This is a genomic window from Streptomyces speibonae, from assembly GCF_984686075.1.
The window spans coordinates 2438505-2495147 of record NZ_OZ480260.1; the positions used below are offsets into that span (position 1 = coordinate 2438505).

52 protein-coding genes, 1 pseudogene and 2 riboswitches (2 of these 55 running past the window's edge) are annotated in these 56643 nt (G+C 71.6%); of the genes and pseudogenes, 16 read left to right on the forward strand and 37 right to left on the reverse strand.

Going from position 1 to position 56643, the window contains the following annotated elements:
* The 6 genes from AC5L3C_RS10640 to AC5L3C_RS10665 form a co-directional block, all read right to left on the reverse strand.
* A protein-coding gene (locus AC5L3C_RS10640) for a helix-turn-helix transcriptional regulator (protein ID WP_493648659.1) crosses the window boundary here: on the reverse strand, positions 1-1148 show its 5' portion. It extends 1909 nt beyond the left edge of the window; the window shows 1148 of its 3057 coding nt (coding positions 1-1148); it begins with the start codon at positions 1146-1148; its stop codon lies off the left edge, out of view.
* A gap of 690 nt (positions 1149-1838) precedes the next feature.
* Entirely contained in the window at positions 1839-2021 is a 183-nt protein-coding gene (locus AC5L3C_RS10645; RefSeq protein ID WP_493648660.1) for a hypothetical protein, read from the reverse strand.
* 183 nt (positions 2022-2204) lie between these two features.
* Complete coding sequence (locus AC5L3C_RS10650) at positions 2205-2780, reverse strand: hypothetical protein (protein ID WP_493648663.1); 576 nt, start codon at positions 2778-2780, stop codon at positions 2205-2207.
* A gap of 35 nt (positions 2781-2815) precedes the next feature.
* A complete protein-coding gene (locus AC5L3C_RS10655; protein ID WP_493648664.1) occupies positions 2816-3370 on the reverse strand; it encodes a GNAT family N-acetyltransferase in 555 nt (184 codons plus the stop codon).
* Complete coding sequence (locus AC5L3C_RS10660; protein ID WP_493648666.1) at positions 3348-5594, reverse strand: MMPL family transporter; 2247 nt, start codon at positions 5592-5594, stop codon at positions 3348-3350. Before AC5L3C_RS10660 ends, AC5L3C_RS10655 begins: the two co-directional genes overlap by 23 nt.
* 160 nt (positions 5595-5754) lie before the next feature.
* On the reverse strand, positions 5755-6108 hold the full coding sequence (locus tag AC5L3C_RS10665) for a hypothetical protein (protein ID WP_493648668.1): 354 nt from the start codon (positions 6106-6108) through the stop codon (positions 5755-5757).
* 187 nt (positions 6109-6295) lie between these two features.
* Between AC5L3C_RS10665 and AC5L3C_RS10670 the strand changes: the two genes are divergently transcribed.
* Positions 6296-7099: an SAM-dependent methyltransferase gene (locus tag AC5L3C_RS10670; protein ID WP_493648670.1), complete on the forward strand. Its 804-nt coding sequence runs from the start codon at positions 6296-6298 to the stop codon at positions 7097-7099.
* Between the two features lie 56 nt (positions 7100-7155).
* Here the strand turns inward: AC5L3C_RS10670 and gatB are convergent, their stop codons facing one another.
* The 10 genes from gatB to AC5L3C_RS10720 all read right to left on the reverse strand — a co-directional run bounded on the left by gatB (position 7156) and on the right by AC5L3C_RS10720 (position 19180).
* The gene (gatB, locus tag AC5L3C_RS10675) at positions 7156-8670 is read right to left on the reverse strand and encodes an Asp-tRNA(Asn)/Glu-tRNA(Gln) amidotransferase subunit GatB (protein WP_493648671.1); all 1515 of its coding nucleotides are present in this window, start codon (positions 8668-8670) and stop codon (positions 7156-7158) included.
* 15 nt (positions 8671-8685) lie between these two features.
* Positions 8686-8925, reverse strand: coding sequence for a hypothetical protein (locus AC5L3C_RS10680; protein WP_004983148.1), 240 nt, complete (start codon positions 8923-8925; stop codon positions 8686-8688).
* On the reverse strand, positions 8922-10418 hold the full coding sequence (gene gatA / locus AC5L3C_RS10685; RefSeq protein WP_493648673.1) for an Asp-tRNA(Asn)/Glu-tRNA(Gln) amidotransferase subunit GatA: 1497 nt from the start codon (positions 10416-10418) through the stop codon (positions 8922-8924). Before gatA ends, AC5L3C_RS10680 begins: the two co-directional genes overlap by 4 nt.
* A 5-nt stretch (positions 10419-10423) precedes the next feature.
* A complete protein-coding gene (gene gatC, locus AC5L3C_RS10690) occupies positions 10424-10720 on the reverse strand; it encodes an Asp-tRNA(Asn)/Glu-tRNA(Gln) amidotransferase subunit GatC (protein WP_125504077.1) in 297 nt (98 codons plus the stop codon).
* 357 nt (positions 10721-11077) lie between these two features.
* The gene (locus tag AC5L3C_RS10695) at positions 11078-13462 is read right to left on the reverse strand and encodes a putative bifunctional diguanylate cyclase/phosphodiesterase (protein ID WP_493648675.1); all 2385 of its coding nucleotides are present in this window, start codon (positions 13460-13462) and stop codon (positions 11078-11080) included.
* 259 nt (positions 13463-13721) lie between these two features.
* Positions 13722-15917 carry an NAD-dependent DNA ligase LigA gene (ligA, locus tag AC5L3C_RS10700; protein WP_493648677.1) on the reverse strand — a complete coding sequence of 732 codons (2196 nt, stop codon included), beginning with the start codon at positions 15915-15917 and terminating at the stop codon, positions 13722-13724.
* Positions 15918-15931: 14 nt separating this feature from the next.
* The gene (locus AC5L3C_RS10705; protein WP_493648678.1) at positions 15932-16933 is read right to left on the reverse strand and encodes a methionine synthase; all 1002 of its coding nucleotides are present in this window, start codon (positions 16931-16933) and stop codon (positions 15932-15934) included.
* Between the two features lie 191 nt (positions 16934-17124).
* Positions 17125-17823, reverse strand: coding sequence for an SDR family oxidoreductase (locus AC5L3C_RS10710; protein WP_493648679.1), 699 nt, complete (start codon positions 17821-17823; stop codon positions 17125-17127).
* Positions 17824-17841: 18 nt separating this feature from the next.
* Entirely contained in the window at positions 17842-18375 is a 534-nt protein-coding gene (locus AC5L3C_RS10715; protein WP_493653819.1) for an LOG family protein, read from the reverse strand.
* A 1-nt stretch (position 18376) separates the two neighbouring features.
* Positions 18377-19180, reverse strand: coding sequence for a class I SAM-dependent methyltransferase (locus AC5L3C_RS10720; RefSeq protein ID WP_493648680.1), 804 nt, complete (start codon positions 19178-19180; stop codon positions 18377-18379).
* A gap of 90 nt (positions 19181-19270) precedes the next feature.
* Here AC5L3C_RS10720 and AC5L3C_RS10725 point away from each other — a divergent pair, with 90 nt between their 5' ends.
* Entirely contained in the window at positions 19271-19579 is a 309-nt protein-coding gene (locus AC5L3C_RS10725; protein WP_493653820.1) for a DUF427 domain-containing protein, read from the forward strand.
* Positions 19580-19660: 81 nt separating this feature from the next.
* Positions 19661-20440: an alpha/beta fold hydrolase gene (locus AC5L3C_RS10730; RefSeq protein ID WP_493648682.1), complete on the forward strand. Its 780-nt coding sequence runs from the start codon at positions 19661-19663 to the stop codon at positions 20438-20440.
* A 43-nt stretch (positions 20441-20483) separates the two neighbouring features.
* Here the strand turns inward: AC5L3C_RS10730 and mnmA are convergent, their stop codons facing one another.
* Positions 20484-21614, reverse strand: coding sequence for a tRNA 2-thiouridine(34) synthase MnmA (gene mnmA, locus AC5L3C_RS10735; RefSeq protein ID WP_493648684.1), 1131 nt, complete (start codon positions 21612-21614; stop codon positions 20484-20486).
* A gap of 60 nt (positions 21615-21674) precedes the next feature.
* Between mnmA and AC5L3C_RS10740 the strand changes: the two genes are divergently transcribed.
* Positions 21675-22373, forward strand: a complete 699-nt coding sequence (locus AC5L3C_RS10740) for an N-acetylmuramoyl-L-alanine amidase (protein WP_493648686.1) — start codon at positions 21675-21677, stop codon at positions 22371-22373.
* A 46-nt stretch (positions 22374-22419) separates the two neighbouring features.
* Here the strand turns inward: AC5L3C_RS10740 and AC5L3C_RS10745 are convergent, their stop codons facing one another.
* The 4 genes from AC5L3C_RS10745 to AC5L3C_RS10760 form a co-directional block, all read right to left on the reverse strand.
* On the reverse strand, positions 22420-22998 hold the full coding sequence (locus tag AC5L3C_RS10745) for a hypothetical protein (RefSeq protein WP_493648688.1): 579 nt from the start codon (positions 22996-22998) through the stop codon (positions 22420-22422).
* Between the two features lie 29 nt (positions 22999-23027).
* On the reverse strand, positions 23028-24197 hold the full coding sequence (locus AC5L3C_RS10750; protein ID WP_493648690.1) for a cysteine desulfurase family protein: 1170 nt from the start codon (positions 24195-24197) through the stop codon (positions 23028-23030).
* A 67-nt stretch (positions 24198-24264) separates the two neighbouring features.
* Complete coding sequence (locus tag AC5L3C_RS10755) at positions 24265-24531, reverse strand: DUF4190 domain-containing protein (protein WP_493648692.1); 267 nt, start codon at positions 24529-24531, stop codon at positions 24265-24267.
* Between the two features lie 41 nt (positions 24532-24572).
* Positions 24573-24740, reverse strand: coding sequence for a hypothetical protein (locus AC5L3C_RS10760; protein WP_125504089.1), 168 nt, complete (start codon positions 24738-24740; stop codon positions 24573-24575).
* Between the two features lie 112 nt (positions 24741-24852).
* Between AC5L3C_RS10760 and AC5L3C_RS10765 the strand changes: the two genes are divergently transcribed.
* A complete protein-coding gene (locus tag AC5L3C_RS10765; RefSeq protein ID WP_493648695.1) occupies positions 24853-25494 on the forward strand; it encodes a TetR family transcriptional regulator in 642 nt (213 codons plus the stop codon).
* Positions 25495-25825: 331 nt separating this feature from the next.
* Here AC5L3C_RS10765 and AC5L3C_RS10770 read toward each other — a convergent pair whose 3' ends face one another.
* The 10 genes from AC5L3C_RS10770 to AC5L3C_RS10815 form a co-directional block, all read right to left on the reverse strand.
* Complete coding sequence (locus tag AC5L3C_RS10770; protein WP_493648697.1) at positions 25826-26686, reverse strand: thioesterase family protein; 861 nt, start codon at positions 26684-26686, stop codon at positions 25826-25828.
* A gap of 63 nt (positions 26687-26749) precedes the next feature.
* Complete coding sequence (locus AC5L3C_RS10775) at positions 26750-27409, reverse strand: trimeric intracellular cation channel family protein (RefSeq protein WP_125510035.1); 660 nt, start codon at positions 27407-27409, stop codon at positions 26750-26752.
* 80 nt (positions 27410-27489) lie between these two features.
* Positions 27490-28791: an ABC transporter ATP-binding protein gene (locus tag AC5L3C_RS10780; protein WP_493648699.1), complete on the reverse strand. Its 1302-nt coding sequence runs from the start codon at positions 28789-28791 to the stop codon at positions 27490-27492.
* Positions 28788-29789 carry an ABC transporter ATP-binding protein gene (locus AC5L3C_RS10785; protein WP_493648701.1) on the reverse strand — a complete coding sequence of 334 codons (1002 nt, stop codon included), beginning with the start codon at positions 29787-29789 and terminating at the stop codon, positions 28788-28790. Before AC5L3C_RS10785 ends, AC5L3C_RS10780 begins: the two co-directional genes overlap by 4 nt.
* A 6-nt stretch (positions 29790-29795) precedes the next feature.
* On the reverse strand, positions 29796-30755 hold the full coding sequence (locus AC5L3C_RS10790) for an ABC transporter permease (protein ID WP_125504094.1): 960 nt from the start codon (positions 30753-30755) through the stop codon (positions 29796-29798).
* Positions 30756-30757: 2 nt separating this feature from the next.
* Positions 30758-31762: an ABC transporter permease gene (locus tag AC5L3C_RS10795; protein ID WP_493648703.1), complete on the reverse strand. Its 1005-nt coding sequence runs from the start codon at positions 31760-31762 to the stop codon at positions 30758-30760.
* Between the two features lie 109 nt (positions 31763-31871).
* Positions 31872-33539, reverse strand: coding sequence for an ABC transporter substrate-binding protein (locus tag AC5L3C_RS10800; RefSeq protein ID WP_493648704.1), 1668 nt, complete (start codon positions 33537-33539; stop codon positions 31872-31874).
* A 430-nt stretch (positions 33540-33969) separates the two neighbouring features.
* Positions 33970-34719, reverse strand: a complete 750-nt coding sequence (locus AC5L3C_RS10805; RefSeq protein ID WP_125510036.1) for an enhanced serine sensitivity protein SseB C-terminal domain-containing protein — start codon at positions 34717-34719, stop codon at positions 33970-33972.
* A gap of 148 nt (positions 34720-34867) precedes the next feature.
* Positions 34868-35647, reverse strand: a complete 780-nt coding sequence (locus AC5L3C_RS10810; protein ID WP_493648706.1) for an enhanced serine sensitivity protein SseB — start codon at positions 35645-35647, stop codon at positions 34868-34870.
* A gap of 53 nt (positions 35648-35700) precedes the next feature.
* On the reverse strand, positions 35701-36369 hold the full coding sequence (locus tag AC5L3C_RS10815) for an AAA family ATPase (protein ID WP_493648708.1): 669 nt from the start codon (positions 36367-36369) through the stop codon (positions 35701-35703).
* Between the two features lie 217 nt (positions 36370-36586).
* Positions 36587-36687, forward strand: a riboswitch (glycine riboswitch).
* 1 nt (position 36688) lies between these two features.
* Positions 36689-36811, forward strand: a riboswitch (glycine riboswitch).
* Positions 36812-36885: 74 nt separating this feature from the next.
* On the opposite strand from AC5L3C_RS10815, the gene gcvT reads away from it, so the two are divergent.
* The 5 genes and pseudogenes from gcvT to AC5L3C_RS10840 form a co-directional block, all read left to right on the forward strand.
* Entirely contained in the window at positions 36886-38004 is a 1119-nt protein-coding gene (gcvT, locus tag AC5L3C_RS10820; RefSeq protein WP_493648710.1) for a glycine cleavage system aminomethyltransferase GcvT, read from the forward strand.
* A gap of 126 nt (positions 38005-38130) precedes the next feature.
* The gene (gene gcvH / locus AC5L3C_RS10825; protein WP_493648711.1) at positions 38131-38508 is read left to right on the forward strand and encodes a glycine cleavage system protein GcvH; all 378 of its coding nucleotides are present in this window, start codon (positions 38131-38133) and stop codon (positions 38506-38508) included.
* 14 nt (positions 38509-38522) lie between these two features.
* Positions 38523-39782, forward strand: a complete 1260-nt coding sequence (glyA, locus tag AC5L3C_RS10830) for a serine hydroxymethyltransferase (RefSeq protein ID WP_493648713.1) — start codon at positions 38523-38525, stop codon at positions 39780-39782.
* Positions 39783-39904: 122 nt separating this feature from the next.
* Positions 39905-41272 carry an L-serine ammonia-lyase gene (locus tag AC5L3C_RS10835; RefSeq protein WP_493648715.1) on the forward strand — a complete coding sequence of 456 codons (1368 nt, stop codon included), beginning with the start codon at positions 39905-39907 and terminating at the stop codon, positions 41270-41272.
* Positions 41273-41351: 79 nt separating this feature from the next.
* Positions 41352-41534 (forward strand): annotated as a pseudogene (locus AC5L3C_RS10840) (GH25 family lysozyme); the annotation flags it as partial.
* Between the two features lie 40 nt (positions 41535-41574).
* Here the strand turns inward: AC5L3C_RS10840 and AC5L3C_RS10845 are convergent.
* Together AC5L3C_RS10845 and AC5L3C_RS10850 are read right to left on the reverse strand one after the other, a co-directional pair.
* Complete coding sequence (locus AC5L3C_RS10845; RefSeq protein WP_493648717.1) at positions 41575-41799, reverse strand: EF-hand domain-containing protein; 225 nt, start codon at positions 41797-41799, stop codon at positions 41575-41577.
* Between the two features lie 48 nt (positions 41800-41847).
* A complete protein-coding gene (locus tag AC5L3C_RS10850; RefSeq protein ID WP_493648719.1) occupies positions 41848-42762 on the reverse strand; it encodes a helix-turn-helix domain-containing protein in 915 nt (304 codons plus the stop codon).
* Between the two features lie 49 nt (positions 42763-42811).
* On the opposite strand from AC5L3C_RS10850, the gene AC5L3C_RS10855 reads away from it, so the two are divergent.
* Entirely contained in the window at positions 42812-43486 is a 675-nt protein-coding gene (locus AC5L3C_RS10855; RefSeq protein ID WP_126896604.1) for a GNAT family N-acetyltransferase, read from the forward strand.
* 174 nt (positions 43487-43660) lie between these two features.
* On the opposite strand, the gene AC5L3C_RS10860 is transcribed toward AC5L3C_RS10855, so the two are convergent.
* The 4 genes from AC5L3C_RS10860 to AC5L3C_RS10875 form a co-directional block, all read right to left on the reverse strand.
* On the reverse strand, positions 43661-44269 hold the full coding sequence (locus AC5L3C_RS10860; protein WP_164555605.1) for an ATP-binding protein: 609 nt from the start codon (positions 44267-44269) through the stop codon (positions 43661-43663).
* A gap of 179 nt (positions 44270-44448) precedes the next feature.
* Positions 44449-45216, reverse strand: coding sequence for an enoyl-CoA hydratase/isomerase family protein (locus tag AC5L3C_RS10865; protein ID WP_125504107.1), 768 nt, complete (start codon positions 45214-45216; stop codon positions 44449-44451).
* A gap of 81 nt (positions 45217-45297) precedes the next feature.
* Positions 45298-46545 carry a L,D-transpeptidase gene (locus AC5L3C_RS10870; RefSeq protein WP_493648721.1) on the reverse strand — a complete coding sequence of 416 codons (1248 nt, stop codon included), beginning with the start codon at positions 46543-46545 and terminating at the stop codon, positions 45298-45300.
* 147 nt (positions 46546-46692) lie between these two features.
* Positions 46693-47919, reverse strand: coding sequence for a L,D-transpeptidase (locus AC5L3C_RS10875; RefSeq protein ID WP_493648723.1), 1227 nt, complete (start codon positions 47917-47919; stop codon positions 46693-46695).
* Between the two features lie 187 nt (positions 47920-48106).
* Between AC5L3C_RS10875 and glgX the strand changes: the two genes are divergently transcribed.
* The 5 genes from glgX to AC5L3C_RS10900 form a co-directional block, all read left to right on the forward strand.
* Positions 48107-50398, forward strand: a complete 2292-nt coding sequence (glgX, locus tag AC5L3C_RS10880; protein ID WP_493648724.1) for a glycogen debranching protein GlgX — start codon at positions 48107-48109, stop codon at positions 50396-50398.
* Between the two features lie 72 nt (positions 50399-50470).
* Positions 50471-52258: an ABC transporter ATP-binding protein gene (locus AC5L3C_RS10885; protein WP_493648726.1), complete on the forward strand. Its 1788-nt coding sequence runs from the start codon at positions 50471-50473 to the stop codon at positions 52256-52258.
* The gene (locus tag AC5L3C_RS10890; protein WP_493648727.1) at positions 52255-54105 is read left to right on the forward strand and encodes an ABC transporter ATP-binding protein; all 1851 of its coding nucleotides are present in this window, start codon (positions 52255-52257) and stop codon (positions 54103-54105) included. The genes AC5L3C_RS10885 and AC5L3C_RS10890 overlap by 4 nt, the downstream gene beginning before the upstream one ends.
* Before the next feature lie 38 nt (positions 54106-54143).
* Entirely contained in the window at positions 54144-55853 is a 1710-nt protein-coding gene (locus tag AC5L3C_RS10895; RefSeq protein WP_493648729.1) for an ABC transporter transmembrane domain-containing protein, read from the forward strand.
* Positions 55850-56643, forward strand: partial view of an ABC transporter ATP-binding protein gene (locus AC5L3C_RS10900; RefSeq protein ID WP_493648731.1) — the 5' end (the start) only. Its footprint extends 964 nt past the window's final position; only the first 794 of its 1758 coding nucleotides appear in the window; its start codon is at positions 55850-55852; the stop codon falls past the right edge of the window. The genes AC5L3C_RS10895 and AC5L3C_RS10900 overlap by 4 nt, the downstream gene beginning before the upstream one ends.

The window sequence follows — 56643 nt, forward strand, 5'->3', positions numbered from 1 at the left end:
GCGGGGACGAGGGTGGGGTCGGCCTCCAGGGCCTCGGCGTAGCGGCGGTTGAGGAGGGAGCGCTCGCCGGGCAGCAGGTCGTCACTGACGGCCTCGCGGACCAGGGAGTGGCGGAAACGGTAGCCGTCGCGGTCGGAGGCGGGCGAGAGGATGTTGGCGTTGACGCCGGCGCGCAGGGCCTCGATGAGGTCGTCCTCGGCGAGTCCGGCGACGGCGGCCAGCAGCCGGTCCTCGACGGTGGAGCCGCCTTCGGCGACGATCCTGGCGACCCGCTGGGCGCTCTCCGGCAGGCCCTCGACCCGGACCAGCAGCAGGTCGCGCAGGGTGTCGGTGAGGCCGGTGCAGCAGCCCTCGTCGGCGGCGACGGCGAGTTCCTCGACGAAGAAGGCGTTGCCGTCGGACCGTTCGAAGATGTCGTCGACCCGGTCCGCTTCGGGTTCGCGGGCGAGGATGCCGGCGATCTGCCGGTGCACCTCCTCGCGGTTGAAGCGGCCGAGTTCGACGCGCTGGACCGTGCGGAGCCGGTCGAGTTCGGCGAGGAGGGGGCGCAGCGGGTGACGGCGGTGGATGTCGTCGGAGCGGTAGGTGGCGAGGACGACGAGGCGGCCGGTGCGCAGGGTGCGGAAGAGATAGGCCAGGAGGTGACGGGTGGAGGCGTCGGCCCAGTGCAGGTCCTCCAGGGCGAGGACGACGGTGTGCTCGGCGGCGACCCGTTCCAGCAGGCGGGCGGTGAGCTCGAAGAGGCGGGCCATGCCCTGTTCGTCGCGGCGGGCCTCGCGGGCGGCGGCGGTGCCGAGCTCGGGCAGCAGCCGGGCCAGCTCCGACTCCTGCCCGGAGGCCGCGGCGGCGAGCTGCTCCGGAAGCTCGCGGCGCAGTTGGCGCAGGGCGGTGGAGAAGGGGGCGAAGGGCAGTCCGTCGGCGCCGATCTCGACGCAGCCGCCGAGTGCGATGACGGCGCCCTTGCGGCGGGCCGCCGCGGCGAACTCCTCGACGAGGCGGGTCTTGCCGACGCCGGCCTCCCCGGCGACCAGCAGCGCCTGCGGCTCACCGGCCCCGGCTCGCTCGAGCGCGCTGTTCAGGGTCCCGAACTCGGACGTACGACCGACGAACACCGGACTGACGGACTTGGTCTCCACGCCCCCGAGCATCGCACGCCCCTCCCCCCACCCGTCACCGCTTTTCTGCCCCACCCCCGGCTCCCGCCCGCGATCCGAACGCCGGGCCCACCGGCCACCAGACCCGGCCCGCCGTGCTGCGGCCCCCGCCCCGGCAGCCGACACCCTCCCGCACCCGACGTCGCCTGCGGACCAACGCCCGGAAGGGCAGCGGCAGCCATCGCGACCGTGGCCCACCGGCCACCGCAGCCTCACGGGACCCGGACCGGCACCAGCCCCGGGCCGCCGTGCGGTGGGCCCCGGCCCGATACGGGCAGCCGACGCCCTCCCGCACCCGACGGGTGCCGCCCGTCCGCGAAGCCGTACTCGATCCCGCCCCGCCCCGAACGAGCCGCCACTCGGCGTGGACCCGCCCCCCGATTACCAGGCAGAGAACTGGTCCCCGGAGGGCACAGCGGCCGACCTTGCCACGACAGCCGGCGCGACCGAAGCCCCCCGGCCGCCCGGCCGCAAAGCCCCGTCGAAGCTCGACCCGGTGCGGATCACCCGCGGATGCACGGCCCGACCCGGAGGGCCCAGCGGCCGACCCGGCCACGACAGCCGGCGCGACCGAAGCCGCCCCGCCACCCGGCCGCGAAGCCCCGCCAAAGCTGACCCGGTACGGCCCGGCCCGGGTGGGACGGCGGCCGACCCCCGTGCGGTCGCCGTGCGTGCTCGCGTGGGTCATGCGGCTCGGGCGAAGCGGGGGCGGCGGCGGTCGGTATGGCTCTCCGGCTCGGCGCCGCGTGCGGCGGCTTCGCGGCGGGCCGCACGGCGAAGACGCAGGGCCTCGCGGACCTGACGCTCGTGCTCGGCCTCGCGGACGAGCTCGTCGTGGCGGAGCCGGTGAAGTGCGTACTCGAACATGACGGGATCCCCCTGGCGGAGTCGGTGTCGACGTCGCTTTCTGCGATGCCTCCACCTTCGTCTCCAAGGTGGGTCGGCCACATCGGGAGACTTCCGTATCTTCGAGGGGGCCCGGGGCCTTAGAAGCCGCTTAGGAGGGTCGCCGGGTGCGGCGGACCCTCCTAAGACCTGTCCCGTCTGCTCTCAACTGGTCGCGGGCAGGCCCATGAGTACGTCGGTGTACTTGAGGACGGCCAGCAGCAGTCCGATGACGCCCAGCGAGACACCCGCCCAGGCGACCGACTTGATCCAGGGCGCCTGGACGATCCGGCCGGGCGTTCCGAAGGCGGGCCGCGCGAGCACCACGGCCCCCACGACGAGCGCGGTCAGGGCGAAGAGGCCGGCCCACAGGGCAGTGGTGTGCCAGGCGTCGCCGTACACCTCCTTGACCTGGGTGGCGACGCCGGCGTCCGCGGCCGTCTCCAGCTGGCCCACGAGGGTCTCCCGCGCGGCGGCCACGGTGCCGAGCCAGCCGCCGGTGAGCGAGACGAGGCCCAGTGCCGCCGAGACGATCGCGGCGGCGCCCTGCCCGACACCGGACGGGTCCTCGTCCTCGGACGTCTCGCCGGTGCCCGCTTCCGTCCCCGCTTCCGTCCCCACTTCCGTCCCGGCTTCCGTTTGCTCGTCCGTCCCGGTGGCGTCGTCGGGCTCAGTGGCCTCCACCGCCGTCTCGTCGCGCTCGGTGTCGGCTCCGGTTTCGTCCACTGTCCTGGTTCCCATGCCCGGCACCGTACGGACGTTCCATGAGAGGCCGCTTAATGATCGCGGGCGCGCCACTCCGGGGCGAGGACGGACCAGATCTCCAGGTCGTGACGCACACCCTGGTGAAGATGGGCCTCGCGGCGCACGCCGTCGCGCCTCATGCCGAGCCGCCGGGCGACGTCGATGCTCGGTCCGTTGCCGGCCGCGGCGACCCACTCCACGCGGTGGATGCCGCGCTGCTCGACCGCCCAGTCGATGAGCACCCGCATCGCGCGGGTGACGAGCCCGCGTCCGGTGGCGGCGGGCTCCAGCCAGCAGCCGACCTCGCAGGTGCCGTTCCCGGCGTCGAAGTTCAGGGTGAGCACTCCGCCCACGAGCCGGCCATCCAGCCACACCCCGTGCAGGGAAGCGGTGTCGGCGGCACGCCAGTCGGCGTACCGCTGGAGCACCTCCCGCGCGCCGGCCACGTCCGTGGCCCGGGCACCGAAGGGGATGTACCGGTTGATGAACTCCCGGCCCCGGTCGAGGTGGGCGAGGAACTCCTCGGCGTGCCAGGGCTCCAGCGGGCGCAGCTCGGCCTCGTCGTCACCCAGTCGTATCGCGTACATCCCGCTGCTGCTCCTCCTCGGCCAGTACGTTCGCCACCTCGGCGTCCGTGGCGGCGGCCAGCCTCTCATGGGCCGCACGGCACTCGGGCGGCTCGATGCTGATCCGGGGCAGGATCCGGTCCAGCGAGCGCGGCAGCCACCAGTTGGCGCCGCCGAGGAGGTGCATGAGGGCGGGGACCAGCAGGGTGCGCAGGACGAAGGCGTCGAGGGCGACGGCCGCGGCGAGCGCGATGCCGAACATGGCGATCACGCGGTCGCCGCTGAGGACGAAGGCGAGGAAGACCGAAATCATGATCACGGCCGCGGAGTTGATCACCCGGCTGGTCTCCGCGAGGCCGACGCGGACGGCGCGCCGGTTGTCCCCGGTCTCCAGCCACTCCTCGTACATCCGGCTCACCAGGAAGACCTGGTAGTCCATGGAGAGCCCGAAGAGGACGGACACCATGATCACGGGGAGGAAGGGTTCGATGGGGCCGGAGCTGCCCAGGCCGAGCAGTTCGCTGCCCCAGCCCCACTGGAATATCGCCACGACCACGCCGAAGGCCGCGGCGACGGCGGCCACGTTCATGGCGGCGGCCTTGAGCGGGATGCCGATCGAGCGGAAGGCCAGCAGGAGCAGCAGACAGCCCAGGCCGATCACGACCCCCACGAAGAGGGGCAGCTTGTCGACGATCACGTCGGCGAAGTCGTCGTAGGCGGCCGTCAGGCCCCCCACGTGCACGTCGAGCGAGGTGCCCGACTCGGTCCGGGGCAGCACGTCCTCGCGCAGCCGGTCGACCAGGTCACTGGTCGCCTTCGACTGCGGCGAGGACTCCGGGACGACGGTCAGGTACGCGGTGTCGCCGCCCTGGCCGTAGGTGACCGGCGAGGCGGAGGCCACGCCGTCGGTGGTGCGCAGGGTGGTGCCGAGGTTGTCGAGGGCGAGGCGGTCCTGGGCGTCGTCGACCTCGGCGACGAGGGTGAGGGGGCCGTTCACCCCGGGGCCGAAGCCGTCGGCGAGGAGGTCGTAGGCCTGGCGGGTGGTGGAGGCCTTGGGGTCGTTGCCCTGGTCGGAGGTGCCCAGGTGCAGCGAGAGCGTGGGCAGTGCGAGGACGGCGACGACGACGAGTGCGAGGGCGCCGAGCAGCTTCGGGTGGCGCTCCACGAACGCCGACCAGCGGGCGGCGAACCCGGTCGGCAGCTCCGGTTCGGGCCCCTGCTCCGCCAGCCGGCGCCGCTCGCGGCGGCTGAGCGCGCGCATGCCGATGAACGACAGCAGGGCGGGCAGCAGGGTCACGGAGGCGGCGACGGTCAGTACGACGGTGAGCGAGGCGGCTATCGCGACGCCGTTGAGGAAGTTCAGCCGGAGGATCAGCATGCCGAGCAGGGCGATGCACACGGTCGCACCCGCAAAGACGACCGCGCGTCCTGTGGTGGCGACGGCGCTGGTGGCGGCCTCGGTGACGGTGAGCCCGCGCTTCAGCCCGCGTCGGTGCCGGGTGACGATGAACAGGGCGTAGTCGATGCCCACGCCGAGCCCGATCAGCATGCCCAGCATGGGGGCGAAGTCGGCGACGGTCATGACGTGCCCGAGCAGCACGATGCCCGAGTACGCGGTCCCCACGCCGACCAGGGCGGTGGCGATGGGCAGCAGCGCGGCGGCGGGCGAGCCGAAGGCGATCAGGAGGACGACGGCGGCGACCAGCACACCGACGATCTCGGCGGTGTGCCCGCCGGAGGACTCGCTGAGCCCGACGGCACTGCCGCCCAGCTCGACGCGCAGCTCGTCGGTCTCGGCGCTCTGTGCCGTGTCGACCACGGCAGCTGCCTCACCTGCGTCGATGTCCTTGCTCTGGTCCTCGAAGACGACCGTGGCGTAGGCGGTGCGGCCGTCCTGGCTGACCCGTCCGGCGCCCCCGTCGTCGTACGGGCCGCTCACGGCGGCGACGCCGGGGAGGCCCTCGATCCGGTCCAGGGTGCGGGTCATGCTCTGCTCGACACCGCTGTCCCGGACACTGCCGGACGAGGTGTGCCAGACCACGGTGTCGCTGTCACCGCCAAGATCCGAAAAGCCCTCTTTCAGCAGCTCGGCGGCCCGCCCGGACTCGGTACCGGGCACCTTGTAGTCGTTCGAGTATGCGGAACCGGCGGCGAAGGCGCCCGCCGCCACCCCGCCGAGGGCGAGGAGCCAGAGCAGAACGACGACGAGACGGCGTTGGACACACCAGCGTGCTAGGGCTGCCACGAACGTGCTCCCAGGGTGACTCGGTGTGGATCTTTGGCCGGGAACAGTCGTGCTGAGAACGAACAACCCGCAAAGAACGCATGAGCAATGCACTGACACTCTTGCAGGCGAAAATGATCGTTTGTCGCTTTCGTGGACTAACTCACATTTCTCGCGGTGATCAGTCGAACTGGTCCCCCAGCGCCATGACCAGGAGTCCGGCGATCAGCAGCCACAACGCCCAGCGGGTACGCCCCCGGGCCCCCAGCACCGCCGCGAGGCCGCAGACCGCGGCCCCGCAGGCGTACGCGGCGGGCACGACGGCCGGCGCGGAACCGGTGGTCCGGAGCAGCGCGGCGGCCACCCCCGCCAGGGCGAGCACGCTCCCGGTGCCGACCGCGGCCCACCGTGCCCGCCGCGCCTCTCCCTCTCTCTCGGCCTCGTCGGCTTCCTCGACGTCATCGACGTCATCGACGCCATCGACGTCGTCGGCCCGAGCGTCCTGGGGAAGGTCGGAATCAGCGGGTCCACTCATGGCGCGGGAGCGTAGCGCGTCGGTCCGGAAAACCCGGATGCGGCCCCCGCCGCCCGCCTGCTAGCGTCCACCGGTCCTCTGCCCCGCGGCAGCCCGCCCACGTCCGAAGCAGGTGCTTTGATGCTTGTCCGTCCGATCTCCGAGCCGATCTTTTCCCTCTTCACGGCCCCAAGGAGCCCGTTCACCGATGTCGGACATCACATCGAACACAACGCACGACGACCTCGCTAGCCGCCTCACACTCCCCCGGTATCCCCGCAGCAGCGCCTACGACCCCCGCTGGACCGTCGAGAACGCGATGGGCCCGCACGCGCTGTGGCTGCTGGAGTGGCTCGCCCCGGCCCTCGGCCTCGACAGCCTGCGCCCCGGCGCGCGCGTGCTCGACCTGGGCTGCGGACGCGCCATGACGTCCGTCTTCCTGGCCAGGGAGTACGACGTGCGGGTCACCGCGGCCGACCTGTGGATCGCACCGGACGACAACGCGCGCTGCATCGCCGAGGCGGGCCTCGCCGACCAGGTGCTGCCGGTGCTCGCCGAGGCGCACGACCTGCCCTTCGGACAGGAGAGCTTCGACGCGATCGTCTCGATCGACGCCTACCACTACTTCGGCACGGACGACCTCTACCTCCCGACGCTCACCCGGCTGCTGAAGCCGGGCGGGCGGATCGGGATCGTCGTCCCGGCGGTCCCGGAGGAACTGCGGGGCGTGGAACCGCCGGAGCATCTGAAGCCCCACTGGGACCCCGCGTTCTGGTCGTTCCACAGCCCGGCCTGGTGGCGCCGTCACTGGACCCGCAGCGGTGCCGTGGCGGTCGAGACGGCCGACTGGCTGGAGGACGGCTGGAAGGAGTGGCTGCTCTGGTGCGACGTCGTCGCCGAGGAGAGCACGGAGGAGTTCCACGTGCGGATGAGCCGGGAAAACGCGGACCTGCTGCGCGCCGACCGGGGCCGCACCCTGGGCTTCGCCCGTGTGGTGGGCCGCAGGCCCTGACACACGGCTGAGCCGGAGGGGACACATCCGTCCCCTCCGGCTCGGGCCCGGAGAACTCAGCCCTCGCCGGCGCCCAGCTTCTCCAGGATCAGCTCCTTCACGCGGGCCGCGTCCGCCTGGCCGCGCGTGGCCTTCATGACGGCACCGACCAGCGCACCGGCCGCCGCGACCTTGCCGCCGCGGATCTTGTCCGCGATGGCCGGGTTGCCGGCGATGGCCTCGTCCACGGCCGCGGTGAGCGCGCCCTCGTCGGAGACCACCTTCAGACCGCGCTTGTCGACGACCTCGTCCGGGGTGCCCTCACCGGCGAGCACGCCCTCGATGACCTGACGGGCCAGCTTGTCGTTGAGCGAACCCTCGGACACCAGGGCGGCGACCCGGGCGACCTGCTCGGGGGTGATCGCCAGCTCGTCGAGCGCCGTGCCGGACTCGTTGGCGGCGCGGGCGAGCTCACCCATCCACCACTTGCGGGCGGACGCCGCGTCGGCACCGGCGTCGATGGTGGCGACGATCGGGTCCAGCGCACCGGCGTTGAGGATCGCCTGCATGTCGGTGCCGGAGATCCCCCACTCCTCACGGAGCCGGTTGCGGCGCACCAGCGGCAGCTCGGGCAGCCCCTCGCGCAGCTTCTCGACCCACTCGCGGGCGGGCGCCACGGGCACCAGGTCGGGCTCCGGGAAGTACCGGTAGTCCTCGGCCTCCTCCTTCACCCGGCCCGAGGTCGTCGACCCCGTGTCCTCGTGGAAGTGCCGGGTCTCCTGCACGATCGTCCCGCCGGACGACAGCACGGCGGCGTGCCGCTGGATCTCGAACCGGGCGGCGCGCTCGACGGACCGCAGCGAGTTGACGTTCTTGGTCTCGCTGCGGGTGCCGAACGTGTCGGCGTCCTTCGGCATGAGCGACAGGTTGACGTCGCACCGCATCTGGCCCATCTCCATCCGGGCCTCGGACACACCGAGCGCCCGGATGAGCTCGCGCAGCTCGCGGACGTAGGCCCGGGCGACCTCGGGAGCGCGCTCGCCGGTACCGACGATCGGCTTGGTGACGATCTCGATGAGCGGGATGCCCGCGCGGTTGTAGTCGAGCAGCGAGTGGGAGGCCCCGTGGATACGGCCCGTCGCACCGCCGACGTGCGTCGACTTGCCGGTGTCCTCCTCCATGTGGGCGCGCTCGATCTCCACGCGGAAGACCTCGCCGTCCTCCAGCTGCACGTCGAGGTAGCCGTTGAAGGCGATGGGCTCGTCGTACTGGGAGGTCTGGAAGTTCTTCGGCATGTCCGGATAGAAGTAGTTCTTCCGGGCGAAGCGGCACCATTCGGCGATCTCGCAGTTCAGCGCGAGGCCGATCTTGATCGCGGACTCGACGCCGGTCGCGTTGACGACCGGGAGAGCGCCGGGCAGGCCGAGGCAGACCGGGCAGGTCTGCGCGTTGGCGTCGGCGCCCAGCTCGGTCGAGCATCCGCAGAACATCTTGGTCCTGGTGCCGAGTTCGACATGGACCTCGAGGCCCATGACGGGGTCGTACGACGCGAGCGCGTCCTCGTACGACACCAGGTCGGTCGTGGTGGTCACGGTGAAACTTCCCTCTCAGCCCAGCAGGACGTCGTCGTCGCCCAGCCGCTTCAGCTCGCGGTAGAGGATGGCGAGGCCGGTGACGATGGCGGCGGCGGACACGGTGGCGTCGATGAGGACCAGGGTGTCCTTCTCCAGCCGCGCCTTCTTGACACGCTTGGCGACCCCGATCGCGCCGAAGGCGGTGGCCGCCATGGACAGGTACGTACCGGACTTGGACTTCTTGAAGCCCTTGGCCTTGGTCAGTGCACTCACAGCGACGGAGCCTCCTCGAGCAGCGGGTGGCCCCACTTTTCCACGAAGGCGGCCTCGACGGCGGCACCCACCTTGTAGAGGCGGTCGTCCTTCATGACCGGGGCGATGATCTGCAGTCCGACCGGCAGCCCGTCCTCGGGCGCGAGGCCGCAGGGCAGCGACATGGCGGCGTTGCCGGCCAGGTTGGTCGGGATGGTGCACAGGTCGGCGAGGTACATCGCCATCGGGTCGTCGGCGCGCTCGCCGATCGGGAAGGCGGTGGTGGGCGTCGTCGGGGAGACGATCACGTCGACCTGCTCGAACGCCGCGTCGAAGTCCTGCTTGATCAGCGTGCGGACCTTCTGGGCGCTGCCGTAGTACGCGTCGTAGTAGCCGGAGCTGAGCGCGTACGTCCCCAGCATGATCCGGCGCTTGACCTCGTCACCGAAGCCGGCCGCGCGGGTCAGCGAGGTGACCTCCTCGGCGGAGCGCGTGCCGTCGTCGCCGGTCCGCAGGCCGTAGCGCAGGCCGTCGAAGCGGGCGAGGTTGGAGGAGCACTCGGAGGGCGCGATCAGGTAGTAGGCGGACAACGCCAGGTCGAACGACGGGCAGTCCAGCTCCACGATCTCGGCGCCGAGCCCCTTCAGCAGTTCCACCGACTCGTCGAACCGCTGGACGACACCGGCCTGGTAGCCCTCGCCGCGGAACTGCTTGACGACGCCGACCCGCATCCCGGCCACGGACCCGTTGCGGGCCGCCTCGACGACCGGGGGCACCGGCTCGTCGATGGAGGTGGAGTCCATCGGGTCGTGCCCGGCGATCACCTCGTGCAGCAGGGCCGCGTCGAGGACGGTACGGGCACAGGGGCCGCCCTGGTCCAGGGAGCTGGAGAAGGCGACCATGCCGTACCGGGACACGGCACCGTAGGTCGGCTTCACGCCGACGGTGCCGGTGACGGCCGCGGGCTGGCGGATGGACCCGCCGGTGTCGGTGCCGATGGCGAGCGGCGCCTGGAACGAGGCGAGCGCGGCGGACGACCCGCCGCCGGAGCCTCCGGGAATCCTGGTCAGATCCCACGGGTTGCCGGTCGGCCCGTAGGCGCTGTTCTCGGTGCTGGACCCCATGGCGAACTCGTCCATGTTGGTCTTGCCGAGGATGACGACGTCGGCGGCCTTGAGCCGCTTGGTGAGCGTCGCGTCGTACGGCGGGATCCAGCCCTCGAGCATCTTGGAGCCGACGGTGGTCGGGATGCCCTCGGTGGTGAAGATGTCCTTGAGCGCGAGCGGGACACCGGCCAGCGGGCCGAGCTTCTCCCCCTTGGCCCGCTTCTCGTCGACGGCACGGGCCTGCGCGAGGGCGCCCTCGCGGTCGACGTGCAGGAAGGCGTGCACCTTCTCGTCGACGGCCTCGATCCGGGCCAGGTGGGCCTCGGTGACCTCGACGGCCGTGAGCTCGCCGGAGGCGATCTTCGCGGCGGTCTCGGCCGCGGTGAGCCTGATGATGTGATCGCTCATGCGGGTTACTCCTCCCCCAGGATCTGCGGCACCTTGAAACGCTGCTGCTCCTGGGCCGGGGCGCTGGAGAGCGCCTGCTCGGGGGTGAGCGAGGGACGGACCTCGTCCGGCCGCATGACGTTGGTCAGCGGGAGCGGGTGCGAGGTCGGCGGTACGTCTTGGTCGGCGACTTCGCTGACGCGGGCGACCGCGCCGATGATGTCGTCGAGCTGGCCTGCGAAGTGGTCGAGCTCTTCGGGCTTCAGCTCCAGACGCGCCAGCCGGGCGAGGTGGGCGACCTCCTCGCGCGTGATGCCAGGCATGCAGCGATCCTCTGGGGTGAGTGTGAGTGTTTTGGCTCCAATCCTATGGGGCACCGCCCCCTGCCCGTGAAACCCGTTCGCCTCACGCCGTCGCACGCCGAGTACAGCGCCCTCACCCTCCCCCCTGCGACTCCCCACCTACGACCGAAGGATCCGATCAGCCGCCGACGGCGAGGAGGGGCCGGGACGGGGGTGTGCGCCCGCAGCGACTGGCGCGTCCGCACCGAGCACTCGACCGACAAACTCAATCGCGCCGGTCCGAGGACGTACACCCCCGTCCCGGCCCGCACCCCCACCCACCGCCGCTACGCGCACCCCCACCGGAGGAGCACAGGCGCCGCAGGCAGGAGGGCCCAGTCAGTCCTCGCCCGTGGTCGTGGCCGCCGGAAGGGCAGCCGCCGGCCGCTGCCACCCCCGGGACCCCCGGGCCAGCAGCCACGCCGTCGTCTCGTCCGGCGGCATCGCCGCGGCGACCAGCCACCCCTGCACCGCGTCGCACCGCAGATCCCGCAACCGCTCCCAGGTCTCGTCGTCCTCGACGCCCTCCGCCACCACCAGCAGCCCGAGCGAGTGCGCCAGATCCACCGTGCAGCGCACGATTTCGGCGTCCTCGTTGTCCACCGCCAGCCGCGCCACGAACGACCGGTCGATCTTCAGCTCGCTCACCGGCAGCCGCCGCAGATGCACCAACGACGAGTACCCCGTCCCGAAGTCGTCCAGGGACATCTTCACCCCGTGCCCCGTCAGCGCGTTCAGCGTGTCCGCCGCACGCTGCGGGTCCTCCAGCAGCACATGCTCGGTGATCTCCAGTTGGAGCGCTCCCGCGGGAACGCCGTGCCGCGCCAGCCGCGCTGCCACGGACCCGGCGAACCCGGGCGTGTGCACATCGCGCGGCGAGACATTGACCGCGACCGGCACGAACAACCCCTGCGACCGCCACTCGGCGACCTGCCCGAGCGCGGTCTCCAGCACGTACTCCGTGAGGTGCGGCATCAGCCCGGACGACTCCGCGATCGCTATGAACTCGTCCGGCGGCACCTTGCCCCGCTCCGGATGCACCCACCGCACCAGCGCCTCCAGCCCGGCGACCTGCCCGTCGAAGCGGACCTTGGGCTGGTAGTGCAGCTCCACCTCGTGCGCGTCCAGCGCCCTGCGCAGATCGCCCAGCAGCCCGAGCCGGTCGGGGGTGTTGGAGTCGCGCTTGGACTCGTACGCCTCGACCCCCGTACGGTCCCGCTTGGCCTGGTACATCGCGACGTCCGCCCGCCGCAGCAGCCCCTCGGCGTCCACCGCGTGGTCCGGGAACACGGCGACTCCCGCGCTCGCCTCCAGAACCAGGGTGAGTCCGTCGAGGTCGAGCGGGGAGCTGAGGGCCGCGACGAGGCCGCGGGCGGCGCGGGTCGCGGAGGTCGTGGAGTCGGCGACGGGCAGTAAGACGGCGAACTCGTCACCGCCGAGCCGCGCGGCCTCCGCCCCGCGGGGCAGCGCGGCTCTCAGCCGGTCGGCGATCTGCAACAGCAGCCGGTCACCGGCACGGTGTCCGAGCGTGTCGTTGACCGACCGGAACCGGTCCAGATCGATCAGCATCAGAGCGGCGCGCGCACCGATCCGCTCCGCGTCGTCCAGCGCCGTCCAGATCCGCTCCAGCAGCCACTGCCGGTTGGGCAGCCCGGTCAGCGGGTCGCGCAGCTGCTCCTCGGCCCGCGCGCGGGCTATCCACAGTGTGGAGTCGAGGGCGATCAACGGGATGGAGAACAGCGGCAGCAGCAGCGGCTTGGCGTCGGCGACGACACACACCAGCGGCGTTATGCCGAGCAGGGCGACGGCGACCAGCCCCTGCCGCACCAGGGCGGTTCGGGCGACGGTGGGCAGCCCCTCGCGCGGGGTCTGCAGGTACCACAGGAGCGCGCGGGTGACCGCGAGATAGACGGTGGCGACGAGCACCACCCCGGGGCCGGTGTAGAAGGTCCAGGTGTCCGGAGTCGACGGCGACTCGACGGACGGCACGGAGCCGAACGCGGCCAGCACCAGCGCCCCGGCGCCGATGCCGAGCAGATCCACCGCGCCGTGCAGCACGCCCTGCCGCCAGCGGCCGCGCCGGGCGATGCCGACCAGCACGACGACGGTGAGGCTGACCATTCCGGCCGCGACCCAGCCGTACATCAGCAGCACGGCCAGGGTGAGGGCGGCGCCCGAACCGGTGCCGCCCCACCAGCGCGACCGCCCGAGCATCACCAGATGCCCGACGATGATGCCGGTCAGCACGGCCAGGGACCAGCCGACGGTCCCGGACGGGAAGAGCGCGTGCCCTCCGGTGAACGCCCGCAGGAACCCCGCGCCCAGCACGAACCCGGCCGCGGCGACGACGGCGGTGGGCAACGCGGGCCAGGACGGGTGCCGTTCGCTCTCCGCCTCGGGCCCCCCGGGCCCGCCCGCGGAGCCCGCCTGCCGCAGACCCGACAGCCCGGAACGCGACAGCCTGGAACCCGCCTGCCCCGCACCCGGAAACCCGGAACCGCCCTGCCCGGCACCCGAAGTCACCGCCCGCACCGGCTCGCCCCCCGACGGCCCGCCGACGCCCGCCCGTCCCGCGCCGCGCGCGTCCGCGGCGCCCGCTGCGGTGCGCCCCTGCGCGCCCGGCTGCCCCGCGGGCCGCCCGTTCCGCCGGCCACGTCGCCACGCGACCGCCATACGGCGCAGGCGCAGCCGTGAGCCCGGGGCGGCGCTCTCGGTCGGTTCCATTCCCGTCCCTCTCACAGCCGGCGGTGCCCACGCCACGCGGCCCGATGCCCGACAACCCTCAGCGGCTCCGCGGTGGAAAGCCCCTCCCCGGACCCTTCACGGGTACGGGGTTGCCCCGACCGCAACTGGGCACGGCAGGCGCACATCTCAACAGTAGGCCGCGGAAGGCTTTCACGGGCACCGGTCGCCGACGGTTGCCCGAATGCGCCCCAGCCACCCGTATGCATCTGGTATGCGCCGATCGGGTGGGGTTCAACCGTTACTCCTCGGCCGAAAGAGCGACCTCGGCCGCGGCCTCCGGGCCCTGCTCGAGAAGGACTTTGAAACCCTCTTCGTTCAGAACCGGAACCTTCAACTGCATCGCCTTGTCATACTTTGACCCGGGATTGTCACCCACCACGACGAACGACGTCTTCTTGGAGACGGATCCGGTCACCTTCGCGCCCTGGTTCTGGAGTGCCTCTTTCGCGCCATCGCGGGTGAAGTCGTCCAGGGTTCCGGTCACCACGACGGTGATCCCTTCCAGCGGACGCGGCCCCTCGTCCTCCCCCGACCGCTCGTCCTCCATGCGCACACCCGCCGCTTTCCACTTCCGGATGATCTCGCGGTGCCAGTCCTCGGCGAACCACTGCTTGAGCGAGGCGGCGATGGTCGGACCGACCCCCTCGGTGGCCGCCAGTTCCTCCTCGGAGGCCTGCTCGATGCGGTCGATGGAGCGGAACTCACGGGCCAGCGCCTCGGCCGCGACCGGACCGACATGACGGATCGACAGGCTGGTCAGCACCCGGGCCAGCGGACGATCCTTGGCCGCGGCGATGTTCGCCAGCATCGCGACCGTGTTCTTCTTCGGCTCGCCCTCCTGGTTGGCGAAGACCGTGACGATCTTCTCCTCGCCGGTCTTCGGGTCCCGCTTGGGCAGCCCGCTGTCCTGGTCGAGGACGTACGCCTTGATGGGCAGCAGCTGCTCGACGGTGAGGTCGAAGAGGTCGCCCTCGTCCTTCAGCGGCGGCTCCTCGGGCTCCAGCGGCTTGGTCAGCGCCGCCGCGGCGACATAGCCGAAGTGCTCGATGTCCAGCGCCTTGCGCCCGGCGAGATAGAACAGCCGCTCCCGCAACTGGGCGGGACAGGTGCGGGCGTTGGGGCACCGCAGGTCGACGTCGCCCTCCTTCATCGCCTTCAGCGGCGTACCGCACTCGGGGCACTCGGAGGGCATCACGAACTCGCGCTCGCTGCCGTCCCGCAGGTCGGCGACGGGCCCGAGGATCTCCGGGATCACGTCACCGGCCTTGCGCAGCACCACCGTGTCCCCGATGAGCACGCCCTTGGCCTTGACGACGTCCTGGTTGTGCAGGGTGGCGAACTCGACCTCGGAGCCCGCCACGGTCACCGGCTCCACCTGCGCGTACGGCGTGACGCGGCCGGTGCGGCCCACGCCCACCCGGATGTCGATCAGCTTGGTGTTGACCTCCTCCGGCGCGTACTTGTACGCGATGGCCCAGCGCGGGGAGCGCGAGGTGCTGCCGAGGCGCCCCTGCAGCGGGATCTCGTCGAGCTTGACGACGACGCCGTCGATCTCGTGGTCCACGGAGTGCCGGTGCTCGCCGTAGTAGGCGATGAACTCCCGTACGCCGGCGAGGTCGTCGACGACCCTGTTGTGCTCCGAGGTGGGCAGGCCCCAGGCCTTGAGCAGCTCGTAGCCCTGGGAGAGGCGGGTCAGGCCCTTGTAGCCCTCCAGGACGCCGATGCCGTGCACCACCATGTGCAGCGGGCGGGTCGCGGTGACCCGCGGGTCCTTCTGGCGCAGCGAACCTGCCGCCGCGTTGCGCGGGTTGGCGAACGGCTTCTCGCCCGCCGCGTTCAGCCGCGCGTTGAGCTCCTGGAACTTCTCCATCGGGAAGTACACCTCCCCCCGGATCTCCACCAGGTCCGGCACCTTGTCGCCCTTCAGCCGGTCCGGGATCTCCGCGATGGTGCGCACGTTGGGCGTGATGTCCTCGCCGGTGCGCCCGTCGCCGCGGGTGGCCGCGCGGACCAGCCGCCCCCGCTCGTAGGTCAGGTTGACGGCGAGGCCGTCGACCTTCAGCTCGCACAGGAAGTGGAACTTCTGCTCCCCCAGCTCCTTGTGGATGCGCTCGGCCCAGGCGGCGAGGTCCTCGTCGTTGAACGTGTTGTCCAGGGAGAGCATGCGCGAGACGTGCTGCACGGAGGTGAACTCCGTCTCGTAGGCCCCGGCGACCTTCTGGGTCGGCGAGTCCGGGGTGCGCAGCTCCGGATGCTCCTCCTCCAGCTCCTCCAGTTCGCGCAGCAGCCGGTCGAATTCGGCGTCGCTGATGACGGGGGCGTCGTTCACGTAGTACCGGAAGCGGTGCTCCTCGATCTGCTCAGCGAGCCTGGCGTGCTTCTCCCGCGCCTCGGCTGGCACGCTCGTCGTCTCCGCTTGCTTGTCGCCGGCCACCGTGTGTCCTCCCGTTACTCTGGGTTGTCCGCGAGCGATCTCGCCGCCCGGACGCAGTGGGCGTAGGCCGTGCGCGCGTACGCGGGGGAAGCCCCTGCGAGCCCACACGCCGGGGTGAGCGTGACCGCCTCCGGGAGAAGCCCCGGCCGCAGCCCCAGCCTGCGCCACAGCGTCCTGACACCCATGACGCTACCGCCCGGGTCTGACAACGGGCCGTCCGTGCCCGGGACGACACCGGCGAGCAGCCGGGTCCCGCCCTCCACCGCTTCCCCGATCGTCTCGTCGTCACGCTCGGTGAGGAGGGAGAAGTCGAAGGAGATGCCCGCCACGCCCGCCCGGCGCAGCAGGGCGAACGGGACGTCCGGTGCGCACGAGTGGACCACGACGGGCCCGTCGCCGTGAACCCCGACGACGTCCCGCAGTGTGGCCTCCACGGTCTGCCGGTCCACCGCGCGATGGGTGCGGTAGCCGCTCGCGGTCCTCACCTGTCCGCGCAGTACGGCGGTGAGGGACGGTTCGTCGAGCTGGAGGACGAGCTGCGCGCCGGGCACCCGCCGCCGCACCTCGTCGAGGTGGAGGCGGAGTCCTTCGGTGAGGGAGGCGGCGAGGTCGCGGCAGGCGCCGGGGTCGGAGAGGGCGGCCTCGCCGTTCCTCAGTTCCAGGGCCGCGGCGAGCGTCCACGGGCCGACGGCCTGGACCTTCAGCGGGCCCTGGTACTCCTGTGTGAACTCCTCCAGGGCGTCGAGGTCCTCGCCGAGCCAGGAGCGGGCGCGCCTGGTGTCGCGGCCCGGGCGGTCGCCGAGGCGCCAGCCGCTGGGCTCGACGCGGGCGTACAGCTCCACGAGCATCCCGGCGGTTCGGCCGATCATGTCCGCGCCGGGGCCGCGGGCGGGGAGTTCGGGGAGGTGGGGGAAGTCCTCGAAGCTGCCGGTGACGGTTTTCGCGGCTTCCCGGGCGTCGGTGCCGGGGAGGGAGCCGATGCCGGTGGCGGGGCCGAAACGGTGGTTGGCGTTCACAGGGGAAGCGTACGCAGTGGGTGGGCGGGGGTTTTCGCCCCCGCCGCCCCTTCCCTCCCCCACTCTCGGCTTCGCTCGAGCGGGAGGTACCCCCATCGTCCCCCGGGGCAAGCCCCCGGACCCCCCTTTTCGGCCCTTCGGGCCTCGTCCTCAAACGCCGGACGGGCTGGGTTGTGCGGGACGAGCCGGCTTTACCGTCCCGGTCTCACCGTGACGTCGTTGATCTCCGCGTCCCTCGGGAGGTCCAGGGCCGTGACGATGGTCGTGGCGACCGAGTCCGGGTCGATCCACCGGGCGGGGTCGTACTCCTTGCCCTCCTGCTGGTGGACCTTGGCCTGCATGGGGCTGGCCGTGCGGCCGGGGTAGACCGAGGTGACCCTGATGCCGGCCGCGTGCTCCTCGTGGCGCAGGGAGTCGGCGAGGGCCTTGAGGCCGTGCTTGGAGGCCGCGTAGGCGGACCAGTCGGCGTGGGCGTTCAGGCCGGCGCCGGAGTTGACGAAGATCACGTGGCCGCGGCTCGCGCGGAGCTGGGGCAGGAAGTGGCGGGTGAGCTCGGCGGGCGCGACGAGGTTGACGTTGAGCTGGTGCCGCCAGGTCTTCGGGGTGAGCTCACCGACGGGGCCCAGGTCGACGACGCCGGCGATGTGGAGCAGGGAGTCCACGCGGTCCGGGAGCGACTGGTGGGAGAAGGCCCAGCTGAGCCGGTCGGGGTCGGCGAGGTCGCCGACGAGGGTGCGGGCACCGGGGAACCCGGCCGCGAGTTCCTTCGCCCGGCCCGCGTCGCGCGCGTGGAGCACGAGGTCGTCCCCGCGCGCGTGCAGGCGGCGGGCGACGGCCGCGCCGATGCCGGAGCCCGCTCCGGTGATCACATGGGTAGCCATGACCGCCATGCTCGCACCACCGGGCGCTCATGCCATGCCGAGGCTCTCCTCCAGGTAGGCGAGCGCGCCCACCGGCTCCTCGGCGAAGAACACCAGGTCGGTGAGCGGGCGGGGCAGGAACCCCTCGTCCTCCATGCGGCGGAACTGTTCCTTGAGCCCGTCGTAGAAGCCGGCGGTGTTGAGCAGTACCACGGGCTTCTCGGTGCGGCCGTGCTTCTTCAGCTCCAGGATCTCGGTCGCCTCGTCGAGGGTGCCGGTGCCGCCCACCATGATGACGACGGCGTCCGCCTTCTCCAGCAGCAGGCGCTTGCGCTCACCGAGGTCCTGGGCGATCACCATGTGGTCGATGCCCGCGCGTGCCTTCGCCGCGAGGAACTGCACCGAGACGCCCATGAGCCGGCCGCCCGCCTCCTCCACGCCGTCGGCCACGACCTTCATCAGGCCGACGTCGGAGCCGCCCCACACCAGGGTGTGACCGCCCTTGCCGAGAAGCCGGGCGAACTCCCGCGCGGGGTGCGTGTAGCGGTCGTGGAGGTCGGCGGCGGAGAGGAAGACGCAAATGTCACGGCCTCACCGTACTGGCCCGGTCGGACATCGTGGTGAGCCGCATCTTGGACTGCCGGTGCGGCAGTTCCTCCCAGTCCGCCATGAACTCCGCGGCCAGACCGTACCGGGCGGCCAGTTCCGCCAGGGTCTGTGTGCGGTAGTAGAAGTCCTCGTGCAGCACCTGGTGCTCCTCGCCCTCCGTGCGGTCGAAGGTGAAGTCGAAGAGCCCGCCGGGCGCCAGTACCCGGCCGACGTGCGCGAAGCACTCCTCGATGACGTGCAGGGGCGAGTGCGAGAAGACGCTGTGCGCGTGGACGACGTCGAAGTGGCCGTCGGGCAGGAAGGCGAAGGTGAGGTCGTCGGCGAGGGTGAGGTGGGGCAGCTTGGCCTGGAGCCCCTCGCGGACGAGGGTGTCCTGGGCGGCGAGCAGGATGTGCGGCGAGATGTCGATGCCGTAGTAGTGGCCGGGTTCGAGGTGGTCGATGAAGAGCCGGCCCGCGCGGAGGTTGCCGCAGCCGATCTCCAGCATCCGGTGGTGCGGCCGGAGGCCGTGGCGCACCAGGTAGTCGAACTGCATCCGGCCGATGCGCGCCCACTGCTCGCGCGAGGGATTGTGGCCGACCGCCGCCTCGGCGCTGCGGGCGGCGTCGGAGGCCATCACCGCGCGGTAGTAGGCGATGTGGTCGCGGTACCGCAGCCGCAGCCAGGCGTCGCGCAGGGCGCGCCGCGCGTGGGCGGGGACGCGGCCAGGATGCCCCAGGGCATAGCGGGCGCGGTGGGCGAGGGTCCCCCGGTTCCTGCGGGTGTCCTTTGCTCCCATGGCGCCTCCTCGGGAAGAACTCCGCTACAGCGTGCGCTGTAACCGCCGAGTCGGCTACCCGAAGGAGCGATCGTGACCCTACGTGATCACATGACCATCGAACCCAGTGAGCGGCACGTGCGCGTGGTGCACGGCGGGCAGGTCCTGGCGGAGAGCGACCGCGCGCTGGTGCTGCACGAGAGGGGCTGTCCCCCTCGGTACTACATTCCGCCGGAGGACGTACGTCTCGACCTGCTGACGCCGTCGGAGACACGGACGCGCTGCCCGTTCAAGGGGGAGGCCTCCTACTGGTCGCTGCCGGACGCCGAGGATCTGGTCTGGGCGTATCAGGAGCCGAACGTGGACGCGGCCGCCCCGATCAAGGGCCACCTGTGCTTCTACGAGGTGGACGTGAGCTGATGGCGTGGACGGGTTGCGATCGGCGGACGCGCCCGCCCGCCTCCCCGACGATGTCCGTGCCGTGCGGCAGTCTGGTGTGACATGGACAAGAACATCACTTCGCGCGACGGAACGTCCCTGGCGTACGAGAGCGCCGGGCGGGGTTCCACGATCGTCCTCGTCAGCGGGGCGATGTCGACGGGCGCCACGGTGGCACCACTGGCGGCGCCCCTGTCGGAGCGGTTCCGGGTGGTCGTCTACGACCGCCGGGGCCGCGGCGCGAGCGGCGACACGGCGCCGTACGCGGTCGAACGCGAGGTCGAGGACCTGGCGGCGCTGATCGAGGCGATGGGCGGCGAGGCGGCGCTGTACGGCGTCTCCTCGGGCGGCGCGCTGGCGCTCCGGGCCGCGGCGAGCGGGCTGCCGGTGCGTCATGTCGCCGTCTACGAGACGCCGTACGCGATGTCGGACGAGGATCTCGCGGAGCGCGCCCGGTACACCGAACAGCTGGCGGCGGCGCTCGCGGAGGGGCGGCGCGGGGACGCGGTGGAGCTGTTCCTGCGGCTGACCGGACTGGACGAAGGGGTCATCCAGGGCGCGCGGCAGTCCCCGATGTGGGCCGGGATGGAGTCGATGGCGCCGAGCCTCGCCCACGACGACGCCGTGATGGGCGACGGAAGCGTGCCGCGCGAGCTGCTGTCGTCGATCCGTGTGCCGGTGCTGTCGATCGCGGGGGACGCGAGCCCCGCGTGGATGCGCGAGGCCGCGCGGGCGATCGCCGAGTCGGTCCCCCGGGGCACGTACCGCACCCTGGAGGGCCAGACCCACATGGTCGAGCCGGACGTCCTGGCGCCGGTCCTCGCGGAGTTCTTCGCACGGTGAGCGCCGGGCCGCCCCGGGCACGCGGCCCGGGGGCCGGGAGCGCTCAGGCCACGTCCGCCGTGGCCCGCACCGTCGACGCGATCGTCGCCGAGCCGACCACGCGGGTGCCGTCGTACAGCACGATCGCCTGGCCGGGGGCGACGCCGCGCACGGGCTCGGTGAAGCGGACCCGCAGCTCCCCGTCGACGAGTTCCGCGGTCACCTCGGTCTCGCCGCCGTGGGCGCGCAGCTGGGCGGTGTAGGTGCCGGGTCCGGACGGGGCGGCGCCGCACCAGCGGGGCTTGATCGCGGACAGGGCCGTGACGTCCAGGGCCGCCGCGGGGCCGACCGTGACCGTGTTGTCCACCGGGGAGATGTCGAGGACGTAGCGGGGCTTGCCGTCGGGGGCGGGGGTGCCGATCCGCAGGCCCTTGCGCTGGCCGATGGTGAAGCCGTACGCGCCCTCGTGGGTGCCGACCTTGGTGCCGGACTCGTCGACGATGTCGCCCTCGGCCCTGCCGAGACGGTTCGCGAGGAAGCCCTGGGTGTCGCCGTCGGCGATGAAGCAGATGTCGTGCGAGTCGGGCTTCTTGGCCACGGCCAGTCCGCGCCGCTCGGCCTCCGCGCGGATCTCCTCCTTGGTGGTGACCGTGTCGCCCAGCGGGAACATGGCGTGGGCGAGCTGGCGGTCGTCGAGCACGCCGAGCACGTACGACTGGTCCTTGGCCATGTCGGAGGCGCGGTGCAGCTCGCGGGTGCCGTCCGCGCGGAGGATCACCTTGGCGTAGTGGCCGGTGCAGACCGCGTCGAAGCCGAGCGCGAGCGCCTTGTCCAGGAGCGCGGCGAACTTGATCTTCTCGTTGCAGCGCAGGCAGGGGTTGGGGGTGCGGCCCGCCTCGTACTCGGCGACGAAGTCCTCCACGACGTCCTCGCGGAAGCGGTCGGCGAGGTCCCAGACGTAGAAGGGGATGCCGATGACGTCGGCGGCGCGGCGGGCGTCGCGCGAGTCCTCGATGGTGCAACAGCCCCGCGCGCCGGTACGGAACGACTGGGGGTTCGCGGACAGGGCGAGGTGGACGCCGGTCACGTCGTGGCCCGCTTCGGCCGCGCGGGCGGCGGCGACGGCGGAGTCGACGCCGCCGGACATGGCGGCCAGGACGCGGAGGGGGCGGAAGGGCTGCGGGGTGTCAGTCATAACCCCTCCAGGGTACGGGTGCGGTGGAACCCCGGCCGCCGAGAACCCGTTTACAGGAATATGGGAGAGCACGGAGAGAGCAAGGAGTCCGAGGACGGGGACCGACGCATAGGCCGGCGTGCCCTGATCGTGGGCGGGGCGGCGGCCGGTGTGGGCACCGCGGTACTGGCGCGGGACCAGTTGGCGCGCCTGTGGTGGCGTCTGCCCGGTGTGGAGAAGTCACGCGAGCAGGGCGCGGTGGACTACGCGGGGGCCCGCTGGGTGGCGGCCTCGGACGCCAACTGGCGCAGCGCGGACCGGCCGGACGACTTCCGCATCGACATGGTGATCGTCCATGTCACCCAGGGCAGTTTCGACAGCGCGGTGAGCGCGTTCCAGGACCCGGGTCACAAGGCGTCGGCGCACTACATCGTCGGCCAGGACGGCCGGGTCACCCAGATGATCCGCGAGCTGGACGTGGCGTACCACGCGGGGAACCGCGACTACAACGAGCGCAGTATCGGCATCGAGCACGCGGGGTTCGTGGACCGGCCGGAGGACTTCACCGACGAGATGTACGAGTCCTCGGCCCGCGTCACGGCGCGCATATGCGCCCGCTACGGCATCCCGGTCGACCGGAAGCACATCATCGGCCATGTCGAGGTCCCGGGCACGGACCACACGGACCCGGGCCCCCACTGGGACTGGGACCGCTACCTCGAGCTGGTCCGCCGCGCCGGCACCTCGGGGAACACCTCGAAGGCCACGTCGGGCGCCTGAGCGGACACGACCGCCGGGTCCCCCGGAGTCCGCGGGCGCAAGTCCGTCACTGGAAGATCTCCAGCCAGTCCGGCGACCTGCCGAAGAAGGCGCGGACGGCACCACCCCGGGTGAGGTTGCGGGTGTTGACCCCGACCATCACGACGGCCAGCGCCAGGTCCGTGGCGTCGGCCGGACCGGAGACGGTGAGGACGGCTTTCTTGTCTGCGCCGCTGCCCTGGCGGCCGGTCCGTATCTCGACACCGCCGCGGATCAGGGCGCGGTCGCGGTGGCGCCGGCTGGTGGCGAGATAGCGGTACTCCCGTCCGTCGACCCGCATGCGCAGAGCCCGTCCGGCCCTGGTCTGTGCCCAGCGGTTGCGCTTGACGCGGATCCCGGCCCCGCCGACGACGAGCTGCGCCAGGTGCAGGGAGGGTTTGCGGCCGCGGGCCCAGCCGCTGAAGCCGGTCGCGGGGACGGTGTCGCCGCTGACCTGGGTGGTGTAGCGGTCGCCGTGCCGCTTCGCCGGATAGGTCAGTTCGACCCGCCCGAACTCCCCCGCCGTGCCGCGGTAGCCGAAGGTCCAGGCCGCCCGGTGCCCGGAGCGGTCCTCCCAGCGGTCGAGCGTGTAACGGTGCTGCTGCATGCTTCCTTCCCCGACGCGCACTCGGCCGTCTACGTCAGGCCTGCCGCGCGGGCGCGTTCGACCGCGGGGCCGATGGCCTTGGCCAGGGCCTCGATGTCCGCCTCGGTGGAGGTGTGCCCCAGGGAGAAGCGGAGGGTGCCGCGGGCCAGGTCGGGGTCCGTGCCGGTGGCCAGGAGGACGTGGCTGGGCTGGGCGACGCCGGCGGTGCAGGCGGAGCCGGTGGAGCACTCGATGCCCTGGGCGTCGAGGAGCAGCAGCAGGGAGTCCCCCTCGCAGCCGGGGAACGTGAAGTGGGCGTTGGCCGGAAGCCGCCCGCCGGGGTCGGGGTCGCCGCCGAGGACGGCGTCCGGGACGGCGTCGAGGACCGCGGCGACCAGCGCGTCGCGCAACCGGCCGATCTCGCGGGCGAACCACTCCTGCTGTTCGGCGGCGAGCCGTCCCGCCGCCGCGAAGGAGGCGATGGCGGGGACGTCGAGGGTGCCGGAGCGGACATGACGCTCCTGACCGCCGCCGTGCAGCACGGGTACGGGGGTGTGCTCGCGGCCCAGGACCAGCGCGCCGATGCCGTACGGGCCGCCGATCTTGTGGCCGGAGACGGCCATCGCGGCGAGCCCGGACGCGGCGAAGTCCACCGGGATCTGGCCGAAGGCCTGGACCGCGTCGGAGTGCAGCGGGACGCCGAACTCGGCGGCGACCTCGGCGAGTTCACGGACCGGCAGGAGGGTCCCGATCTCGTTGTTTGCCCACATGACGGTGGCGAGGGCGACGTCGTCGGGGTTGCGGGCGATGGCCTCGCGCAGGGCCTGTGGGTGGACCCTGCCGTACGCGTCGACCGGCAGGTACTCGACGGTGGCGCCCTCGTGCTCGTCGAGCCAGTGGACGGCGTCGAGGACCGCGTGGTGCTCGACCGGGCTGGCGAGGACCCGGGTGCGGGCCGGGTCCGCGTCGCGGCGGGACCAGTACAGGCCTTTGACGGCGAGGTTGTCGGCCTCCGTGCCGCCGGAGGTGAAGACGATCTCGCTGGGGCGGGCGCCGAGTGCTTCGGCGAGGGTTTCCCTGGCCTCCTCCACGACGCGCCGGGCGCGGCGACCGGCCGCGTGGAGGGAGGAGGCGTTGCCGGTGACGCCCAGGTGCGCGGTGAGCGCCTCGACCGCCTCGGGAAGCATCGGGGTGGTCGCGGCGTGGTCGAGGTAAGCCATGGTGGGGCCGATTCTACGGGGCCCGTGCGCCGGGGCGGGTCCGCGGTCGGCCGGATCGCGCGGCGGCTCAGAAGCTCCAGGAGATCGTGCCGTCCGCCTGCATGAACGCCGCGAGGACGAGGAGATCGGCGACGCCGAGTCCGAGCCCGAGGAGGGCGCGGCCGCGCCGGGGCGTGCCCCGCCACAGCGCGACGACGGCCAGCACGATGGCGGTGGGGCCGAGGAAGACGTTGAGGACGAGCAGGCCCAGCAGGCCCAGGACGAAGGACGCGACGGCCATCCCGTCGGCGTCCTGGATTCCGGTGCGCCGGCCGGCCGGTGCGGTGAGGTGCATGGTGATCGGCTCCCAGGTCGAGTGGTCAGCGTGCCGAGTGGTCAGCGTGCGGAGGTGCCGCGACGGCGGCCGTGGTGCTCGCGCAGGGCGAAGACGCCCAGCCAGACGGCGATGACGGCTCCGGCCGCCACGGAGAAGGACAGCGGTGCGTGGGCCACGGTGCCCAGGACGACGCCCAGCAGCAGGAGCGCGGCGACGAGGAACAGCATGAGTGGATCCCCCAGAGTCGGTGAACGTTTACGGTTACACTTGTTCACTGACTATCCAGCCTAACGGGACTCAGGCCTTGCGATTCCGGAGAACAGTTGTTAACTGCATGGTATGAGTCACATTCCCGGCGTCCGGCAGGCGCAGAAGCGGAAGACCCGGCAGGCGCTGCTCGACGCGGCGCTGAAGCTGCTCGAGGGGCAGAGCCTGAGCAGCCTGGGCCTGCGTGAGGTCACCCGCGCCGTGGGGATCGCGCCGACCGCCTTCTACCGGCACTTCCGGTCGATCGAGGACCTGGGCGTGGCGCTGGTCGAGGAGGCGCTGGGCAGTCTGCACCCGATGATCCGGACGTCGGTGGCGACGACGGGGGACGGCGAGGAACGCATCGCGCGGGCGCTGGAACTGATCGCCGGTCATGCGGACGCGTATCCGGCGCACGTGCGGTTCGTCACGCGGGAGCGGCATGGCGGAGTGCGGGTGGTGCGGGAAGCGATCCGCGACCAGTTGGGGCGGTTCACCGTGGAGGTGGGGGAGGCGCTGGCCTCGGATCCGGTGTCCGCGGGGTGGAGTGCGGAGGATGTGGGGATGCTGGCGCAGTTGTATGTGGACCTGATGCTGGGGACTGCGTCGCTGTTCCTGGAGGCGTCGGGGGACGAGACGGGGGAGGCTCGGGAGCGGGTGGCTCGGGTGGCTGCTCGGCAGATGCGGTTGATCGGGATCGGGCGGGAACACTGGCTGGATCGGCGGGGTGGGTGAGGCCGGCCTTTTCCGCCCCCGCCGCCCCTTCCCGTCCCGTCCCCGGGGGCGCTGCCCCCGGGCCCCGCATCGGCCCTGAACGGGCCTCGTCCTCAAACGCCGGACGGGCTGGGTGGGCTACCCCGACGGACCCGGGCGCCCCCGGGCGGGACGGGTCCCCCGACGGGCCGGGGGCACCCCTAACAGACTGGACGACCATCCCGACAACCCAGGCCGCCCCCCAGACAGCCTCAGCACGCCCCGCACGAAATAGGACCCCCGACCGGCCCGGGGTGCCCCCGGACGCGATGGGCGTGGCCCGGGTGGTTGGGCGTGCCGCCGGGTGGATTGGCTACGCCAGGCGGACTCTTGCCAGTTGGCGGGACTGGGCTACCAGGCGGTTGTCGGTGTCCCAGACTTCGGCGTCCTCCTCCAGGAAGCCGCCGGCCAGGTTGCGGGTGGTGACCGAGACGCGGAGCGGGCCCGGGGCCGGGCGGGAGCGGACGTGGACGGTCAGCTCCACCGTGGGGACCCAGCCGGAGAGGCCCATCTCGAAGGCGGTCGGCGGCAGCGCGTCCACCGCGAGCAGCAGCGCCAGCGGGTCCGGGTCCCGGCCGTCGGCCAGGCCGAACCAGGCACGCATCTCCCCCTTGCCCGAGGGCTGTCCGAGCGCCCAGCCGAGGGTCGAGGGGTCGAGCTTGAGCATCAGGCGCTCAGTGATGGCGGAGCTGCCGTCGATGGGCGTGGGTCCGTCCGCGGGGCCGAAGCACTGCTCCATCGGCGGGATCGCGGGCGGCCCGGCCGTCGTCCGCACGTCGGCGGGGAGCGAGTCCAGGTCGCCGTAGGAGGCGAGCACGCGGATGCGCTCCACCTCCGCGCCCTGCTCGTCGAACTGGAACAGGGACGCCTGACCGGTGGACAGCGTCCGCCCGGTGCGCGCGGTCTCGGTGCGGACCACCGCCGGACCCGGCCGGGACGCGGTCAGATAGTGCGCCGAGACGGTGAACGGGTCGGGGTGCGGCAGGGCGTCCGCGAGCGCACGGCCCAGAACGGCCAGCAGGTAGCCGCCGTTGACGGCGTTGAGGATCGTCCAGCCGGCGGAGAGGTCGATGTCGTAGACGCCGGGAGCCCGCCGGGTGAGAGCGGTGTCGCGGTCGAACTCGCTGGCGCCGATCACGGCCCGGGCGGCCGGGGCGGTGGCTGCTTCTGGCATGGCTGAACAGTACAATAAGATAATACTAAGCGGTAGCTTTGCCCTCCGCCCCGGTCGGACCGCCTACTCCTCCTCCCGGACCGTCGACCGGCGGTGCCACGCGCGGGGCGCCCGCCAGTGGTAGCGCATCGCGAGCAGCCGCAGCACGAAGGCCGTGACGGCGGCGGAGGAGCTGGTCACCGGGTTCAGCGCGTCGTAGCGGATGCACAGCGCGACCATCGTGGCGCCCACGATGGCCGGCACCGCGTACAGATCGCGGTCCCAGCGCAGCAGTGAGGGCACCTCGTTGGCGAGCACGTCGCGCAGCACACCGCCGCCGACCGCGGTGGCCAGACCCAGACAGGCGGAGGCGGTCAGCCCGAGGCCGAAGTCGTACGCCTTGGTGGTCCCGACGACGCAGAAGAGGCCGAGACCGGCCGCGTCGAAGACGTTGACGGCCGCCTGGATGCGCTCCACGTGCGGGTGCAGGAAGAACACGAGCACCGTGGCGATCAGGGGCGTGAGGAAGTAGCCCAGGTCCGTGAAGGCGGCGGGCGGTACCGCGCCGATCACCAGATCGCGGAAGAGCCCTCCGCCCAGGGCGGTGACCTCGGCGAGCACGGCGATGCCGAAGACGTCGAAGTTCTTGCGGACGGCCAGCAGGGCACCCGAGATCGCGAAGACGAAGATGCCGATCAGGTCGAGCACATGCAGGACGGACGGACTGAACAGTTGCTGGAGCACCCGTACATTCTTACTCAGCAAGCACCCCTCGCCTTCCAAATCAAGGCGAGGGGTGGGTTGAGCTTGCTGTCTTCGGCGGGTTAACCGGCTGCCTTGTCCGCCTTCTCGGCCACGGCGGGCGCCGCCTTCTTCTCGGCCTTGTCGTCGGTCGCCTCGGCCTTCTCGGCCTTCTTCTCGGTCGCCTCGGCCTTCTTCTCGGTCGCCTCGGCCTTCTTCTCGGTCGCCTCGGCCTTCTTCTCGGCCTTCTCCGCCTTCTCCGCCTTCAGGAGCTCCTGCTTCGGCGGGCCCGGCTGCTCCGGCACCTTCGCCGGTGCCGGGGTCTCCGGCGCCGGGGCGTCGTCCACACCCTCGCGCGTGGCGGACACGACCTCACCGGCGGTCCGCTTCAGCGTCCCGGCCGCGATCTCGTCGGCGTAGTGGCACGCCACCCGGTGGCCGCCGCCGATGTCCCGCAGCTCGGGCCGCTCGGTCGAGCAGCGCGAGGCCTGGGCCCAGGGGCAGCGGGTGTGGAAGCGGCAGCCGCTCGGCGGATTCGCCGGGGAGGGCAGGTCACCGGTGAGCAGGATGCGCTCGCGCCGGTCCTCCACATCCGGGTCCGGCACCGGCACCGCCGACATCAGGGCCTTGGTGTACGGGTGCTTCGGCTCGGCGTAGAGCGCGTCGCTCGGCGCCTCCTCGACCAGCGAGCCCAGGTACATCACACCGATCATGTCGGAGATGTGCCGGACCACCGCGAGGTCGTGGGCGATCACCACATACGTCAGGCCGAGTTCCTCCTGGAGCTCGTCCAGCAGGTTGATGACCTGGGCCTGGACCGACACGTCGAGCGCGGAGACCGGCTCGTCGCAGATGATCACGTCCGGTTCGAGGACCAGCGCGCGGGCGATGCCGATGCGCTGGCGCTGCCCGCCGGAGAACTCGTGCGGGTAGCGGGAGAGGGCGTTGGAGGGCAGGCCGACCTTGTCCAGGATCGACTTGATCTTCTCCCGGCGCTCCTCCTGGTCCTTGCCGATGCCGTGGGCGATCATGCCCTCGGACAGGATCGACTCGATGTTCTGCCGGGGGTTCAGCGAACCCAGCGGGTCCTGGAAGACCATCTGCAGCCGGCGACGGATGCGGCGCAGTTCCTCGCCGGGCAGCTTGGCCAGGTCCGTGCCGTCGAGAACGACGGACCCCTCGGTGATGTCCACCAGCCGCAGCACGGACCGCCCGAGGGTGGTCTTGCCGCAGCCGGACTCGCCGACCAGGCCGTAGGTCTGGCCGGCCTCGACCTTCAGGGAGACCCCGTCCACGGCGTAGACGTGGCCGACCGTGCGGTCGAAGAGGACACCCTTCTTGATGGGGAAGTGGACCTTGACGCCGTCCAGTTCGAGCAGGCTCATGCGGTGACCTCCTCGGCCTTCGCGTCGTCGAGTACGGGATTGACGCACCGCACCTGGTGACCGGCCCCGCGGGGTTCGGAGAGCTGCGGGGTGCCGGTCAGGCAGCCCATCTCGTACCGGTCGCAGCGGGGCGCGAAGGCACAGCCGTCGGCCCAGGCGATGCGGTCGTTGATGGAGCCGCGGATCGGGTGGAGGGGCTCGCCCCGGGGCGCGTCCAGACGCGGGATGGAGCCCAGCAGCCCGTGCGCGTAGGGGTGGGTCGGGTGGCCGAAGAGCTCGCGGCGCCCGGCGGACTCCACGACCTTGCCGGCGTAGAGCACGTTGACCTGGTCGCAGAGACCGGCGACCACACCGAGGTCGTGGGTGATCATCAGCAGGGCGGTGCCCTCCTGGTCCACGAGTTCCTTGAGCAGCTCCAGGATCTGGGCCTGGATGGTCACGTCGAGGGCCGTGGTGGGCTCGTCGGCGATGAGCATGCGGGGGGCGCAGGCCACCGCCATGGCGATCAGCGCACGCTGGCGCATACCGCCGGAGAGCTGGTGCGGGTACTCCTTGAGCCGCCGGGTCGGGTCGGGGATGCCGACCCGGTCCAGCAGGTGGGCGGCCTCCTTGCGTGCGGCCTGCCCCTTCATCGCGCGGTGGCGCTCGAGGATCTCGGTGACCTGCACGCCGAGCGGCACGACCGGGTTGAGCGAGGACAGCGGGTCCTGGAAGATCATCGCCATCTCGCTGCCGCGCATGTCACGGCGGGCGGACGGGCTCATCGTGAACAGGTTCGCGCCGTCGAAGTCGGCACGGCCGCCGATGGTGACGCCCTTGTGCGGCAGCAGTCCCATCAGGGCGAGGGACGTGACGGACTTGCCGCAGCCGGACTCGCCGACCAGCCCCACGACCTGGCCCTGGTCGACCTCGAAGGAGACGCCGTCGACCGCCCGGGACTCCTTGCGGCCGCGGCCGCCGAAGGTGATGGTCAGTTCGTCGACAGTGAGCAGTGACATGGTGGTTCAGCCCCTCAGCTTCGGGTCGAGGGCTTCCCGCATGGCCTCGCCGAGGAGGGTGAAGCCGAGGGCGGTGATGATGATGCCGACGGCGGGGTAGACCGCCATCATCGGCGCGTTGTCGAAGAAGCGCTGCGCCTGGGTGAGCATGACGCCCCACTCGGGGATGGCCGGATCGGGGTTGCCGAGGCCCAGGTAGGACAGGGCGGCCGCCTCGATGATCGCGGTGGCCAGGGAGAGCGTGGCCTGCACGATCACCGGGCTGAGCGAGTTGGGCACGATCTGCGAGAGGACGATGCGCCGCTTGCGCACCCCGAGGGACCGGGCGGCGAGCACGTAGTCCGCGTTGCCCTGGGCCAGCATGGAGCCGCGCAACAGCCGGGCGAAGATGGGGATCTGCACCACACCCACGGCGATCATCACCGTGGTCAGGGACTGGCCCATGACGGCGGCGATGGACACGGCCAGCAGCAGCGAGGGCATCGCCAGCATGATGTCGATGAAGCGCATGATGACGGAGTCGATGCGCTTTCCGGTGTCACCGCCGAGGGTGGCGAAGGCGCCGGCGAGACCGCCGATCACGAAGCCGACGATCAGGCCGATCATCGTGGCGACGACGCCGACGAGCAGCGTCTGGCGGGCGCCGACCAGGATGCGGGAGAACATGTCGCGGCCAAGGTGGTCGAGCCCGAACCAGTTCTCGCCGCGCATGCCGACGAATTCGCCCCGGTTGGGGAAGACCTCGCCGCGCCAGGTCTGGGCGGTCGGGGAGAACGGGGCGACGAAGGGCCCGATGATCGCGAGAAGGACGAACAGGGCGATGATGACCGCGCCGACGATCGCCATCTTGCTGTGCCGCAGGCGCCGGAACGCCTCCCGCCACAGGCTGGCCCCGGTGCTGGTCTCCTTGGTGGCGGCGAGTTCCGCGAGGCGCTGGATCTTGTCTGTCTTGGTGGCCACACTCATGGTCAGTGCACCCGCACTCTCGGGTCGATGAGGCTGTACGCGAGGTCCACCAACAGGTTGATCAGGACGTATATCAGCGCGATGAACATGATGAACCCGACGAGCACGGGGTAGTCACGGCCGTCGATCGCGGTCCGGATGAAGGAACCGATGCCGCCGAAGGTGAACACCGACTCGGTGAGGACCGCGCCGGACAGCAGCGAGCCCGTGAGCAGACCGACCGAGGTGACCACGGGGAGCAGCGCGTTGCGCAGCACGTGCCGGTTGCGGATGACGCCGCGCTTGAGGCCCTTGGCCTCGGCGGTGCGCACGTAGTCCTCGTCCTGCACCTCGAGGATGCTGGCGCGGGTCATGCGCACGATCACCGCGAGCGGGATGGTCGCCAGTGCGATGGCCGGGAGGACCAGGTGGGTGATGGCGTTCCAGGAGGCGTCGAACTCGCCGGTGAGGATGCCGTCGAGGACGGCGAAGCCGGTGACCTTGGTGGCGTCGATGCCGGTGTCCAGGCGGCCGTAGCTGGGGAAGAGTCCCATGTTGACGGCCAGGACGCCCTTGAGGATCTGCGCGAGGAAGAAGACCGGGATGCAGATGCCGATGAGCGAGCCGGAGACCGCGCCGACGTCGAGCCAGCCGCCGCGCTTGCGGGCGGCGAAGTAGCCGAGCGGGATGCCGACGGCCACGGCGAGGAGGATCGCCGTCAGGGACAGTTCCACGGTCGCGGGGAACCGCAGGACGAACTCGTCCCACACCGGCTGTCCGGTCTGGGTGGAGGTGCCCAGGTCGAGTTCGAAGATGCGCTTGAGGAAGCGCCAGTACTGAACGTAGACGGGCTGGTCCAGCCCGAGAGCACGGTTGATGCGCGCCACTTCGGCCTCGGTGGCCTTTTCCCCCAGGATCGCTGAGGCGGGTCCACCGGGCAGCCGGTCGAGCCAGAGGAAGAGCAACACCGACAGTCCGAGCAGCGTGGGTATGAGCTGGAGCAGTCTTCGTACGACGAGACGCAGCACCCCGCATGCCCCTTTCTTGCGTGGTTTCTTACATGAATGGACCCGCCCGGCCGCCGAGTTGCGGCGGCCGGGCGGAACCCCCCGTTTGGTTCACCTGCCGGTCGAGCGGCTACTTGAACGAGGTCTCGGCGAAGACTTCCTGCGTCAGCGGGGAGACGTTCGGCGGGTTCACGTTCTTGGCGAACGCGATGGCCGGCGGGGAGGAGGAGATCGGGACACCCGGGAGGTAGTCCATGATGGCCTCGTTGGCCTTCGCGTAGGCGGCGATGCGCTCCTCGCCCACGAGCTCCGAGCCGGCGTTCACGGCGTCGAAGACCTTCTTGTCCTTGAAGCCCCACTGCTTGTCGAACTCGGCGAACCAGGTGCCGATGAAGTTGTAGCCGTCGTTGAAGTCACCGGTCCAGCCGAGCATGTGCAAGGCGCAGGAGCCCGACTCGGTGGCGTCCAGGTAGTCCGGGGCCCACTTCATGGCCTTGGGCTTGACGGTGATGCCGGCCTTCTCGAGGTCGGACTTCATCAGCTCGAACAGGTCCTGCGGGGCAGGCATGTACGGGCGGGTGACCTCGGTCGGGTAGCAGAACTCGATCTCGAGCTTCTCCTCACCGGCCTGCTTCAGGAGGTCCTTGGCCTTGGCGGTGTCGAAGGGGTACTGCGTGACCTTCTTGGAGTAGCCCTCGATCGTGTCCGGCATGAACTGGTCGGCGACCTTGCCGCCCTCGGGCAGCTGGGTCTTGACCAGGTTCTCCTTGTCGATCGCCTGCGCGATGGCCTGGCGGACTTCCTTCTTCTCGAGGGCCTTGTTGGCCTCCTGGCTCATGCCGACGTAGAAGAGGTTGAAGACGCCACGGGTCGGGACGACGTAGCCCTCGTCCTCGAGGGTCTTGACGTCGGCCGGCGCGACCAGGTCGTAGCCGTCGATGTCACCGGCCTGGAGCGCCTGGCGGCGGCCCTCTTCGGTGTCGATGGTGCGGAAGACCAGGTTCTTGATCTTCGCCTTGTCGCCCCAGTAGTCGTCGAAGCGCTCAAGGGTGACTTCCTTGTTGCCCTTGTTCCACTTCGTGATCTTGTACGGGCCGGTGCCGGCGACGGTGCCGGCCTCCTGGCTGTACTTGGGGTACGTGATGGCGTCGCCCTTGGCGGTCGCCTCCTGCTTCTCGTACTCCTCGATGGCCTTCGGCGAGTGGATCGCGAGGGCGTTGAGGGAGAAGCCGCCGGGAAGGTTGGCGGAGGGCTCCTTGACCTCGATGACGGCGGTGTGCTCGTCCTTCGCGGTGCAGGACTTGTAGTTCGCCTCGGGCGTCTCGGGGTCTTCGTTCTTCTTGAAGCCGCCCATGATGGTCTGCCAGTAGTAGGAGACCGCGCTGGACTGGTAGGTGCCCGTCCAGTTGAACCAGTGGTCGTAGTTGGCGCAGACGGCCGCGGCGTTGAACTCCTCGCCGTCGTGGAACTTCACGCCCTTGCGGAGGTTGAAGGTCCAGACGGTGCCCTCGTCGTTGCTCGACCACTTCTCGGCGAGGCCGCCGACCAGCTCGGTGCCGCCGGACTCGTGCTCGAGCAGGGCCTCGAACGCCTGCCGCGTCACACGGAAGGTTTCACCGTCACTCGCGAGGGCAGGGTCGAGAGAACCCGGGTCACCGGCACCGGCGAAGACGAAGGTGTCCTTCGAGCCGTCGCTCTTGTTGTCACTGTCCCGCTCGCTGGAGCAGCCCGTGGCAATCAGACCGACCGCCACCGCGGCCGTGATCGCCCGAGCGACTCGGGACTTGGGTATGCGCATATTGGGGCCACTCCGGGTCCGCTATGTGGATGCATCTTGACCGGCCGAACACTACAGACGTTCGCAGTCAGTCAGGAACAGTCCGGATAGCGGTGATACCTACCTGAGATCTGAACACTTGACATAAGGGATGCTTCAGGCAGCCGACCGTCGATTTTTAACCCCGGAGACACAAAATCCGGCCTCCGCGGGCCCGTCCGGAGATCGGGAGATGGCGTAAAGACGCCGTGAAACCGCAGGTGACACGTGGTCAACGGGTCGTCGCTCCGCGCGTATGGCCGAAAATCTGACGCGAAATCAACCCCCGTCCCACCCGGGTCCGCCCCGTCGGCGGACGTGTCCACCTGGTGGACACATGGTGACGCTGAGTCACCGGGGCACGGTCACGCTTCCCGCGGAGGGTGTGCCTCAAACGCGGGATCCGGCCCGGTCAGCGGTGCTGCGCGGGCGGGTAGCCGTACCCCGACACGGGCGGCTGGACCGCGCCGTGCGCCTCCCGGTCGTAGAACGGCCGGGCGTTGGCGCGCAGCCACATCGCCACCGGGTCGTGCTCGTCGGAGAGCGCGACCGTCGACACGGGCAGTCCGTCCGGGACCGCCCCCAGCGACTGCTGCATCATCGCGCGCACCGCGTCCACGGCGGGCGGGGAGGTGTCGTACACGTCCAGGCCGATGGCGAGGTACGGGGCGCCGAGCGCGGGCTGCACCCAGGCGCGGCGCAGCGAGCGGACGGCCGGGGTGCGGTGGGCGTTCTGCGCGAGGAGGGCGTAGAACTGCGGGATCTCGACGGCCGGTTCGGAAAGCCGCAGCGGTCCGGCGGGCTGGCGGTCCAGGCCGCCGGCGATCCGGCGCAGGTCCAGCCAGGGGATGCCGACGCCGCCGCCCGGGGCATGCGGGTTGAGCCAGAGTCCGTAGCGGTCGGGGTAGAGGGCACGGGCCACCTCGAGGCCGTCGACGACCTCGTAGGACCGGTTCCAGCCGCTGGCCGACAGCTCCTGGGCGGAGGTGACGCAGGGCGCGTAGCCGAAGCCGTCGACGTCCATGTTGCCGTACTGGGCGTCCGGGGAGCCGGCCTGGCCGTGCCACAGCAGCATCCAGACCTGGCCGGTCGAAGGGGTCGCGAGAGCGCGCAGCAACGCCTCGTAGGCGTCGTAACGCCCGGGCGTCACCTGGCGCAGCATGTGCTCGACCTGCCCGGCCGCCGCGGTGCCAGCGCTCACTTTGTATCGCCCCTCCGTAACACACCTCGCCAGCCAACGAACCTAGCTTAAGCCGACGGCCCCCGGCGGTCTGCGTTCCGTACGCGGCAAGGCCCGCACCCCGCGGCGGTCACGGGTGCCGCTGGTAGAAGGGGGTGACCCGGGCCCGCATCCAGTCGGCCACCGGGTCCTGGGCCAGGTCCATCAGGATCAGGTTGACCGGCCAGCGGGCCGGGACGCGGCCCAGGGCCCGGCCCAGGGCGTCCAGCGGGAGGGGGCGGGCATCGTCCTCGGTCCTGGACAGCTCCACGCCGACGAACAGCACCGGGTCGGCCGTCTCGATCGCCGCCAGACAGCGGCGGGCGGTCGTCACGACGCCGATGGCGTCGAACTCCTCCGAGGCCGCGCCGAGGAAGTCGACCGGGTCGTCCTGCCAGTCGGGCTCGAACAGCCGGACCCGGCCGCCGCTCGCCGGGCCGTCCAGCGGGCCGCGCCCGGCCCGGCACAGCTCGGCCACGGCGCCCGGCGGCAGCGGGGCGCAGACCACGCCACCGGGGTTGACGGCGATCCCCGCCTGCGGCGGCAGGCCGCGGGCGAACTCCACGGCGGGGGCGATCGTGTACGACATGTGGGAGCCGACGACCTGCCGGAACTGTTCCTCGGAGCTGAAGACGGGAACGTAGGCCTGGCCGTCGAGTTCCATGGTGGGCAGGTCCAGCGGGCCGCTGTCCGGGCCTCCGCCGTTGGGCAGCGGGACCCAGATGAAGCTGCGGCCCAGCACCTCGATGATCCTGGCCCCCGCCGAGGGGACACCGAGGGAGGCGGAGAGCACCTCCTCCAGTTCGTTACCGGGCCATCCGCCGTGCGGATGGGAGTGCGTCCGGTCCGAGAAGTCCGCCGGGAAGTCCATCTGTCGCCTACCGCCTGCCTGGAACCACTGCTGTGGCTGAAAAGGCTATCGGGTCATCCGCCGAAGCCGATCCGGCGCAGCGCGTCGGCCGCGTCCCGGTCGAGCAGCACCGTCGAGCCGCAGCCCTCGGGCACCCGCCCACGTTGCACGGCGCGCAACAGCCGGTCGCTCGCCGCGCGGTGGCGGCGGAAGGCGTACCGGGAGACCCCGCGTCCGCGCTCGCGCTGGCCGGCCAGGGCCTGCTGCGGGGTGACGTCGAGCAGCAGCAGATGCAGACTCGCGCCCCGGCGCCGGGCCTCGCGGGCCAGCCAGCGCCGCACCCAGGCCTGGGTGCCGCAGTCGTGGACGGCGATCGCGTCACCGGCGCGCAGCGCGCGGCGCAGCCTCGCGTAGTGGGCGACGCGGACCAGCGGGCGGTACACGGCGTACGGCAGGAAGCCCGGCATGCGGCTCTCCCAGCGGTCGCGGGTGTCCTGGGAGTCGACGCGGATGCCCCGCACCGCGCGCCGCATCAGCGTGGACTTGCCGCTGCCGGGCAGTCCGGTGACCACGACGAGGTCGCGGGGTCCGAAGAGCAGCACGTGCGGGCTGCGGCCGGCGCGTGCCCGCAGATCGCGGACGACGGGTGCCGGCAGCGCGCTGCGGGCCCGGCCGGCCCTGGTGGCCGGCTGCGCGGGCAGTGCGGCGCCGGTGGTGGTGGCGCACGCCGTGGTCCTGTTCACCGTGAGGTCCTCCCCTGGGGCCGGCACACGTCCCACCCCGCCGAGTGTCAAGAGAAGGTAATGCCGGGTGTCTCTCGTTTCCGTGCCTTTCGTGAAACAGGCCTGTCACAGCTCCCTGTGACCGCGCCCGTACTACCAGTACACCCCTGGGAAGGGTCCCCCTGCCGGACCCCGGCGATGCGTGCAATGATGTGCCCGCAACTGCATACCGGCCGTTTGAATCCGCGCGGGAGAGTCCCCGGCATCATGTGCCGCCGGGGCGCCGAAGGAGCAAGTCCCTCCCTTGAATCTCTCAGGCACCGTTACCGCGTGGGCGAGGCACATCTGAAAAGCGGGCCGCCGGAGCCGTTCCGGCGACCCCACCCAAGGTGCAAGCCGTGACCCCTCCCCGGTACGGGCGGTCATGGCGAACCTCTCAGGTTCCGATGACAGATGGGGAGGACATGTCCTCGCCTTCTCCCGCGCCCGCCCGACCCGGCGTGGGAAGGACCCCCATCGCCTCTGGGAGACCGACCGATGAGCAGTACCGAACCCCGCCGGACCGCGCTCGATGCCCTGCATCGGTCGCTCGGCGCGACGATGACCGACTTCGCCGGCTGGGACATGCCCCTGCGCTACGGCTCCGAGCGCGACGAGCACAACGCCGTGCGCAACCGGGCCGGCCTCTTCGACCTCTCGCACATGGGCGAGATCACGGTCACCGGCCCCCAGGCGGCCGCCCTCCTCGACCACGCCCTCGTCGGCAACATGAGCGGCGTGAAGGAGGGCCGCGCCCGCTACACCATGATCTGCCGTGCGGACGGCGGCATCCTGGACGATCTGATCGTCTACCGGCTCGGCGGGACCGAGTTCATGGTGGTCGCCAACGCCTCCAACGCGCAGACGGTGCTCGACGCGCTCACCGAGCGCGCGGCCGGCTTCGACGCCGAGGTCCGCGACGACCGCGACGCGTACGCGCTGCTCGCCGTGCAGGGCCCCGAGTCCCCGGCGATCCTCGCCTCGCTCACCGACGCCGGTCTGGACGGCCTGAAGTACTACGCCGGTCTGCCCGGCACGGTCGCCGGCGTCCCCGCGCTCATCGCCCGCACCGGCTACACCGGCGAGGACGGCTTCGAGCTGTTCGTGAAGCCGGAGCACGCGGTCGAGCTGTGGCAGGCGCTGACCAAGGCCGGCGAGGAGAAGGGCCTGGTCCCGTGCGGGCTGTCCTGCCGGGACACGCTCCGCCTGGAGGCGGGCATGCCGCTGTACGGCAATGAGCTCAGCACCGAACTCACGCCCTTCGACGCCGGTCTCGGCCGGGTGGTGAAGTTCGACAAGGAGAGCGACTTCGTGGGCCGCGCCGCCCTGGCCGAGGCCGCCGAGCGGGCCGCCGCGCAGCCGCCGCGGGTGCTGGTCGGCCTGGTCGCCGAGGGCCGCCGGGTGCCGCGTTCCGGGTACGCGGTCGTGGCCGGCGGCGAGGTGATCGGCCGGGTCACCTCCGGCGCCCCCTCCCCCACCCTGGGCAAGCCGATCGCGATGGCCTACGTCGACGCGGCGCACGCGGCGCCCGGCACCGAGGGCGTCGCCGTGGACATCCGCGGCAGCCACGAGCCGTACGAGGTCGTGGCGCTGCCGTTCTACAAGCGGCAGAAGTGACACCGTCGTAGGCATGCCCCCGGGCGGGCCCCGCGCGCCCGGGCCGGCGACGGCGTACCCGCTCAACAGCGCTTTCCGCTGTCCCACCGTCATCAGCAGTCCCCCGCGTACAGGAGAATTCAGGCCATGAGCAACCCCCAGCAGCTGCGTTACAGCAAGGAGCACGAGTGGCTGACGGCCGCCGAGGACGGCGTGTCGACGGTCGGCATCACAGAGCACGCGGCCAACGCGCTCGGCGACGTGGTCTTCGTCGACCTCCCGGCGGTCGGTTCGACCGTGACCGCGGGCGAGACCTGCGGCGAGCTGGAGTCGACCAAGTCGGTCAGCGACCTCTACTCCCCGGTCTCCGGCGAGGTCACCGAGATCAACGAGGACGTGGTGGCCGACCCGTCGCTGGTGAACTCCGCCCCCTTCGAGGGGGGCTGGCTGTTCAAGGTGCGCGTCACCGACGAGCCGGCCGACCTGCTGACCGCCGACGAGTACGACGCCCACACCGCGGGCTGAGGAGCCGTAGCCGCATGTCGCTTCTGAACACGTCCCTGCACGAGCTCGACCCGGCGGTGGCCGCCGCGGTCGACGCCGAACTGCACCGTCAGCAGTCCACCCTCGAGATGATCGCCTCGGAGAACTTCGCCCCGGTCGCGGTCATGGAGGCGCAGGGCTCGGTCCTCACCAACAAGTACGCCGAGGGCTACCCGGGCCGCCGCTACTACGGCGGCTGCGAGCACGTCGACGTGATCGAGCAGATCGCCATCGACCGGGTGAAGGAGCTGTTCGGCGCCGAGCACGCCAACGTGCAGCCGCACTCGGGCGCGCAGGCCAACGCGGCCGCGATGTTCGCGCTGCTCAAGCCCGGTGACACGATCATGGGTCTGAACCTCGCGCACGGCGGGCACCTGACCCACGGCATGAAGATCAACTTCTCCGGCAAGCTCTACGACGTGGTCGCCTACCACGTCGGCGACGACGGCCAGGTCGACATGGCCGAGGTCGAGCGGCTGGCCAAGGAGAGCAAGCCGAAGCTGATCGTCGCCGGCTGGTCGGCGTACCCGCGTCAGCTGGACTTCGCCGCGTTCCGCCGGATCGCGGACGAGGTCGGCGCGTACCTGATGGTCGACATGGCGCACTTCGCCGGTCTGGTGGCCGCGGGCCTGCACCCGAACCCTGTCCCGCACGCCCATGTCGTGACGACCACCACGCACAAGACCCTCGGCGGCCCGCGCGGCGGTGTGATCCTCTCCACGGCCGAGCTGGCCAAGAAGATCAACTCGGCGGTGTTCCCCGGCCAGCAGGGCGGTCCGCTGGAGCATGTGGTCGCCGCCAAGGCGGTCGCGTTCAAGGTGTGCGCCTCCGAGGAGTTCAAGGAGCGCCAGCGCCGCACCCTGGAGGGCGCCCGCATCCTGGCCGAGCGCCTGGTGCAGGACGACGTGAAGGCCGTGGGCGTGGACGTGCTGTCCGGCGGCACGGACGTGCACCTGGTCCTGGTGGACCTGCGCGATTCGGAGCTGGACGGGCAGCAGGCCGAGGACCGGCTGCACGAGGTCGGCATCACCGTCAACCGCAACGCCGTCCCGAACGACCCGCGCCCGCCGATGGTCACCTCGGGTCTGCGGATCGGCACCCCCGCCCTGGCCACCCGCGGTTTCACGGCCGAGGACTTCACCGAGGTCGCGGACATCATCGCGGAGACGCTCAAGCCGTCCTACGACGTCGAGGCGCTCCGGGCCCGGGTGACGGCCCTCGCCGGGAAGCACCCGCTGTACCCCGGTCTGACGTAATTTCGTACGCTTTTTTGTACGGACATCCGGGGCATCGCGCACACTGGGTCGGTGAGCGCGGTGCCCCGCACCATGAACCGCAGGCGGACAGCGTCGTCCGCCGAACCCTTAGGAGTCCCCCCGTGGCCATCTCGGTCTTCGATCTCTTCTCGATCGGCATCGGCCCGTCCAGTTCGCACACGGTCGGCCCGATGCGGGCGGCCCGGATGTTCGCCCGGCGGCTGCGCAACGAGGATCTGCTGGACCCGGTCGCCTCGGTGCGGGCGGAGCTGTACGGCTCGCTGGGCGCCACCGGGCACGGCCACGGCACGCCGAAGGCGGTGCTGCTCGGCCTGGAGGGCGACTCACCGCGCACGGTGGACGTGGAGTCCGCCGACGAGCGGGTGGAGAAGATCAAGGACGGCGGCCGGATCCGGCTGCTCGGCGAGCACGAGATCGCGTTCTCCTTCGACGACGACATGGTGCTCCACCGCCGCAAGTCGCTCCCCTACCACGCCAACGGAATGACGCTGTGGGCCTACGACACGTCCGGGGCGGAGGTGCTGAGCCGGACGTACTACTCGGTGGGCGGCGGGTTCGTCGTCGATGAGGAGGCGGTGGGCGCCGACCGCATCAAGCTCGACGACACCGTCCTGAAGTACCCCTTCCGCACGGGCGACGAGCTGCTGCGCCGCACCGAGGAGACCGGTCTGTCGATCTCCGCCCTGATGCTGGAGAACGAGCGCGCCTGGCGCTCCGAGGAGGAGATCCGCGCGGGGCTCCTCGAGATCTGGCGCGTGATGCAGGCGTGCGTGGAGCGCGGCATGACCCGTGAGGGCATCCTGCCGGGGGGTCTGAAGGTCCGCCGCCGTGCCGCGAACACCGCCCGCAAGCTGCGCTCGGAGGGCGATCCGCAGGCGCTGGCCATGGAGTGGATCACCCTCTACGCGATGGCCGTGAACGAGGAGAACGCGGCCGGCGGCCGGGTCGTCACGGCGCCCACCAACGGCGCGGCCGGCATCATCCCGGCCGTCCTGCACTACTACATGAACTTCGTGCCCGGCGCCGACGAGGAGGGCGTGGTCCGCTTCCTGCTCGCCGCGGGCGCCATCGGCATGCTCTTCAAGGAGAACGCCTCCATCTCCGGCGCCGAGGTCGGCTGCCAGGGCGAGGTCGGCTCCGCCTGCTCGATGGCGGCGGGTGCCCTCGCGGAGGTGCTGGGCGGATCACCGGAGCAGGTGGAGAACGCCGCGGAGATCGGCATGGAGCACAACCTCGGTCTGACCTGCGACCCGGTCGGCGGCCTGGTGCAGATCCCGTGCATCGAGCGCAACGGCATGGCCGCGGTGAAGGCGGTCACCGCGGCGCGGATGGCGATGCGCGGCGACGGCTCCCACAAGGTCTCCCTGGACAAGGTCATCAAGACGATGAAGGAGACCGGCGCGGACATGTCGGTCAAGTACAAGGAAACGGCCCGCGGCGGTCTCGCGGTGAACATTATCGAATGCTGAACCGCGTTTTGCGTCAAGATGGTTGATGCGGGGCATAAGACAACTCCCGTCCCCCCACGGCACTAAGCGGGAGACCCGCGTGCTGCGTGGCATCGACGTGAGCTCGTACCAGTCGTCCTCGTACGACACCGACGGCCTTTCGTTCGTCTTCGTCAAGGCGACGGAAGGCCGTACCTATGTGAACCCCAAGCTCAGCGCCCAGACCAGGACCGGCAGGGAGGCCGGTCTGGTGGTCGGGTACCAGCGAAAAGGGCCGCCCGGCCTACGACCGGACAGCCCTCAACAAGATTTTCAGCAGCCTTCTAGGCCCGCTCCTCCTTGTCCAGGTGGGCCCAGAACTCGTCGAACGACAGGACCTTGTCGCCGTTCAGGTCGCGGGACTTGATCAGGGCCTCGGCGACCGCCTCGGTGACGTTCCAGTCCCCGCCCTGGGCCAGCGCGGTCTTGAACTCGGCAGCGGTGATGAACCCGTCCCCGTCCGTGTCGATCCGCTCGAACTGCTTGCGCGCTTCCTCGATGTCCGCCACCGGTCCGCCCCTCGTCTTGTGCTGTGCGTCCTACTGACGCAGGTCAGATTATCGGGCCACCTGGGACCGCAGCGCGGCGACCACCCACCCGAACTCCTTCTCGTAGGAGGACGGGGGCTCCAGACCGTTCACGATCGCGGACAGCTCGCGGTACCGCGCCAGACGGACGTCGGTCGCCGACGCGAGGCGTTCCAGTACGGCGGCCGGGTCGGCGTCGCCGATCAGTTCGCGCAGTACGGCCTCGGCGCGCGGGGAGCCCGGGCCGACGCCGTCCTTGAGGGCGCCGCCCGCGAGCCGGATCAGACGGCTCATGAACCACAGGGAACTGCCGGTGGGGACGTCGGGCCCCCGGTCCGCGGCGTTGAACTCGATCATCCTGCGCATCGTGGCCCGGAACTCCGGGTCCTGGATGAGCTCGGCCAGTTCCACCCAGGCGTCCACCTGTTCCGGGGTGGGGTCGTCGGGCAGGTCGGCCGCGGCGAAGCGCAGGCGCTGCCGGATGTCGGGGTCCGCGGTGTCGATGCCCTCGAAGACCTCTGCCATGAAGTCGTCCAGGATGCGCCGGCGCTCGGCGGCGGACAGTCGGGCCAGTTTGTTCATGAGTGCCGTCTCCTCGGTGGTCGAGCCTCGTCGTGCCACGGTCGACAGCACCGCGCGGGTCACCTTCAGGGAGCGGATCTGCGCGTCCAGCGCGGCCACGTGCGCCGCCGCGACCTGCGCCACCGTGGTCTCCCCGGTCAGCACCCGGCGTACGTCGTCCAGGCCGAGACCCAGTTCGCGCAGGGTGCGGACCAGTTCCAGGCGGGCGACGGAGCCGGCGTCGTAGAGCCGGTAGCCGCCCGTGGAGCGGGCCACCGGCGGCAGGGCGCCCTCGTCGGACCAGTAGCGGATGGTGCGCACGGACAGGCCGGTGGCCCGGGCGAGCTCGCCGATGGTGAGAAGTCCGGTGCCGTCGTCGATCATGTCTGGGAGTCTGGGCCTTCCAGTGGGTGGAGACTCAAGGAGCGGCTCGGTGGCGGACAGTGGCTCGGGCACGGAGACGGACACGCTGCGGGACATTCTCGACGCGGCGGCGCGCGGTGTCTTCCCGGCGGCGGACGGGGGGACGACGGTGGTGCCCCAGCCCTCCGCCCGGGACGCGGGGGTGCTGGCGTTCACCGCGCACTCCGTCGTCTTCACCGACGAGGATCCGGCGTGGGTGCGGCGGACGCTGGCCGCGCTCGACTGCGACGCGCTGGCCGCCACGATGAACGCGCGGTTCCTGGCCGCGTTCATGGAGCGTACGGGGCGGCGGACGGACACGATCGATGTCATGACGGTGGCGCCGGGGCTCGGGTCCGCCGACGCTCCGTTGCTCGCTCTCGAGGAGATCGATGATCCCGGGCATCCGCGGGTGGTGAGTGCGCGGCGGCGGCGGGACGACGTGCGGGTGTGGGTGGTGGAGGGGGGCCAGGGCGTTCTGGTGCTGGGGCGGGGTGTGGCGGGGCGGCTGGAGGTCGCGGTGGAGATGGCGGAGGGGGCGCGGAATCGGGGGGTGGGGCGGGAGCTGGCACGGGCGGCGCGGGAGCTGGCGGGGGGTGAGGCGGTGTGGGCGCAGGTCTCTCCGGGGAATGCGCGGAGTTTGCGGGCGTTCCTGGGGGCGGGGTACCGGGTGGTGGGGGCGGAGGCGTTGTTCCTGCCGGAGTGAGGCGGGGGGGTGGGGGGTGTTGCACGGCTCGCGTTTACCAGCGCCGCTCGTGTAGGTCACCGGGGGCCGATTCAGGCGCTGCTCGCTGTTGAGGTGCCCCTGCGCCCACCCGTGCCGCCCTGCGGCACGACTGCCCGCAGCTGGGGCGGCACGACTGCCCGCAGCTATCGCGGGTCAGCGGTCTGTTGTGCGGATTTCGAACCAGGTGGTTTTGCCCCGGGGGAGGAGGTCGACGCCCCAGCGGTCGGCGAGTTTGTCGACGAGGAAGAGGCCCCGGCCGCTGATGTCGAGGTCCTGGACCGGCATGAGGCAGGGCAGGCCCCGGGAGGGGTCGCGCACCTCGATACGGATCCAGCCGCGCCGGTGGCGCATCCGGAGTCCGAAGACCCGGGCCCCGGTGTGGCGCACGGCGTTGCCGACGAGTTCGGAGACGAGCAGGACGGCGTCCTCGGTGGTCCTGGCGTTCAGTCCCCAGTGGCGCAGGACGACGATCTGGACGAGCCGGCGTGCGGTGGCGGCGGACTCGGGACGGGACGGCAGCGGAACCTCCGCCTCCGTGGGGTCGCCGAACAACTCCAGTGCTTTGAGGGCGCGTTCGTCCTCGACCGTCGGCGACCAGCGCGACGCGGTCGCGCGTCCGTCTCCCCGCGGCTGTTCCCTGCCATCCAGCCCCGCCATGACCCCATCATGGCCGTCCGAGGGGCCCTCCGGGGCCGTTCCGGGGGAATACGCCCCCTGTGCGCCCCCCTCCGGCACTGGGCCACCGGCATATGCGGGCGGCACTTCGGGGTCGCCGAAAGCCCGTCCTACCTGCGGAAACGGCTCGCTCTCAGGCAATCGACGGGCTCCCTCGACACGAACGGCTTAAGGGTGTACCCAGACTCCCACAATCCGCCCCATCGAGGGACCCGGATCAGACATCGCGTCAATTGCAAGACGTACGTAAGGTTTTCACACGACCGTCAGAGGAACTTCGCCTTGCCGGGGCCTTCCTCGACGAAGCTGCGCATCCCGCGTTCCCGGTCCTCCGTGGCGAACAGGCCCGCGAACCAGTTGCGTTCGACGGCGAGGCCGGTCTCGATGTCCGTCTCGAGGCCGGCGTCGACCGACTCCTTGGCCGCGCGCAGTGCGATCGCCGGGCCCTGGGCGAGCTTCGCCGCCCACGTGTGCGCCTGCGCGTAGACCTCGTCGGCGGGGACCACGCGGTCCACCAGGCCGAGCGTCAGCGCCTCGTCGGCCCGGACCTGGCGGCCGGTGAAGATGAGGTCCTTGGCCCGGGAGGGGCCGATCAGCCGGGACAGCCGCTGGGTGCCGCCCGCGCCCGGGATCAGCCCGAGCAGGATCTCGGGCTGGCCGAGCTTGGCGTTCTCCCCGGCGATGCGGTAGTCGGCGCAGAGCGCGAGTTCGCAGCCACCGCCGAGCGCGTAGCCGGTGACGGCGGCGACGACCGGCTTGGGGATGCGGGCCACGGCGGTGAAGGAGTCCTGCAGGGCGCGGGCCCGCGCGATCATCGCCGCGTGGTCCATCGCCTGCATCTCCTTGATGTCCGCGCCCGCCGCGAACACCTTCTCGCCGCCGTAGATCACCACGGCGCGCACGTCCTCGCGGCGCGTGGCCTCCTCGGCGAGTTCCTTCAGACGGTCCTGCGTGGCGACGTCCAGCGCGTTCATGGGCGGCCGGTCCAGCCGGAGCGTGCCGACGCCTTCGGCGACTTCGAGATGTACGGTCATGGCAGCAGGTTAACGGCCACTAACGCGCTCGGCGAAGGTGCGGTCGGTCACGCCCGGCCGGGGCCCGGCCGGGCGCCGGGGTTACTTCTTCCACTCCTCCCAGGACATGTTCCAGCCGTTGAGGCCGTTGTCCGGGGCGACGGTGGCGTCGTTGGAGTTCTTGACGATCACCACGTCGCCGATCATGGAGTGCTCGTAGAACCAGGAGCCCGGTGCCTTCTTGTCCCAGCCGCCGCGCACGTCGCGCAGGCCGATGCAGCCGTGGCTGGCGTTGTAGTTGCCGAAGGCGCCGCCGCCCCAGTAGTTGCCGTGCAGGAAGGTGCCGGAGGTGGTCAGGCGCATGGCGTGCGGGACGTCCTTGATGTCGTACTCACCGCCGTAGCCGACCGTCTCGCCGTTCATCCGGGTCACCTTCAGCCGCTCGCTGATGACCATCTGGCCGTTCCAGGTCTCCATGCCGGCCTTGCCGGTGGTGACGGGGATGGTCTTGATGACCTTGCCGTCCCGCTCGACCTTCATGGTCAGCTTCTTGGCGTCGACGACGGAGACCTGCTTGCGGCCGATGGTGAAGGAGACGGTCTTGTCCTGCTCGCCGTAGACGCCCTCGCGGCCCTCGACGCCGTCGAGGTTGAGGTCGACGGTGACCTTGGTGCCGGGCTTCCAGTACTTCTCGGGACGGAAGTCGAGGCGGTCGTTGCCGAACCAGTGGCCCTCGACCTCGACGGCCGGCTCGGTGGTGATGCGGATGGCCTTCTCGACGTCCTCCGGGTTGGTGATGCCCCGGGTGAAGCGCAGCGAGAACGGCATGCCGACGCCGACCTTGGAGCCGTCCTCGGGAGTGAAGGTGCCGACGAAGGTGTTCTTCGGCGTCAGGGTGGTAAAGCTGGAGTCCTCGGCGGCGGTGCGGCCCTCGGAGTCCTTGGCGACCGCGTGCACCGTGTACTTGGTGGCCGCGGCCAGGTGGGTGGACGGCGTCCAGGTGGCGCCGTCCTTGGATATCTCACCCTCGATCGCGTCGCCGTCGGGGTCCTTGACGACGACCTCGGTCAGCTTGCCCTGCGTCGCGTCGACCTTCAGCGCCCCGGTGGTCCTGACGGACTTCGCCCCGTCCTCGGGGGCGATGCCGATCACCGCCTCCGACTGCTTGCTCTGCGCCGCGCCGGCGGCCTTGTCCTTGCCCTTGCCGTCGCCCGAGCCGGATCCCTCATCGGATCCTCCGCCGCCGCAGGCGGTGACCGCCAGCATCACTCCGAGCGCCAGCGCGGCGAGCTTTCTGCCGCCGCGTCCGCGCACGCCAACCGAAGCCCCCGATATCGGCCCCACGTTCACTTGTTTCTCCCCTCGGCGGGCCTGGCCCGGCCCGCGCCCCCGCGCCCCTCGCGCTCACCAGGGATGGTAACCACAGGCCAGAGGCGTTCGAAGGGGAAGAAGTGTCACCGTTCCGTTCCAACTTCAACGGTCCGTGCGAGGGTTCGGTCAGCGCTGCTTCACCGCCCCGCCCGCCTTCCATTCCTTCCAGTCCATGTTCCAGCCGCCGAGACCGTTGTCCGGCGCCACCTTCTTGTCCTTGCTGTTGACGACCTCGACGACGTCACCGATGAGGCTGCGGTCGAAGAACCAGCCCGCCGGGGTGTCCGCGCCACCGCCCTTCACGTCGCGCAGGCCGACGCAGCCGTGGCTGACGTTGCTGCGGCCGAAGACATCCGGCTCGGCCCAGTAGTTGCCGTGCAGGAATGTGCCGGAGCTGGTCAGCCGGATGGCGTGCGGGACGTCGGGGATGTCGTACTCGCCGCCGAAGCCGACCGTGCGGCTGTTCATGCGGGTCACCTCGAGCATCTCGGTGATGACCATCTTCCCGTTGTAGGTGGGGGTCTTCTTCGCCCCCGCCGTGACGGGCACGGTGGTCAGCAGCTCCCCGTCCCGGCGTACGCGCAGGGTGTGCGCGGCCGCGTCGACCACCGACACCTGGCTGCGGCCGACGGTGAAGGTGAAGGTGCGGTGCTGGAGCCCGTAGACGCCGGGGGCTCCCTCGACGTCGCGCAGGTTCAGGTCGACGGTGACCTTGGTGCCCGGTTTCCAGTACCGCTCGGGCCGGAAGTCCAGGCGCGTGTCGCCGAACCAGTGCGGGCGGATCTCGACGGCCGGGCGGGCGGTGACGCGGACGGCGCGTTCGACGGCCGCGCGGTGGACGATCTTCCGGTTGAACTCCAGGGAGACGATCATGCCGGTGCCGACGGTGGAGCGGTCGTCGGGCGCCACATAGCCGATGAAGCGTTCCTCCGGGACATACGTGGTGAAGGTGGTGTGCCGGGCGGAACGGCGGCCCTCGCCGTCCACGGCCACCGCGTCCACGGTGTACTTCGCGGCCAGCGCCAGCCGGTCGTCCTCGGGCGTCCAGGTCAGCCCGTCGGCGGAGATACGACCCGGTACGCGCGACTCCCGCGCATCCTGGGACGCGACCACCTTCACCGACTCCAGCCGCCCGTCCGGTACCCGCACCCGCAGCTTGGCGTCGGGGCGTACGTCCTCGCTGCCGTCGTCCGGCACCACCCGGATGACGTCCCCGCGGCCCGGGGGCCCGAACGCCCCCTCGATGGGGCCGTCCGCGGTACACCCGACGGTCCCGGTCAGCAGTCCTGCCCATGTCAGTACGACGGCCAGTGCGGCCCTCGCGCGCCGTGCGCGCCCTTGTACGTGCCTCACGCGGTACCCAACGACGGGCCTCGGCTCCGGGAAACGACCATGCCGCCCCCCGGGGAAACGTGAGTGCGAGCCGCGCTCTGGGCAGAACAGTGGGAGGACGACGCGCCGGGGAGCCACGGCCGAGCCGCTGAACGGGCCGCCACCCCCTGTCCGCCGCCGTCCCCCACGAGCCGCGGGAGGCTGACAGGTGTCCAGCGCAGCCGAGCAGGAGGCGGTGGCCGGAGAGCGGGCCACCGGGGACGGGCACCCGGCCGCCGTCGTGAACGGCGCGCGGCCGGCGCCGCCCGTCCCCACGGTGCCCGTGCGGCCGGGACGGCCGACGCCGCTGGGTGCCCGGTTCCGGGTGGGCCCGGACGGGGTGGCGGGGACCAACTTCGCGTTGTGGGCGGGCGGCGCGGAGGGCGTCGAGCTGTGTCTGTTCGACGAGCACGGCAGGGAGAGCAGGGCCCGGCTCACCGAGCTGACGCACGGCATCTGGCACGGCTTCGTGCCGGGGGTGCGGCCCGGCCGGCGCTACGGCTACCGGGTGCACGGCCGCTGGGACCCGTGGACCGGCGCCCGCTGGAATCCGGCGAAGCTGCTCCTCGATCCCTACGCCCGCGCGGTGGACGCCGGCCCGGGCGACGACTACGGCTCGCTGCCGCCGGAGGTGTACGGGCACGTCCGGGACTGGCCGGAGCAGCATGTCGCGGACACCGTGCGCGACGACCGGGACTCGGCGCCGTACGTCCCCAAGGGGGTGGTCGTCCACGATGACGGGCCCGACGACGAATGGGCCGACGACCGCCGGCCGAAGACACCGTGGGCGGACTCCGTCATCTACGAGCTGCACGTCAAGGGCTTCACGCAGCGCCATCCCGGCATCCCCGAGGAGCTGCGCGGCACCTACGCGGGGCTGGCGCACCCCGCCGCGATCGCGCATCTGACCGCGCTCGGGGTCACGGCCGTGGAGCTGCTGCCGGTGCACCAGTTCGCCCACGAGGACCATCTGCTGCGCCGGGGGCTGCGCAACTACTGGGGCTACAACTCCATCGGCTACTTCGCCCCGCACGCCGGCTACGCGGCCTCCGGGACGGCCGGGCAGCAGGTCGGCGAGTTCAAGCGGATGGTGCGCGCCCTGCACGCGGCCGGGATCGAGGTGATCCTCGACGTGGTCTACAACCACACCGCGGAGGCGGGCGAGCTGGGCCCCACCCTGTCCCTGAAGGGCATCGACAACCGCGGCTACTACCGCCTCCAGCCCGACGCCCGCAGATACGCCGACTACACCGGCTGCGGCAACACCCTGCACGTCGTCCAGCCGCACGTGCTGCGACTGATCACGGACTCCCTGCGCTACTGGGTGACGGAGATGGGCGTCGACGGCTTCCGCTTCGACCTGGCGGCCGCGCTGGCCCGTTCGATGCACGACGTCGACATGCTGTCGCCGTTCCTCGCGGTGATCGCGCAGGACCCGGTGCTGCGCCGGGTGAAGCTGATCGCCGAGCCGTGGGACGTCGGCTCCGGCGGCTATCAGGTGGGCGCGTTCCCGCCGCTGTGGACGGAGTGGAACGACCGGTACCGCGACACCGTGCGGGACTTCTGGCGGCACGCGCTGCCGGATGTGCGGGAGATGGGCTACCGGCTGTCCGGGTCGAGCGACCTGTACGCCTGGGGCGGACGGCGCCCCTACGCCTCGGTCAACTACGTCACCGCGCACGACGGCTTCACCCTGCGCGACCTGGTGTCGTACGACCGCAAGCACAACGAGGCCAACGGCGAGGGCAACCGGGACGGCACGGACGACAACCGCTCCTGGAACTGCGGCGCGGAGGGCGGGACGGACGACCCCGGCGTACGGGCGCTGCGGCGGCGGCAGCTGCGGAACCTGCTGACCACGCTGCTGCTGTCGACGGGCGTGCCGATGCTGGTCGCCGGCGACGAGATGGGCCGCACCCAGCGCGGCAACAACAACGCCTACTGCCAGGACAACGAGACCGGCTGGGTGGACTGGAGCCTGCTGGACGACCCCGAGTGGCGGCCGCTGTTCGAGCTGACCTCCCGCCTGATCGCCCTGCGCCACCGGCATCCGGTGCTGCGCCGCCGCTCCTTCTTCTCCGGCCGGGCGCACTCCGCGGACGGGCTGCGCGACCTCGCCTGGTTCACCCCGCAGGGCACGGAGATGACCGAGGGCGACTGGTACGCGCCGGCCGCCACGCTCGGCATGTTCCTCTCCGGGCGGGACATCCCGGGGCGCGACGAGCGGGGTGCGCCGATCCTCGACGACAGCTTTCTGGCCGTCCTCCACGCGGGTGGAGATCCCGTGGAGTTCGCGCTCCCGGGGGCACCGTGGGCCCAGCGGTACGAGGTGGTCGTCGACACCGCGCGGGAGGAGCAGGAGGCGGCCCCGACGGTGGAACACCGCGCGGGGACACGGATCACGGTGCCGGAACGGTCGGTGCTGCTGCTGCGGGTGCTGCCCCGTCCGCGCAGGTCGTAGGACCAACGGACGAACACGGTCCGGCCGAAACTCGGTGGGCAGTGTCAGTGGCGATCCGTAGGCTCGCTGCTGATGCCCACGACACCTCCTCCCCCGGAAACCCGCTCCGCCGTGCGCACGCTGCTGCGGCTGTGGCCGTACGTACGGCCCGTGCGGGCGCGGCTGTTCACCGCCGCGTTCGTCGCGATCCTCGCCTCCTGCACAGGGCTGCTCATCCCCCTCGTCCTGAAGTGGATGGTGGACGGCCCGGTCGCCGACCGGGACCCGGCGGGAGTGTGGCTGGGCGCGCTGTACCTGCTGCTGCTCGGGCTCGCGGAGGCGCTGCTGTTCGGGTTCCGGCGGTGGCTGGTGGCCCGTCCGCTGTCGCACGTCGAGGCGGAGATGCGGGCGCATCTGTACCGGCATCTGCAGCGGCTGCCGGTCGCCTTCCACGACCGGTGGCCGTCGGGGCAGCTGCTGTCGCGGGCGACGACGGATCTGATGCTGCTGCGCATGTTCCTGGCGTTTCCGTTGACGTTCCTGCTGGTCAACGGGGTCACGATCCTGGTCGGCGTGAGCATCATGCTGGTGCAGGACTGGACGCTGGGGCTGGTCATCCTGGTACCGGCGGCGCCGGTGCTGATCACGTGCGTGGTGTTCGAGAAGCGGTACTCCGGTGCGGCGCGGCGGGCACAGGACCAGGTGGGTGATCTGACGACGGTGGTCGAGGAGAGTGTGCTCGGCATCCGGATCATCAAGGGGTTCGGACGGCACCGGAGCCAGGCGCGGGCGTTCCGGGAGCTGTCGGGGAGGCTGCGGGGGACGGAGCTGCACAAAGCGCGGCTGCTGGCGACGATCATGGGCGTCATCGTGACGCTGCCGGAGCTGGCGATCGGGGCGGCGCTGGTGCTGGGGGCCGTGCGGGTGGCGGACGGGTCGCTGTCCGCGGGAACGTTGGTGGCGTTCCTGTCGACGGCGCTGGCGCTGCGGTGGCCGGTGGACTCGATCGGTTTCCTCCTGGCGATGAGCCAGGAGGCGGCGACGGCTACGGAACGGTACTTCGAGGTCATGGACGCGGAGCCCGAGTCGGGGGTGCTCGGGGGCCGGGAGCGCAGCCCGGCGTTGCGGGGTGCCGGGTTGGTATTCGACACGGTCAGCTTCCGGTACCCCGACGCGCCCGCCGATTCCCCGCCCGTGCTGCACGGGATCGACCTGCACATCCGCCGTGGGGAATCGCTCGCGCTCGTCGGGGCGACCGGGAGCGGGAAGACCACGCTCACCGCGCTCGTGCCCCGGCTGCACGAGGTGACCTCCGGACGCATCACCCTCGAGGGGCAGGACATCGCGGAGATGTCGAGGGAGGAGCTGCGCTCCCGCGTCGCCGTCGCCTTCGAGGAACCCACCCTCTTCTCCGCGAGCGTCGGCGAGAACGTGCTGATGGGCGGCGGATCCGGCGCCGACGACCTCGGCCGGGCCCTCGCCGTCGCCCAGGCCGACTTCGCGCACGCGCTCCCGCAGGGCGTGGACACCCAGGTCGGCGAGCAGGGCCTCAGCCTCTCCGGCGGCCAGCGCCAGCGCCTCGCGCTGGCCCGTGCCGTCGTCGGACGCCCCGACTTCCTCGTCCTGGACGACCCGCTGTCCGCGCTCGACGTGCACACGGAGGCCGCGGTGGAGGCCGCCCTGCGCCGGGTGCTCGCGGACACCACGGCCCTCATCGTGGCGCACCGCCCCTCCACGGTCCTGCTCGCCGACCGCGTCGCCCTGCTCTCCGGCGGCCGGATCACCGCGGTCGGCACGCACCACGAACTGCTGCGCACCCACCCCGAGTACGCGCACCTCATGTCCGGCGACCCGGCCGCGGAACAGGAGTACCAGCGATGACGGCGGCCACCACCGCACCGGTCCGGGACGAGGACGACGGCCCGACGCCGGAGTCGGGCGACCCCTTCGACCGGGATCAGCTGCCCGCTCCCCCGGGTGCCACCGGCACGCTGCTGCGTTCCCTGCTCACGCCGATGCGGGGCAGGGTCGCCGTCACCGCGCTGTTGCTGCTGCTCCAGCAGGCCGCGGTCCAGGCGGGCCCGCTGCTGGTGGCGTACGCCATCGACCGGGCCGTGCCCGCGTTCCGCGCGGACGACAACGGGCCGCTGATCGCGGTGGCGGCGGGCTATCTGCTGTGCGCGGTGGCGGCGGGGGCGCTGCAGTACGCGTTCGTCACGGCGTCGGCCCGGGTCAGCCAGGACGTCCTGCTCGATCTGCGCGGCCGGATCTTCCGCCACGCCCAGGAGCTCAGCGTCGACTTCCACGAGCGCTACACCTCGGGCCGGCTCATCTCCCGCTCCACCACCGACGTCGAGTCGCTGCGGGAACTGCTGGAGGAGGGCCTGCAGGAGCTGGTGACGGTCACGCTGTCGGCGATCTACATCTCGGTGCTGCTGCTCTGGCTTGACCTGGGCCTCGGGGCCGTCGCGGTGGCGTCCTTCGTGCCGCTGTATCTGCTCATCCGCTCCTACCGGCGGCGGGCGGCGCGGGTGTACCGGAAGCGGTCGACGGCCATCGCCGCGGTGATCGTGAAGTTCGTCGAGACGATGAACGGCATCCGGCCGGTGCACGCCTTCCGCCGGGAGGCCGCGAACGACGCCGACTTCGCGGTGCTCAACCGGCGGCACGAACGGACCAACGGCGACGCGCTCCTCGAGATGGCCCGCTACGTGGTGGGCTCGCGGGTCACCGCGAACACCACGGTGGCGCTGATCGTGCTCTGGGGCGCCTACCGGGTGGCGGACGGGTCGCTGGAACTCGGTGTGCTGGCGGCCGCGGTGCTGTATCTGCGGCGGCTGTACGACCCGATCGACCGGCTCGGCATGTTCCTCAACTCCTACCAGTCGGCGGCGGCCTCGCTGGAGAAGATCGCCGGTCTGCTGGCGCAGACCCCGACGGTGCCGGAACCGGTCCGCCCCCGAGAGCTTCCCGAGCGGCGCGCCGGCCTCCCCGGCCGCGAGGTCGACTTCGACGGCGTGCGGTTCGCCTACCGCACCGGCGGCGAGGTGCTCCCCCGCTTCGGCCTCACCCTCCCGGCCGGACAGACCGTCGCCGTCGTCGGCTCGACCGGCGCGGGCAAGTCGACGCTGGCCAAGCTGCTCGCCCGGTTCTACGACCCCACCGAAGGCCGTGTGCTGCTCGACGGCGTCGACCTGCGCGACCTGACGGGACGCGGGCTGCGGCGCGAGGTGGTGATGGTGACGCAGGAGGCGTTCCTGTTCTCCGGGACGGTCGCGGAGAACATCGCCCTCGGCCGGCCGGACGCCACCCGCGCGGAGATCGAGCGGGCGGCGAAGGAGATCGGGGCGCACGACTTCATCGCCGCCCTGCCCGACGGCTACGACACCGACGTCCGCAAGCGCGGCGGCCGCATCTCGGCCGGCCAGCGCCAACTGGTCTCCTTCGCCCGCGCGTTGCTGGCCGACCCGGCCGTCCTCATCCTGGACGAGGCGACCAGCTCCCTGGACGTGCCCGGTGAGCGGGCGGTGCAGCGGGCGATGGCGACGGTGCTGAAGGGGCGTACGGCGGTGGTGATCGCCCACCGGCTGTCGACCGTCGAGATCGCCGACCGGGTGCTGGTCATGGAGCGGGGACGGATCGTGGAGGACGGCAGCCCGTCCGAACTCATCGACCGCACCGGCAGGTTCGCCGACCTGCACCGGGCGTGGCGGGACAGTCTGGCCTAGGGCCGAGCGGGAAGGACGGGGCACGGGGGAATGGCCGCATGATCGACGCGTACGAGGATCCGGGCACGCCCGACAGCCGGGGCGGGGCCCGGTATCTGTGGTGGCTGGTGCGGCGGCAGCCGGGGCGGTGCGCCGCGGGAGCCGTGTTCGGCAGTGTGTGGATGGTGGGTCTCGCGGCCACGCCCTACCTGATGGCGCGGGCGGTGGACGACGGCCTCGCGCCCGGTGACACGGGGGCGCTGGCGCTGTGGACCGGGGCGCTGTTCGCGGTGAACGGGTTCAACTCCTGGCTGAGCATCATGCGGCACCGCACCATGACGCGGGTGCGCATGGACGCCAACTTCCGCACGGTGAAGGTGGTGGTCGGGCAGACGGTCCGGCTGGGTGCCTCGCTGGAGCGGCGGACCGGGACCGGGGAGGTCGTCACCATCGGGGTGGGCGATGTGCAGGTGATCGCCCAGTCGCTCACCGCCGTCGGGCCGGGGGTCGGCGCGGTCGTGGCGTACGCGGTGGTGGCGGGGCTGCTGTGGTCGGTGTCGCCGCTGCTGGCGGTGGTCGTGCTGCTCGGGGTGCCGGTGATCGGTCTCGTCGTGGGGCCGCTGACGGGGCGGCTGCGGGGGACGGAGACGGAGTACCGGGAACGCCAGGGGGTGCTGACGGCGCGGATCGGTGATCTCGCGGGCGGGCTGCGGGTGCTGAGCGGGCTCGGCGGGAAGAGCCTGGTCTCCGAGGCGTTCCGCCGGGACTCGGGGCGGCTGCGGGAGCAGGGGTACCGGGTCGGGGCGGTCACGAGCTGGATCCAGGCGCTCTCCGCGGGCCTGCCGACGCTGTTCCTGGCCGGCGTCACCTGGATCGCGGCACGGCTGGCCGCGCAGGGCACGATCTCGGTGGGCGAGCTGGTGTCGGTGTACGGCTATGTGGCCGTACTGGTGTGGCCGGTGATGTTCCTCATCGAGTGCGGGTACCAGCTGAGCCGCGGTGTGGTGGCCGGGCGGCGGGTCGCGGCGCTGCTGCGGCTGGAGCCGCCGGCCGACGCCGCCACCGCCGACCCGCCGGCCGAGCCCTCCACGCTGGAGGACCCGGAGTCCGGGGTGCGGGTACTGCCGGGCCGGCTGACCGCGCTGGTCACCGCGCGGCCCGCCGACGCGCTCGCCGTGGTCGACCGCCTCGGCCGGTACGCGCCGTCGGCGGCCACCTGGGGCGGGGTGCGGCTGGACGGGATCGCGCTCGCCCGGGTGCGGGAGCGGATCCTGGTCGCCGACGCCGAGGCGGACCTGTTCGCCGGTCCGCTGCGGGAGGTGGTGGCCGGGCGCGCCGACGCGTCGGACGAGGAGGTGCTGCGCGCGCTGCACGCGGCCGCCGCCGACGACGTGGTGCAGGGGCTGCCCGAGGGGCTCGCCTCGACGGTGTCCGCGCAGGGCCGCAGCCTCTCCGGCGGTCAGCGGCAACGGGTGCGCTGGGCACGGGCGTTGCTGGCCGACCCGGAGGTGCTGCTGGCCGTGGAGCCGACCTCGGCGCTCGACGCGCACACCGAGGCCACGGTCGCCGACCGGCTGCGCGAGGCCCGCCGGGGCCGTACGACGCTGCTGGTGACCTCCTCGCCGCTGGTGCTCACGCGGGCCGACGAGGTGGTCTTCCTGGTCGACGGGAAGGCCGTCGCGCGCGGCGCTCACCAGCGGCTTCTCGACGAGGAGCCCGGCTACCGGGATCTGGTGGCCCGGGACACCGAAGCGGAGGCCGTGCGATGAGCGGGGAGCGGCTGCCGCTGGCCGCGCCCGCCGATGTGCGGCGGGCCGCGGTGGGGCTGGTGCGGGCGGACCGGCGGGCCTTCGCCGGGGTGCTGGCGCTGAACGGGCTGGCGGCCGTGGCGGGGCTGGCCGGGCCCTGGCTGCTGGGGCGGATCATCGACGAAGTGCGGGACGGGGGCGGCGTGGCGGTGGTGGACCGGCTGGCGCCGGTCATCCTGCTGTGCGCCGTCGCGCAGTTGCTGCTGTCGCGCTGGGCCCGGTACGTGGGGCACCGGTTCGGGGAGCGGACGCTGGCCCGGGTGCGGGAGCGGTTCGTGGACCGGGCGCTGGCGCTGCCCTCGTCGGTGGTGGAGCGGGCCGGTACCGGCGATCTGACGGCGCGGGGCACGGGGGACGTCACCACCGTGGGCACGACCCTGCGGGACGCGGGCCCCTCGCTGCTGGTCAACGCCGTGCAGTCGCTGTTCGTCATGGGCGCGGTGCTGGTGGTGGATCCGCTGCTGGGGGCGCTCGGGCTGCTCGGGCTGACGCCGATCTGGCTGGTGCTGCGCTGGTATCTGCACCGGGCCCGCGACGCCTATCTCGCCGAGGGGGCGGCGAACTCGGACGTGGCGGAGATCATCGCGGCGACGGCGGCGGGGGCCCGCACGGTGGAGGCGTTCGGGCTGCGGGAACGGCGCGTGCGGGCCGCCCGGGACGCGCTGGAGACCTCCCGGCGCACCCGCTTCCACGCGCTGTTCCTGCGCACGGTGTTCTTCCCGGTGGTCGAGGTGTCGTACGTCGTGCCGGT

Bases quoted from the DNA above. Each gene is read 5' to 3' on its own strand.
- AC5L3C_RS10780 (WP_493648699.1), bottom strand. From the start codon at position 28,791: ATGAGCCTGCTCGAACTGGACGGCGTCAAGGTCCACTTCCCCATCAAG.
- gcvH (WP_493648711.1), top strand. From the start codon at position 38,131: ATGAGCAACCCCCAGCAGCTGCGTTACAGCAAGGAGCACGAGTGGCTG.
- mnmA (WP_493648684.1), bottom strand. From the start codon at position 21,614: ATGACTGACACCCCGCAGCCCTTCCGCCCCCTCCGCGTCCTGGCCGCC.
- AC5L3C_RS10800 (WP_493648704.1), bottom strand. From the start codon at position 33,539: ATGCGCATACCCAAGTCCCGAGTCGCTCGGGCGATCACGGCCGCGGTG.
- AC5L3C_RS10865 (WP_125504107.1), bottom strand. From the start codon at position 45,216: ATGACCGTACATCTCGAAGTCGCCGAAGGCGTCGGCACGCTCCGGCTG.
- AC5L3C_RS10725 (WP_493653820.1), top strand. From the start codon at position 19,271: ATGACCATCGAACCCAGTGAGCGGCACGTGCGCGTGGTGCACGGCGGG.
- AC5L3C_RS10760 (WP_125504089.1), bottom strand. From the start codon at position 24,740: ATGCTGTTCCTCGTCGCCGCGCTCCTGCTGCTGGGCGTCGTCCTGGGC.
- AC5L3C_RS10650 (WP_493648663.1), bottom strand. From the start codon at position 2,780: ATGGGAACCAGGACAGTGGACGAAACCGGAGCCGACACCGAGCGCGAC.
- AC5L3C_RS10695 (WP_493648675.1), bottom strand. From the start codon at position 13,462: ATGGAACCGACCGAGAGCGCCGCCCCGGGCTCACGGCTGCGCCTGCGC.
- AC5L3C_RS10805 (WP_125510036.1), bottom strand. From the start codon at position 34,719: ATGCTGCGCCAGGTGACGCCCGGGCGTTACGACGCCTACGAGGCGTTG.
- AC5L3C_RS10665 (WP_493648668.1), bottom strand. From the start codon at position 6,108: ATGAGTGGACCCGCTGATTCCGACCTTCCCCAGGACGCTCGGGCCGAC.
- AC5L3C_RS10745 (WP_493648688.1), bottom strand. From the start codon at position 22,998: ATGCAGCAGCACCGTTACACGCTCGACCGCTGGGAGGACCGCTCCGGG.
- AC5L3C_RS10790 (WP_125504094.1), bottom strand. From the start codon at position 30,755: ATGAGTGTGGCCACCAAGACAGACAAGATCCAGCGCCTCGCGGAACTC.
- AC5L3C_RS10890 (WP_493648727.1), top strand. From the start codon at position 52,255: ATGACGGCGGCCACCACCGCACCGGTCCGGGACGAGGACGACGGCCCG.
- glyA (WP_493648713.1), top strand. From the start codon at position 38,523: ATGTCGCTTCTGAACACGTCCCTGCACGAGCTCGACCCGGCGGTGGCC.
- AC5L3C_RS10720 (WP_493648680.1), bottom strand. From the start codon at position 19,180: ATGGGAGCAAAGGACACCCGCAGGAACCGGGGGACCCTCGCCCACCGC.
- AC5L3C_RS10710 (WP_493648679.1), bottom strand. From the start codon at position 17,823: ATGGCGGTCATGGCTACCCATGTGATCACCGGAGCGGGCTCCGGCATC.
- AC5L3C_RS10770 (WP_493648697.1), bottom strand. From the start codon at position 26,686: ATGCCAGAAGCAGCCACCGCCCCGGCCGCCCGGGCCGTGATCGGCGCC.
- gatC (WP_125504077.1), bottom strand. From the start codon at position 10,720: ATGCCTGGCATCACGCGCGAGGAGGTCGCCCACCTCGCCCGGCTGGCG.
- AC5L3C_RS10755 (WP_493648692.1), bottom strand. From the start codon at position 24,531: ATGCACCTCACCGCACCGGCCGGCCGGCGCACCGGAATCCAGGACGCC.
- AC5L3C_RS10895 (WP_493648729.1), top strand. From the start codon at position 54,144: ATGATCGACGCGTACGAGGATCCGGGCACGCCCGACAGCCGGGGCGGG.
- AC5L3C_RS10740 (WP_493648686.1), top strand. From the start codon at position 21,675: ATGGGAGAGCACGGAGAGAGCAAGGAGTCCGAGGACGGGGACCGACGC.
- AC5L3C_RS10885 (WP_493648726.1), top strand. From the start codon at position 50,471: ATGCCCACGACACCTCCTCCCCCGGAAACCCGCTCCGCCGTGCGCACG.
- AC5L3C_RS10785 (WP_493648701.1), bottom strand. From the start codon at position 29,789: ATGTCACTGCTCACTGTCGACGAACTGACCATCACCTTCGGCGGCCGC.
- AC5L3C_RS10850 (WP_493648719.1), bottom strand. From the start codon at position 42,762: ATGATCGACGACGGCACCGGACTTCTCACCATCGGCGAGCTCGCCCGG.
- AC5L3C_RS10730 (WP_493648682.1), top strand. From the start codon at position 19,661: ATGGACAAGAACATCACTTCGCGCGACGGAACGTCCCTGGCGTACGAG.
- gatA (WP_493648673.1), bottom strand. From the start codon at position 10,418: ATGAGCGATCACATCATCAGGCTCACCGCGGCCGAGACCGCCGCGAAG.
- gcvT (WP_493648710.1), top strand. From the start codon at position 36,886: ATGAGCAGTACCGAACCCCGCCGGACCGCGCTCGATGCCCTGCATCGG.
- AC5L3C_RS10810 (WP_493648706.1), bottom strand. From the start codon at position 35,647: ATGGACTTCCCGGCGGACTTCTCGGACCGGACGCACTCCCATCCGCAC.
- AC5L3C_RS10670 (WP_493648670.1), top strand. From the start codon at position 6,296: ATGTCGGACATCACATCGAACACAACGCACGACGACCTCGCTAGCCGC.
- AC5L3C_RS10765 (WP_493648695.1), top strand. From the start codon at position 24,853: ATGAGTCACATTCCCGGCGTCCGGCAGGCGCAGAAGCGGAAGACCCGG.
- AC5L3C_RS10750 (WP_493648690.1), bottom strand. From the start codon at position 24,197: ATGGCTTACCTCGACCACGCCGCGACCACCCCGATGCTTCCCGAGGCG.
- AC5L3C_RS10645 (WP_493648660.1), bottom strand. From the start codon at position 2,021: ATGTTCGAGTACGCACTTCACCGGCTCCGCCACGACGAGCTCGTCCGC.
- AC5L3C_RS10655 (WP_493648664.1), bottom strand. From the start codon at position 3,370: ATGTACGCGATACGACTGGGTGACGACGAGGCCGAGCTGCGCCCGCTG.